The organism is Psychrobacter sp. LV10R520-6 (genome assembly GCF_900182925.1).
In the GTDB taxonomy this organism is placed as follows: Bacteria; Pseudomonadota; Gammaproteobacteria; order Pseudomonadales; family Moraxellaceae; genus Psychrobacter.
On record NZ_LT900024.1, the window covers coordinates 921,575 to 979,245 of the forward strand.

At 43.0% G+C, this 57,671-nt stretch carries 49 protein-coding genes (1 of these 49 cut by a window edge); 34 read left to right on the forward strand and 15 right to left on the reverse strand.

Annotated elements, in window-relative coordinates:
- The first annotated feature begins 322 nt into the window (after positions 1-322).
- From U1P77_RS03780 to mmsB, 8 genes are all read left to right on the forward strand, one after another.
- Positions 323-1,552, forward strand: a complete 1,230-nt coding sequence (locus U1P77_RS03780; protein ID WP_414479041.1) for an MFS transporter — start codon at positions 323-325, stop codon at positions 1,550-1,552.
- 264 nt (positions 1,553-1,816) lie between these two features.
- Positions 1,817-3,487, forward strand: a complete 1,671-nt coding sequence (locus tag U1P77_RS03785) for a fatty acid--CoA ligase (RefSeq protein ID WP_321156057.1) — start codon at positions 1,817-1,819, stop codon at positions 3,485-3,487.
- A gap of 203 nt (positions 3,488-3,690) precedes the next feature.
- Positions 3,691-5,733 carry a propionate--CoA ligase gene (locus U1P77_RS03790; protein WP_321156058.1) on the forward strand — a complete coding sequence of 681 codons (2,043 nt, stop codon included), beginning with the start codon at positions 3,691-3,693 and terminating at the stop codon, positions 5,731-5,733.
- Between the two features lie 511 nt (positions 5,734-6,244).
- On the forward strand, positions 6,245-7,729 hold the full coding sequence (locus U1P77_RS03795; RefSeq protein ID WP_321156059.1) for a CoA-acylating methylmalonate-semialdehyde dehydrogenase: 1,485 nt from the start codon (positions 6,245-6,247) through the stop codon (positions 7,727-7,729).
- A 172-nt stretch (positions 7,730-7,901) separates the two neighbouring features.
- The gene (locus U1P77_RS03800; RefSeq protein WP_321156060.1) at positions 7,902-9,062 is read left to right on the forward strand and encodes an acyl-CoA dehydrogenase family protein; all 1,161 of its coding nucleotides are present in this window, start codon (positions 7,902-7,904) and stop codon (positions 9,060-9,062) included.
- An 85-nt stretch (positions 9,063-9,147) separates the two neighbouring features.
- Entirely contained in the window at positions 9,148-9,930 is a 783-nt protein-coding gene (locus tag U1P77_RS03805; RefSeq protein WP_321156061.1) for an enoyl-CoA hydratase, read from the forward strand.
- A 65-nt stretch (positions 9,931-9,995) separates the two neighbouring features.
- Positions 9,996-11,243 (forward strand): enoyl-CoA hydratase/isomerase family protein, encoded by a 1,248-nt coding sequence (locus U1P77_RS03810; RefSeq protein ID WP_321156062.1) that lies wholly within the window; start codon positions 9,996-9,998, stop codon positions 11,241-11,243.
- Positions 11,244-11,408: 165 nt separating this feature from the next.
- The gene (gene mmsB / locus U1P77_RS03815; protein WP_321156063.1) at positions 11,409-12,401 is read left to right on the forward strand and encodes a 3-hydroxyisobutyrate dehydrogenase; all 993 of its coding nucleotides are present in this window, start codon (positions 11,409-11,411) and stop codon (positions 12,399-12,401) included.
- A 155-nt stretch (positions 12,402-12,556) separates the two neighbouring features.
- Here the strand turns inward: mmsB and U1P77_RS03820 are convergent, their stop codons facing one another.
- Positions 12,557-13,315: an IclR family transcriptional regulator gene (locus U1P77_RS03820; RefSeq protein WP_321156064.1), complete on the reverse strand. Its 759-nt coding sequence runs from the start codon at positions 13,313-13,315 to the stop codon at positions 12,557-12,559.
- A gap of 649 nt (positions 13,316-13,964) precedes the next feature.
- On the opposite strand from U1P77_RS03820, the gene U1P77_RS03825 reads away from it, so the two are divergent.
- Complete coding sequence (locus tag U1P77_RS03825) at positions 13,965-14,807, forward strand: hypothetical protein (protein ID WP_321156065.1); 843 nt, start codon at positions 13,965-13,967, stop codon at positions 14,805-14,807.
- A gap of 122 nt (positions 14,808-14,929) precedes the next feature.
- Here U1P77_RS03825 and U1P77_RS03830 read toward each other — a convergent pair whose 3' ends face one another.
- The 3 genes from U1P77_RS03830 to U1P77_RS03840 all read right to left on the reverse strand — a co-directional run bounded on the left by U1P77_RS03830 (position 14,930) and on the right by U1P77_RS03840 (position 17,552).
- Positions 14,930-15,673, reverse strand: a complete 744-nt coding sequence (locus tag U1P77_RS03830; protein ID WP_321156066.1) for a 4'-phosphopantetheinyl transferase family protein — start codon at positions 15,671-15,673, stop codon at positions 14,930-14,932.
- 377 nt (positions 15,674-16,050) lie between these two features.
- Positions 16,051-16,602, reverse strand: a complete 552-nt coding sequence (gene pal / locus U1P77_RS03835; protein ID WP_321156067.1) for a peptidoglycan-associated lipoprotein Pal — start codon at positions 16,600-16,602, stop codon at positions 16,051-16,053.
- Positions 16,603-16,928: 326 nt separating this feature from the next.
- A complete protein-coding gene (locus U1P77_RS03840) occupies positions 16,929-17,552 on the reverse strand; it encodes a DUF6231 family protein (protein WP_321156068.1) in 624 nt (207 codons plus the stop codon).
- A 397-nt stretch (positions 17,553-17,949) separates the two neighbouring features.
- Here U1P77_RS03840 and pepN point away from each other — a divergent pair, with 397 nt between their 5' ends.
- Positions 17,950-20,607 carry an aminopeptidase N gene (pepN, locus tag U1P77_RS03845; protein WP_414479042.1) on the forward strand — a complete coding sequence of 886 codons (2,658 nt, stop codon included), beginning with the start codon at positions 17,950-17,952 and terminating at the stop codon, positions 20,605-20,607.
- Positions 20,608-20,734: 127 nt separating this feature from the next.
- Here the strand turns inward: pepN and U1P77_RS03850 are convergent, their stop codons facing one another.
- Positions 20,735-21,817: a 3-deoxy-7-phosphoheptulonate synthase gene (locus U1P77_RS03850; RefSeq protein WP_321156069.1), complete on the reverse strand. Its 1,083-nt coding sequence runs from the start codon at positions 21,815-21,817 to the stop codon at positions 20,735-20,737.
- Between the two features lie 407 nt (positions 21,818-22,224).
- Between U1P77_RS03850 and lpxB the strand changes: the two genes are divergently transcribed.
- The 3 genes from lpxB to U1P77_RS03865 all read left to right on the forward strand — a co-directional run bounded on the left by lpxB (position 22,225) and on the right by U1P77_RS03865 (position 25,202).
- Positions 22,225-23,526: a lipid-A-disaccharide synthase gene (lpxB, locus tag U1P77_RS03855; RefSeq protein ID WP_321156070.1), complete on the forward strand. Its 1,302-nt coding sequence runs from the start codon at positions 22,225-22,227 to the stop codon at positions 23,524-23,526.
- 30 nt (positions 23,527-23,556) lie between these two features.
- Positions 23,557-24,432 (forward strand): ribonuclease HII, encoded by an 876-nt coding sequence (locus U1P77_RS03860; RefSeq protein WP_321156071.1) that lies wholly within the window; start codon positions 23,557-23,559, stop codon positions 24,430-24,432.
- Positions 24,433-24,617: 185 nt separating this feature from the next.
- On the forward strand, positions 24,618-25,202 hold the full coding sequence (locus tag U1P77_RS03865; protein ID WP_321156072.1) for a hypothetical protein: 585 nt from the start codon (positions 24,618-24,620) through the stop codon (positions 25,200-25,202).
- A 30-nt stretch (positions 25,203-25,232) separates the two neighbouring features.
- Here U1P77_RS03865 and U1P77_RS03870 read toward each other — a convergent pair whose 3' ends face one another.
- On the reverse strand, positions 25,233-25,910 hold the full coding sequence (locus tag U1P77_RS03870; protein WP_321156073.1) for a DUF924 family protein: 678 nt from the start codon (positions 25,908-25,910) through the stop codon (positions 25,233-25,235).
- 167 nt (positions 25,911-26,077) lie between these two features.
- Here U1P77_RS03870 and U1P77_RS03875 point away from each other — a divergent pair, with 167 nt between their 5' ends.
- Together U1P77_RS03875 and U1P77_RS03880 are read left to right on the forward strand one after the other, a co-directional pair.
- Positions 26,078-27,346: a carboxynorspermidine decarboxylase gene (locus tag U1P77_RS03875; RefSeq protein ID WP_321156074.1), complete on the forward strand. Its 1,269-nt coding sequence runs from the start codon at positions 26,078-26,080 to the stop codon at positions 27,344-27,346.
- Positions 27,347-27,601: 255 nt separating this feature from the next.
- Positions 27,602-28,885 (forward strand): saccharopine dehydrogenase family protein, encoded by a 1,284-nt coding sequence (locus U1P77_RS03880; RefSeq protein WP_321156075.1) that lies wholly within the window; start codon positions 27,602-27,604, stop codon positions 28,883-28,885.
- 432 nt (positions 28,886-29,317) lie between these two features.
- Here the strand turns inward: U1P77_RS03880 and U1P77_RS03885 are convergent, their stop codons facing one another.
- Positions 29,318-29,923 carry a DJ-1/PfpI family protein gene (locus U1P77_RS03885; RefSeq protein WP_321156076.1) on the reverse strand — a complete coding sequence of 202 codons (606 nt, stop codon included), beginning with the start codon at positions 29,921-29,923 and terminating at the stop codon, positions 29,318-29,320.
- A gap of 272 nt (positions 29,924-30,195) precedes the next feature.
- Here U1P77_RS03885 and U1P77_RS03890 point away from each other — a divergent pair, with 272 nt between their 5' ends.
- From U1P77_RS03890 to U1P77_RS03910, 5 genes are all read left to right on the forward strand, one after another.
- Positions 30,196-31,875: a GMC family oxidoreductase gene (locus U1P77_RS03890; RefSeq protein WP_321156077.1), complete on the forward strand. Its 1,680-nt coding sequence runs from the start codon at positions 30,196-30,198 to the stop codon at positions 31,873-31,875.
- A gap of 281 nt (positions 31,876-32,156) precedes the next feature.
- Positions 32,157-32,318, forward strand: coding sequence for a cupin domain-containing protein (locus tag U1P77_RS03895; RefSeq protein ID WP_321156078.1), 162 nt, complete (start codon positions 32,157-32,159; stop codon positions 32,316-32,318).
- Between the two features lie 41 nt (positions 32,319-32,359).
- Complete coding sequence (locus U1P77_RS03900) at positions 32,360-32,521, forward strand: cupin domain-containing protein (protein WP_321156079.1); 162 nt, start codon at positions 32,360-32,362, stop codon at positions 32,519-32,521.
- Between the two features lie 370 nt (positions 32,522-32,891).
- Positions 32,892-33,734: a PhzF family protein gene (locus U1P77_RS03905; RefSeq protein WP_321156080.1), complete on the forward strand. Its 843-nt coding sequence runs from the start codon at positions 32,892-32,894 to the stop codon at positions 33,732-33,734.
- A gap of 12 nt (positions 33,735-33,746) precedes the next feature.
- Positions 33,747-34,079 (forward strand): YnfA family protein, encoded by a 333-nt coding sequence (locus tag U1P77_RS03910; protein ID WP_321156081.1) that lies wholly within the window; start codon positions 33,747-33,749, stop codon positions 34,077-34,079.
- A 240-nt stretch (positions 34,080-34,319) separates the two neighbouring features.
- On the opposite strand, the gene U1P77_RS03915 is transcribed toward U1P77_RS03910, so the two are convergent.
- The gene (locus tag U1P77_RS03915; protein ID WP_265089439.1) at positions 34,320-34,442 is read right to left on the reverse strand and encodes a hypothetical protein; all 123 of its coding nucleotides are present in this window, start codon (positions 34,440-34,442) and stop codon (positions 34,320-34,322) included.
- A gap of 363 nt (positions 34,443-34,805) precedes the next feature.
- Between U1P77_RS03915 and U1P77_RS03920 the strand changes: the two genes are divergently transcribed.
- The 8 genes from U1P77_RS03920 to lptC all read left to right on the forward strand — a co-directional run bounded on the left by U1P77_RS03920 (position 34,806) and on the right by lptC (position 42,757).
- A complete protein-coding gene (locus tag U1P77_RS03920) occupies positions 34,806-35,420 on the forward strand; it encodes a 6-pyruvoyl trahydropterin synthase family protein (protein ID WP_201556353.1) in 615 nt (204 codons plus the stop codon).
- Complete coding sequence (tsaE, locus tag U1P77_RS03925; RefSeq protein ID WP_321156082.1) at positions 35,420-35,935, forward strand: tRNA (adenosine(37)-N6)-threonylcarbamoyltransferase complex ATPase subunit type 1 TsaE; 516 nt, start codon at positions 35,420-35,422, stop codon at positions 35,933-35,935. Before U1P77_RS03920 ends, tsaE begins: the two co-directional genes overlap by 1 nt.
- A gap of 125 nt (positions 35,936-36,060) precedes the next feature.
- Entirely contained in the window at positions 36,061-37,890 is a 1,830-nt protein-coding gene (gene mutL, locus U1P77_RS03930) for a DNA mismatch repair endonuclease MutL (RefSeq protein WP_321156083.1), read from the forward strand.
- Positions 37,891-38,083: 193 nt separating this feature from the next.
- Positions 38,084-39,274, forward strand: coding sequence for a tRNA (adenosine(37)-N6)-dimethylallyltransferase MiaA (miaA, locus tag U1P77_RS03935; protein WP_321156084.1), 1,191 nt, complete (start codon positions 38,084-38,086; stop codon positions 39,272-39,274).
- A 457-nt stretch (positions 39,275-39,731) separates the two neighbouring features.
- Positions 39,732-40,283, forward strand: a complete 552-nt coding sequence (gene hfq / locus U1P77_RS03940) for an RNA chaperone Hfq (RefSeq protein WP_321156085.1) — start codon at positions 39,732-39,734, stop codon at positions 40,281-40,283.
- A gap of 244 nt (positions 40,284-40,527) precedes the next feature.
- Complete coding sequence (locus U1P77_RS03945) at positions 40,528-41,520, forward strand: KpsF/GutQ family sugar-phosphate isomerase (RefSeq protein ID WP_321156086.1); 993 nt, start codon at positions 40,528-40,530, stop codon at positions 41,518-41,520.
- Positions 41,521-41,588: 68 nt separating this feature from the next.
- The gene (locus U1P77_RS03950) at positions 41,589-42,173 is read left to right on the forward strand and encodes a KdsC family phosphatase (protein ID WP_321156087.1); all 585 of its coding nucleotides are present in this window, start codon (positions 41,589-41,591) and stop codon (positions 42,171-42,173) included.
- Positions 42,170-42,757, forward strand: a complete 588-nt coding sequence (lptC, locus tag U1P77_RS03955) for an LPS export ABC transporter periplasmic protein LptC (protein ID WP_321156088.1) — start codon at positions 42,170-42,172, stop codon at positions 42,755-42,757. Before U1P77_RS03950 ends, lptC begins: the two co-directional genes overlap by 4 nt.
- 137 nt (positions 42,758-42,894) lie before the next feature.
- On the opposite strand, the gene U1P77_RS03960 is transcribed toward lptC, so the two are convergent.
- Positions 42,895-43,533, reverse strand: a complete 639-nt coding sequence (locus tag U1P77_RS03960) for an IS256 family transposase, variant Zn-binding type (protein WP_321156089.1) — start codon at positions 43,531-43,533, stop codon at positions 42,895-42,897.
- 545 nt (positions 43,534-44,078) lie between these two features.
- On the opposite strand from U1P77_RS03960, the gene lptA reads away from it, so the two are divergent.
- The 3 genes from lptA to radA all read left to right on the forward strand — a co-directional run bounded on the left by lptA (position 44,079) and on the right by radA (position 47,128).
- Positions 44,079-44,567: a lipopolysaccharide transport periplasmic protein LptA gene (gene lptA / locus U1P77_RS03965; protein WP_321156610.1), complete on the forward strand. Its 489-nt coding sequence runs from the start codon at positions 44,079-44,081 to the stop codon at positions 44,565-44,567.
- 63 nt (positions 44,568-44,630) lie between these two features.
- Positions 44,631-45,413 carry an LPS export ABC transporter ATP-binding protein gene (gene lptB / locus U1P77_RS03970; RefSeq protein ID WP_321156090.1) on the forward strand — a complete coding sequence of 261 codons (783 nt, stop codon included), beginning with the start codon at positions 44,631-44,633 and terminating at the stop codon, positions 45,411-45,413.
- Between the two features lie 269 nt (positions 45,414-45,682).
- On the forward strand, positions 45,683-47,128 hold the full coding sequence (gene radA / locus U1P77_RS03975; RefSeq protein WP_321156091.1) for a DNA repair protein RadA: 1,446 nt from the start codon (positions 45,683-45,685) through the stop codon (positions 47,126-47,128).
- Between the two features lie 165 nt (positions 47,129-47,293).
- On the opposite strand, the gene U1P77_RS03980 is transcribed toward radA, so the two are convergent.
- Complete coding sequence (locus U1P77_RS03980) at positions 47,294-47,908, reverse strand: septal ring lytic transglycosylase RlpA family protein (RefSeq protein WP_321156092.1); 615 nt, start codon at positions 47,906-47,908, stop codon at positions 47,294-47,296.
- A gap of 1,141 nt (positions 47,909-49,049) precedes the next feature.
- Positions 49,050-50,189, reverse strand: a complete 1,140-nt coding sequence (gene rodA, locus U1P77_RS03985) for a rod shape-determining protein RodA (protein WP_321156611.1) — start codon at positions 50,187-50,189, stop codon at positions 49,050-49,052.
- Between the two features lie 264 nt (positions 50,190-50,453).
- Between rodA and U1P77_RS03990 the strand changes: the two genes are divergently transcribed.
- On the forward strand, positions 50,454-51,482 hold the full coding sequence (locus U1P77_RS03990) for a D-Ala-D-Ala carboxypeptidase family metallohydrolase (RefSeq protein ID WP_321156093.1): 1,029 nt from the start codon (positions 50,454-50,456) through the stop codon (positions 51,480-51,482).
- 345 nt (positions 51,483-51,827) lie between these two features.
- Here U1P77_RS03990 and U1P77_RS03995 read toward each other — a convergent pair whose 3' ends face one another.
- The 4 genes from U1P77_RS03995 to U1P77_RS04010 form a co-directional block, all read right to left on the reverse strand.
- Entirely contained in the window at positions 51,828-53,288 is a 1,461-nt protein-coding gene (locus U1P77_RS03995) for a M16 family metallopeptidase (protein WP_321156094.1), read from the reverse strand.
- A 187-nt stretch (positions 53,289-53,475) separates the two neighbouring features.
- Positions 53,476-54,963, reverse strand: a complete 1,488-nt coding sequence (locus U1P77_RS04000; RefSeq protein ID WP_321156095.1) for a M16 family metallopeptidase — start codon at positions 54,961-54,963, stop codon at positions 53,476-53,478.
- A gap of 95 nt (positions 54,964-55,058) precedes the next feature.
- The gene (locus U1P77_RS04005) at positions 55,059-55,268 is read right to left on the reverse strand and encodes a hypothetical protein (protein WP_321156096.1); all 210 of its coding nucleotides are present in this window, start codon (positions 55,266-55,268) and stop codon (positions 55,059-55,061) included.
- Positions 55,269-55,359: 91 nt separating this feature from the next.
- Complete coding sequence (locus tag U1P77_RS04010; protein ID WP_321156097.1) at positions 55,360-55,512, reverse strand: hypothetical protein; 153 nt, start codon at positions 55,510-55,512, stop codon at positions 55,360-55,362.
- A gap of 797 nt (positions 55,513-56,309) precedes the next feature.
- On the opposite strand from U1P77_RS04010, the gene ftsY reads away from it, so the two are divergent.
- Positions 56,310-57,221, forward strand: coding sequence for a signal recognition particle-docking protein FtsY (gene ftsY / locus U1P77_RS04015; protein ID WP_320157739.1), 912 nt, complete (start codon positions 56,310-56,312; stop codon positions 57,219-57,221).
- 127 nt (positions 57,222-57,348) lie between these two features.
- Positions 57,349-57,671, forward strand: partial view of a methylated-DNA--[protein]-cysteine S-methyltransferase gene (locus U1P77_RS04020; RefSeq protein WP_321156098.1) — the 5' portion only. It continues 250 nt past the right edge of the window; 323 of the gene's 573 nt are visible here — the first part of the coding sequence; it begins with the start codon at positions 57,349-57,351; its stop codon lies beyond the right edge, outside the window.

The following is a 57,671-nucleotide window of genomic DNA, read 5'->3' on the forward strand; positions in this document are numbered from 1 at the left end:
GTTTGACTCAAAAACAACAACCAATTAATGTCTATAAAATTACCGTCTAATACCAGTATAAGAAACCAATCAATAAAAAACAAGGGTCGAGTCTATCACGACGACAACTGCTGTCGTGACAGGTTGGGTTTTTATTTTTAACGATCAAACTTACACCACACTTTGCGCCCTAAGCCTGCCACTCAATGTGCTACCATAACAAGCTTATTGTCATGAATATAAATGATGATAAGTGTCGGCGTTTATCGCTCTATTTCTATCACCCACGCCCAGCTAACTTGCGTCTAACTGCTGTGGCATAACCAAAATAGTCAGCCTCCTCGTGAATAACTCTATAAACCAGACTCAAGATTCTGCCTTATCGCCTTTATCCCTGCAGTCCAACTCGCCCTCATGGATTTTGAAATTAACCATCGGCTTAATCGGCATGTTTGCATTTTTACAGGTGTATTCGATCCAAGCGGTGTTGCCCGTACTAATGACGGATTTTTCTGCCACTGAAGTGCAAGCGGGTATGATCGTTGGGGCGACAGTGATGGCGATTGCAATTATGTCACCATTTTTAGGCATGCTCTCTGATGCGGTGGGGCGTAAGTCCTTTATCGTCGGGGCGTTACTGTTCTTAGCGATACCCACCGCTTTAATTGCTCAAAGCCCAAGTATGGGCTGGCTAGGGTTTTTTCGGTTCATGCAGGGACTGTCTGTCCCCGGTATTACGGTGGTGACCATTGCTTATATCGGCGAAGAGTTCGAAGGTCGCGCCGTTACCGATTTGATGTCATTTTATGTCTCAGGCTCAGTGTTTGGCGGCTTTATGGGGCGGTTTTTACTGGGTCATTTACATGAACTCATTGGCTGGCGGCAGGGCTATTATGTGATGGCAGCAATGACGCTGATCGGTGCGTTGTGGGTGGGAAAAATGCTACCGGTATCGCGCTGTTTTGAAGCCAATCCTAACTTTCGCTCAGCCATACAGACGCTTGGCGAACATTTGACCAACCGTTACGTCGTTACTGCCTGCTTGCTTGGCGCCTGCGTATTATTCTCCTTGGTAGGCTGCTTTACCTTTATTAATCTACATCTTGCCAAGACCCCATACGAGCTGAGCACTGGCCAACTGGCCAATATCTTTGCAGTTTATCTGATTGGGGTTGTCATCACTCCACTATCGACCACGCTGCTACGCCGATTTGGTGCTGCGCGGACAGTTCGGGTAGCGGTGATTGTCTCGATGATGGGGGTGCTCTTAACACTCGTGACGCCGCTATGGGGTATCATTGTTGGGCTTGCCATCATGTCCACAGGTGTATTTATTACCCAAGCGGCGACTATCAGTTATATCGCAGTCAATGTCAAAAAAGGACGCTCATTGGCCTCCGGTTTATATTACATGGGCTATTACGCTGGCGGTACCTTGGGCGCATGGCTGTGCGGATTGGCCTATGCCCGCGGAGAATGGAAGCTGACGATATGGCTGTTATTATTGGTACAAGTCTTAGCGCTATTAATAGCAAGCTTTGGAATGATTAAAACCAAAAATCGCGCAACTTAGAGCAGCTTTGACATAGCACAATAAAGCGAGCAGTTAAACGCTAGATATCGAACGGGTAGGCCTATTACACTTACGTAAGCACGCTTTACATGGTACTGGTTTTTTCTTACTATCCATAAGCACGTTATCAAAAATATTTGTCTGTATGACAATAATCCGTTAGTCTTAAAACCAATTACAATGACTCAAAAGTTACTTGTCTATATTTTTATAACGTTACTTTTATAATGTTACTTTTATAACATTCACAAGGAAGTCTAACCTATGTCAAACACTTATCCCAGTGCGCCGTCCGCCTATGAATTCCCATTACTTATCAAGCAATTATTAAACCGTGCCAAAACGGTATCGCTCGACCAAGAAATTGTTTATGCAGATAAAAAACGCCTAACTTACGCTGAGCTGTTTACCCGTATCAATCGCTTGGCCAATGTTTTAGAAAGCTTGAACCTTGCGGCGGGTGATGTGATCGCGGTAATGGATTGGGATAGCCATCGTTATTTAGAATCCTATTTTGCCGTACCGATGTCGCAGTATATTTTACAAACCGTTAATATTCGTCTGTCACCAGAAAAAGTCCTTTACACCATCAACCATGCGAAGCCTAAAGTTCTAATGCTTAACTCTGAGTTTGCTGAGCTGGTGAAGAACTATCAGTTTGAAAATTCTAGTATTGAGCATATTATTTGGCTAGATGATAACGGTATGACCGTTGAAGGGGTGTTTGGTAGTAACCAAAGCCGCGTGGTTGGTGAGTATGAGGCGTTATTAGAAGCTTCTGATGATACCTTTGATTTTCCTGACTTCGATGAAAATACCATTGCCACGACCTTTTATACCTCAGGTACGACCGGCGATCCTAAAGGCGTTTTCTTTAGCCATCGCCAATTGGTACTCCATACTATGGCGGAAGCGGCGTCACTTGGTATGTTACCGAATAAGCAAGGCGTCAGTTATGGGGACGTGTATATGCCTATGACGCCGATGTTCCATGTACATGCATGGGGTTTCCCGTTTACTGCAACCATGACTGGTTTGAAGCAAGTGTATCCGGGCCGCTATGCGCCTGATACTTTGCTCGACTTAATTATCAATGAAAAGGTGAGTATTACTCACTGCGTACCCACAATTTTGCAGATGGTGCTCAAAGAAGCGCAAGACCGTGATGCCAGCTTTAATGGGCTGAAAATGATTATTGGCGGTTCAAGGCTGACCGAAGGCTTAGCAAAATCGGCATTGGCACAAGGGATTGAGGTATATACTGGCTACGGTATGTCTGAGACCGCGCCACTGATTAGCTTGACCGACTTTAGTCTCGATGAGCCTGAGATGAGCGAGGAAGAAGATATCAATCGCCGTTGCATGACTGGCAAGCCGGTTCTAATGGTCGATGCGCAAGTTTGGGGCGAAGACAATCAGTCGGTTGCTACCGGTAAAGACCACACTGGTGAGCTGGTATTGCGCGCGCCGTGGTTAACCCAAAGCTATCTCAAAAATGATGATGCTGGTACTGAGCTGTGGGAAAATGGCTATATGCACACCCAAGATATTGCCTATATGCAACCTGATGGCACTATAAAAATTACGGATCGTCTCAAAGACGTGATTAAATCTGGCGGCGAGTGGATATCATCGTTAGAGATTGAGACCATTTTATCTTTGCATCCGTCAGTCTCTGATGTGGCAGTGATTGGTATTCGTGATAAGCAGTGGGGCGAGCGTCCGCTAGCGTTAGTGGTCCTCAAACCTGATTGCCAAGATACCAGCGCCGATGATATCAAAGCCATTGCTGAGCAAGCGGCCAGTAAAGGCATTATTCCTAAGTATGGTGTGCCCAGCCAGTTCAAATTCGTTGATGAACTGCCTAAAACCTCGGTTGGCAAACACGACAAAAAAGTCATGCGCGAGATGTATGCCAATCAAACGGAAGTGTAAGCACTCAATATTCTATATGCTTAACAGTTGACCTTTATTGCTAGCTCTGCTACATTTTAAACCGATACATAACGTATCGGTTTTTCCAGTTTTGGCATGGATAGCCAAAGTTCCATTATAATAATGCTACGATGTCATTTAACAAGGTTGTATTGCACTATATTTCATTTCGTTGTATTTCGTTTACGCTAAGGATAGCCACTATGAGCGAGCAAGCCACCAATCAAGTCTCTAATCAAACCTCTGAAAATACAGTAACCGCTAAGCAAACGCCCACCTTTGCTGATATTTATCAGTCATCTATCAATGATCGCGAGCAGTTCTGGGCAGAGCAAGCGAAGCGTATCTACTGGCATAAAGAGCCGGAGCAAATCCTTGATGACAGTAATTTGCCGTTTGCTAAGTGGTTCGTTGGCGGTGAGACCAATCTTTGCTATAACTGTGTCGATCGCCATCTGCCTGATCGTGCTGAGCAAGATGCTTTTATTTGGCTGTCCTCAGAAATCAATCAAGAATTAACGGAAACCTACCCAGCCGTGATCGATGCCTTTAGCGATTTAGGCAATAACGTTGAGTTTTATACCGACTATACCAAGCGCCGTCTGACTTATAACGACCTATATAAAGAAGTTAATTATTTTGCTGATGTGCTTCAGCGTCACGGTGTCGGGCAAGGCGATCGAGTCATCATTTATATGCCGATGATTTTGGAAGCGGCTTATGCCATGCTAGCTTGTGCGCGTATTGGTGCCATCCATTCGGTGGTATTTGGCGGCTTTGCGGCCCATAATTTAGCGATACGTATGGATGATGCCGAGGCAAAAATGGTCATCACCGTGGATGCTGGTCTACGCGGTGGTAAAGTTATTAATTATAAAAGTCTGGTTAATCAAGGGATTGAGCAAGCAACCGTTAAGCCTGAACATGTGCTGGTCGTTGATCGCGGTATTTTACCTTTTAAACCGCAGGCATTAGATGTTGACTATGCGACTGAGCGCCGTGTTAGCTGCGAGGCCAATGCCATCGTCGATCCGGTGTGGCTAGAGTCTAATACCCCATCGTATTTACTTTATACTTCCGGTACGACCGGTACGCCAAAAGGGGTACAGCGTGATACAGGCGGTCATGCCGTGGCGCTGACTACTTCTATGGACTATATCTATGATGGTAAGGCCGGCGAAACCTTTTGGGCGATATCGGATATCGGCTGGGCAGTGGGTCACTCTTATACTATTTATGCACCGCTATTAGCAGGTATGACCAGCGTCATGTATGAAGGGCTACCGCATCGTCCGAATCCGGGTATCTGGTGGCGCATTGTTGAGGCCAATAAGGTCAATATCTTATTTACCGCCCCCACTGGCGTGCGCATGCTCAAAAAGCAGGATGAGACCTGGATGACGCGCTACGATGTCTCCAGTCTCAAGTCCTTCTTTTTAGCTGGCGAGCCCCTTGATCAGTCCACAGCAGATTGGTTAAAAAAGCATCTGGGCGTACCAATTTTGGACCATTATTGGCAAACCGAGTCGGGCTGGCCGATCTTAAGTAATACGCCGAAGTTTAACCATAAACCGCATAAACAAGGTTCGCCTGGTTATCCGATGTATGGCTATGATGCACATGTTATTAATGAGGAAACTGGTGAGCGTTGCGCTGCGGGCGAAAAGGGCTTGCTGGCCATTACTGCACCGTTACCACCAGGCTGCTTAACCACCGTTTGGCGTAATGATGAGCGCTTTATTGACAGCTACTTTAGCTTGTCTGATGGCAATGAGTACTCTACTTCAGACTATGCGGTGACTGATGAGGACGGCTACTTTTATATTTTAGGTCGTACCGATGATGTCATCAATGTCGCCGGTCATCGTATTGGTACCCAAGAAATCGAAGAGGCCATCAGTACCCATCCAGAAATGGCAGAGTGCGCGGTTGTGGGTATTCATGATGAACTCAAAGGCGAGTTACCCATCGCGTTTTGTGTACTCAGAGATCATGAACAAGTGGCAACGACCGAAAGTCGCTTTCGCCTTGAGCAGCAGATTATTGGCGCAGTGGTTAAGTCTCTTGGCGGTATTGCGCGTCCAGCGGCGGTATATTTTCCACAAGCACTACCGAAAACCCGTTCCGGTAAAATCCTACGCCGTGCTATCCGAGCCTTGGCAGAAGGCAAGGCCACAGGTGATATGTCAACTCTTGATAACCCAACCGCCATTGATGCGGTCAAGCAGTCTATGAAAGATTATTAATAACCCCACTCTCAACTATCATAATTTTTGGCGTAGGCTGTGGCTTTAGCCCAGCGTTTTTGGCAAATGGTTACGATTGACTGGGCTAAAAGCACCAGCCTACGATAGCCCCTATTAAGTTGAGAGTCGCGTATTAATAATGAATACTTATCCTAACGATTAACAGTAAACATCTAAGCTCATGGGCAACCATGGGCTTTTTTATTAGCTTAATATTTTTTGACGTAGTTCACTTCAAATAAATTAGCCACTCTGTTGATAACAACATTGATAGCAACGTTGCTATTTATAAATGATCTACTTTACTAAAACTTTAATAAAGCACTTGACCCTAAAATTGTTTTATTGTTATAGTCAATAACGATACGTATTAAATCATTTTAAATATAGTTGATAATAAGAAAATCAGTTGTTAATAAATGATGTTTTACTCACCTTTTAATGAATAAAGAAACTGCCCTATAAGCGAAGTAGCTTAGCGGCAGTCTCGCAGACAAGATAAGGATATCTTATGCATCACGTCCAGCAACTCATCAATGGTCAATTCACCAAATCAGCCACCAATGAATGGCTTGATATCACTGATCCGGCAACTCAAGAAGTCATCGCCAAGGTGCCGCAAACCACCAACGATGAGATTAATCAAGCAGTCGCCGCCGCCCAAACCGCTTTTCAAACCTGGCGTAAAACACCGATTACCACTCGTGCGCGTATTTTCCTAAGATACCAAGCCCTAATTCGCGAGCATATGGATGAGCTGGCAGAAATCTTAACCGCCGAGCAAGGTAAAACGATTGCCGATGCGCGCGGTGATGTGTTTCGCGGTTTAGAAGTGGTCGAGCATGCGGCCGGTATTGCCAATTTACAAATTGGTGACTATGTCGAAAACGTCGCATCTGGTGTGGATACTTATAGTATCTGGCAACCTCTTGGCGTCTGCGCAGGTATCACTCCGTTTAACTTCCCAGCGATGATTCCGCTATGGATGTTCCCAATGGCCATAGCCACTGGTAATACTTTTATTTTAAAACCTTCTGAGCAAGATCCGATGGTTACCATGCGTTTGGTAGAGCTGGCAGTAGAAGCGGGCGTTCCTGAAGGTGTACTGAACGTTGTACATGGTGGCAAGGACACGGTCGATGCTATCTGTGATCATCCTGATATTAAAGCAGTCTCTTTTGTAGGCTCTACTGCTGTTGGTAAGCATGTCTATGAGCGCGCTAGCCAATCAGGCAAACGTGCGCAGTGCATGATGGGTGCCAAGAACCATGCGGTTATCCTTCCTGATGCTAATAAAGAACAAACCCTCAATCAATTGGCAGGCGCCGCATTTGGCGCTGCTGGTCAACGTTGTATGGCACTATCGGTAGTGGTGTTAGTCGGCGAGGCTGGCGAATGGGTTGACGAGATTAAAGCAAAAGCCGAAGGCTTAGTAGTCTCCGCCGGCAAGCATGATAAAGACTTAGGGCCACTGATATCACCTGCTGCCAAAGAGCGCGTTGAGCATCTGATTGCCACTGGCGTAGAGGAAGGCGCAAGCTTACTGCTTGATGGCCGAGGTCTTACCGTCGAAGGCTTTGAGAAAGGTAACTTCGTTGGCCCAACTATCTTTGATAACGTCACTAACGATATGCAAATCTATCAACAAGAAATATTTGGCCCGGTACTATGCATCATGCGTGCCGATAGCCTGGATGACGCAATAGAGCTGCTTAATGCCAATCCGAATGGTAATGGCACGGCTATCTTTACTCAATCAGGAGCCGCTGCGCATAAATTCCAACAAGACATCATGGTTGGTCAAATCGGGATTAATTTACCGATTCCTGTGCCACTACCGATGTTCTCTTTCTCAGGCTCACGTGGTAGTAAGCTTGGCGCTCTCGGCCCTTATGGCAAGCAGGCAGTACAGTTTTATACCCAAACTAAGACCGTAACGGCGCGCTGGTTTGACGATGAGGCAAGCCGCGGTGTGAATACCACGATCTCAATATAGGTGTTAATCAAATATATTTGCGGTACAGTATCAACCTCGCTTACTATGTTAACTTTGATACGTTAGCTACTATCTGAGTTTGATTTCCTCGTACTGCTTTTATATCAAAGTAACGATGTATTATACTTAGCCTTCTACTTATGTACTGTGCCTATAGCACAAGGATAACCTCATGGATTTTTCATTAACCGACGATCAAGTTGCCTTTAGACAGACCGCCCGACAGTTTTCTTTAAAAGAGCTTAAGCCCAACGCTGCTGAGTGGGACCGCACCTCGCACTTCCCAGTCGATGTGATTAAAAAAACTGGGGAGCTTGGTTTTTTAGGGCTATATACCAATCCAGAGTACGGTGGCTTAGGGCTACCGCGTCTAGATTCCGCTATTGTTTTTGAGGAACTGGCATGGGGTGATACTTCCGTAGCTTCTTATATGAGTATCCATAATATGGTGTCATGGATGATCGGTGAGTACGGCAGCGCAGAATTATGCCAGCAATATACACCCAAAATGGTCAGCGGTGAGTGGCTGGGCAGTTATTGTCTAACCGAAGCTGGCGCCGGTTCTGATGCGGCCTCTTTGCGTACCAAAGCAGACAAGCAAGGCGATCATTATGTACTAAACGGTGAAAAAGCATTTATCTCAGGCGCTGGCGAGACCGATGTATTGGTAGTCATGGCACGTACGGGTGATAGTGGACCAAAGGGTGTCTCAGCATTCGTGGTCGATGCGCATAGCGAAGGCATCGAATACGGTAAAAACGAGCACAAAATGGGCTGGAAAGCACAGCCAACGCGCACTATCAGTTTTAAAGATGTCAAAGTACCCGCGTCCAATTTGATAGGCGAGGAAGGCCAAGGCTTTCGTATTGCTATGAAAGGCCTTGATGGCGGGCGTATTAATATTGGTATTTGTGCGGTAGGTACGGCACAAGCAGCGCTTGAGACCGCGACCGATTATGTCAAAGAACGCAGCCAGTTTGGCAGCCCGATTGCCGAGCTACAGTCGGTACAGTTTAAGCTTGCCGATATGCTCACTCAAACGATTACCGCACGCCAAATGCTATATCTAGCGTCCAGCAAAGTTGATCAAAACGATCCGCAAGCCTCGGCCTATTGTGCCATGGCTAAGCGTTTATCAACCGATCTTAGCTTTGATGTCGCAAACGAAGCCTTACAGCTACATGGTGGCTATGGTTACCTGAATGAATACCCACTTGAGCGTCATGTTCGCGATTTGCGTGTCCATCAAATATTAGAAGGCACCAATGAAATCATGCGGGTGATTATCTCACGTCAGCTGTTACAAGACGATGCACTCAGCAATTTACGCTAATATTTAACAGCTAATATCCAGTATCTGATGTTATATATTTACGGATAGTATTATAAAAATAGCAATCAAAAATAAAGGATTATTTATGACGGACTATACTAATTTGAATTTATCAATTGATGGCCATGTTGCCACTTTGACACTGAATAACCCGCCTGCACATACTTGGACAATGGACAGTCTTCAAGCGCTTAAGCAGTTGATGAGTGACCTCAATGCTAATGATGAAGTTTATGCGTTAATCATTCATGGCGATGGCGAGAAGTTCTTTTCAGCTGGTGCGGATCTCAATAACTTTTCTGATGGTGATAAAGGTCGCGCAGTCAGTATGGCGATTGCTTTTGGTGAGGCCTTTGAAGCCTTGTCGGCTTATCGCGGGGTCAGTATCGCAGTCATTAACGGCTATGCCATGGGCGGCGGACTTGAATGTGCGTTAGCTTGTGATATTCGTATCGCTGAAGATCATGCACAAATGGCATTACCAGAGACGGGTGTTGGTTTATTGCCTTGCGCTGGTGGCACTCAAAACTTAGCATGGCTGGTCGGTGAAGGTTGGGCAAAACGCATGATACTGTGCGGTGAGCGGATAGACTCAGCGACTGCGCTGCGTATTGGTTTGGTTGAAGAAGTGGTTGATAAAGGTAAAGGTCTGGAAGCGGCACAAGCTTTGGCACAAAAAGCGGCTAAGCAGTCACCAGTTGCTGTCAGTCATTCTAAGAAATTGATCCAAGCCGCTAGGTATACGCCGCCAGCGCAAAACCTTGTTAAAGAGCGCGAAGCGTTTGTTAAGTTATTCGATACTATGGATCAACGAGAAGGGGTTCAAGCCTTTTTAGACAAACGCGCGCCCAATTGGCAAAATAAGTAGCATCCGTTTGTAAACATTTAACACAGCAATATTTTTTGATTGTTCATTATTGATAGGTCACTACTATGACAGCAGCCGACAATACCAAGCAAACCACGCAAGAACCATCCACAGCGCCAGAAGCGCCAGTTCTCTTTAATGCCGAAGCGACTGATTGCGGACATCTCATTGGGATCATGACCTTAAATACGCCTAAGTCTTTAAATGCTTTGAGTGTTGAAATGTGTCAATTATTATCGCATCAACTTGAGCAGTGGCAAAACGATGAACAAGTGGTGGCAATATTATTAAAAGGGGCAGGCGATAAGGCATTTTGTGCGGGCGGTGACATCCGTAAGCTTTATGACAGTATGTCGCAAACCGCGCCACTACCGAACCCTTATGCAACCGAGTTCTTTAGTCATGAGTACCGTCTATACCGCCAAATGCATTTTTATACTAAGCCATTAATATTATGGGGTGACGGCATTATTATGGGCGGTGGCATGGGCATGATGTCAGGTTGTAGCCATCGCTTAGTCACTGAACGTACCCGTTTTGCGATGCCTGAGGTCACTATTGGCTTGTTTCCTGATGCCTCCGGCAGCTGGTTCTTGCAACGTATACCGGCCAAGATGGGTTTGTTTTTGGGCCTGACTGGCGCGCAGTGTAATGGTAATGATGCACTACTGGCCAATCTTGCCGAATATGCGGTAGCCAGCAGTGACTACGATGCCATTATACAACGTTTAATCCAGAGCAATTGGCAAGCGGCGGTTGATACCAATCAAGCTGATACCGCGTATAGCATTACCAGCCATGCGTTGGCCTCCCAACCAAGAGCGGACCTTCCCGGTAGTAAGTTGGCGTTATATTGGCAGCCTATTCAGAAGCTGATGACTAGCGGCGGCTTGGCAGATATTGATGCCATGATGCGCGATGATGAGGCGCTAATGCAACTTGATGCTGATTTTGCTCAGGATAGCTGGACGCAACGGGCGGTGGCTACCTATCGCCAAGGCTGTCCGGTGACTGTAGCTTTAACCTATGCGCTATTCCATAAAGTCGCTGAACTTTCAATAGAGCAAGTCTTATATCTAGAGACTAATGTTGCTGTACATTGTGCCGCGAACCCTGACTTTAAAGAAGGCGTGCGTGCCTTACTTATGGATAAAGATAAAAATCCACAGTGGTCGCGCTCATTAGCAGAATGCTTGAGCGTAGAAGGGCGCGAGTATATTGAGCAGCATTTTGTTAACCCTTATCCTGAAGGTGAACATCCGCTCTCTGACTGGTTAGGCGCTGAGTCATTGGCTGTGCAGTGTGTGCGTTAGATATCAAGGTGTACGCTAGATATCAAAGTGTACGCTAAATACAGACATATCAATGATAGCGTTATGAATTTAATAAAATAAAGTAGTCCCTTTTACCCTTTAATAGCTTTTACTATTCAGTACAGACAAGCAGTGCTGACCACCTAATCATCAAGGAGTGATGAGATGAGCGCAACGAAAACGGCAAAAAAGAACGATGATAGCAGTGCCACAGGTAACGAAGGCACTAAGCCTAATATTGCCTTTATCGGTCTTGGTAATATGGGTGCGCCAATGGCAGAGAATCTGCTCAAGGCGGGCTATACACTAAGTGTGTTTGATTTATCTGATGCCGCGACGCAGCGATTACAGCAAGCAGGCGCACGCGTCGCCGATAGCCCCAAGGCCGCAGCTGCTGATGCTCAAGTGGTTATCAGTATGTTGCCCGCTGGCAAGCACGTACATTCTGTTTATTTAGGGAAGGATGGTTCAGATGCGGCAGATGGCGCAGCAACAAGTGGTTTGTTATCGGACTTGCCGAAAGGCACCCTAGTCATCGATAGCAGCACCATTGCTGCAGAGGATGCTCGTGTGGTCGCGGACGCTGCTACTAAGTTGGGCGTTGATTTCTTGGATGCCCCGGTTTCCGGTGGCACAGGCGGCGCTATTGCGGGCAGCTTAACCTTTATCGTTGGCGGTAGCGCTGAGGCATTTGCGAAAGCTGAGCCGATATTAGCGATAATGGGTAAGAATGTCTTTCATGCTGGTGATCATGGTGCCGGACAAGTAGCGAAGATATGTAATAACATGCTACTCGGTATTTTGATGGCTGGAACCGCAGAGGCAATCAGCTTGGGTGTCAAGAATGGTCTAGACCCTAAAGTATTGTCAGATATTATGCTACAAAGCTCAGGACGTAACTGGACGCTAGAGGTTTATAACCCTTATCCGCAAGTGATGGATAATGTGCCGTCAAGCAATGGTTACCAAGGCGGCTTTATGAGTAAACTGATGCAAAAAGATCTCAATCTTGCGATGAAAAACGCACAAGATACTGAGGTCGATACGCCGATGGGTGCTAAGGCGGCTGAGTTGTATAATGAGCATGCTGTTGAGTATGGTGATAAAGATTTTTCGAGCATTATGGCGCGTCATGACCGTTCAGTATTACCTACGTAACAGAGTGGTTTTTTTAATCAACGTTAGCATTAAAGTAAATGAGCTTTAAAAACTTCAAAAAAGTCCGCCTGCGCTACAGCCTTAATAAGGTTAATAGAGCAGGCGGACTTTTTATAATTAGGATCGGTTTGTTATTTTAGCCTATCACTTAACATTTAATTCTGTAATTCATAAACCAATGTTTGAATGTCTTGCGCGGCGGTACGTAAGCGCGGCACATGTGTTAGTAGCTCGTCTAAAGACACCCGTATCGTCGGGGCATGCAAATACAGCGATGCCAAATAGCGTGACTTTTTATCTAATATAGGTACTGCCACTGCCACCATCTCAGAGATGAACTCTTCGTTATCAATACCTATACCCGTTTTGGCGATGTGATCAAGCTCAGCATTTAAGGTATCAATATCAACAATCGTATTTTTGGTGAATTTACTGAGCGGTAAGCTCTGTAGCATTTTACGGCGATTGGATATGGGCAATTGGCTAAGATAGAGCTTACCAGTGGCTGTACACCACATCGGCGATTTCGCCCCCACTGGCAAATAAATCTGTAATGGCAAGGTTGTCTGTGCACGGTTGGTATAGATCATATCCATATGGTAAGGAATGCCAATACCACAAGTCTCCTTAGTTTCATCAACCAGCTTTTGCAAAATCATTTGTCGCTCATTAAAGAATAGCCGCTGCTGCCAAAGCTCGACGCTTAGATTGCGTACCCGCTTACCCGGAATGATACCGCCACCAATCTCAACCGCTACAAACCCTTCATCAACTAAGTTTTGAATTAACCGATGGATGGTTGGCTTCGGAATCTCAAGCGTTTGTGATAGCTCAAGCGGTGAGATGGGTTTTGAGGCATAGGTCACCGCTTCTATAATCTCTAACACACGGGTAATTGATGATACTTTAGGCATATAAACAGCTCAATAAGAATAAAAAGAGAAAAGCGGAAAACAGTGACAGGCAATAAACAATGAACTAATGACTATTAAGAATTAGCGTTTAAAAGCCAATGTTGAAAAATAAGCATGATTGAACAGCTATTATAAGAATAAAATGCTAATAGTTAGTTTAGCATAATGTGAACTTCAGCATCCTATTCAGTATAACTAAACTATAGTGTGTATTGGGTGGTTATAGTGCTATTGCTGCGATTGGCGAAGTTTGTTTCTATCAGCAACCAATGATACATCAACTCACAAACCACAACAAACTGTAATAATAAGCCATATAACTGTCATTGAGTAATTTTAAGGGTTACGTCATTATGATGACATGTTTTGTAATACCCTTACATGAACATTAAGATTTTTGATGTTCATGTTTACGCTGTTTAGTTACTTTGAGAGTATTCTGTAACTAAAAAACAGTTTTTTACAGATTGGTGTAGCAATTATTACAATACCTACGCAATCTTTACATAATAGCAAACAAAAAACGCGTCCATAGGGGTGACTTTTTGAGCCAAAATTTTTTTAATCTGCTCATTAAAATGATGGTTCTAAAAAATCTAAATTATCATTTTTATGGGCGAGTTATTTCACATATTTTAGGAGAGTAATTATGAAGCTTATCAAATTAACTGCACTATCTGCCGCTGTTCTAGCGTCAACTGCTGCTCTAGCAGCTGATCCTATCATTGTTGTTGACAATGATAATGCAATGTCATACGAAGCGGCTCCTGCTAGCCAATATAACAGCGATGCGGGTATTATCCGTAATACCACTGGTGCTATTTTTGGTGGTACTAAGACTCTATTCAATACAGCGATCCATCCAGCATCTGTTAGCGCTGAAGTGGGTACACTAGGTTATGGTGCTAGCGTCGGTTATTCACTTAACGACAAAGTTGAACTACAAGCCGGTTGGGCAGGTGGCGACGTAGCTGATCTGTTCGGCGGTGATTTCGACGTTAATGATGTCAATTATGATGTTGATTCTGATTTCAGCAACCCATACATGGGTGTGCAACTACGTCCTGCAGCTAACTGGTTCACTGTGGGTGCTGGTATTATCGTGCCTGATAATGATCTGGATGTAACTTCTAATCCTAATGGTGGTGTATATAAAATCGATGACGTTGAATATAACGCTAATGACGTAGGTACTCTACAAGGTAGTCTAGAGCATCGTAACAAGTTAGCCCCTTATGCTACTATTGGTTTCCGTCCAAATATTGGTAACAACTGGGGTGTATTCGGCGAAATCGGTGCTGCTTATCTAGGCAAAACCGACGCCACAGTTCGCTCAAACGGTACATCTACTAACGTAGGTGTAAAAGGCAGCAACTTAGGATCAGGTAAAACCTCTGCTCAAGTAGCGGCAGAAGCTCAAAATGAGCTAGAAGACGAAAACTACATCGAGTGGTTACCAATTGTCAAACTAGGCGCAACTTACCGCTTCTAATTTACAGAAGTCATTAGATTCTGTAAATAGTTCAGTAAGCTAAAAAAGAACGGCCTTCGGGCCGTTTTTTTATGTGCAAAATAAAGTCCTAATCAAATAAAAATATTAGGTAGCACAGGCCTTTAAAAAACAATAATCGTTTGTTGAAAAGGTAAAATGGCAATTTGATAACCTGTTTTGCTAGTGTTAATTATGATGGGTGAATGGCTTTCTTGAATAAAACTATTCATCAGCGCAGGAATAAGAGACGTATAGTCCATTCCTAAGCCTTGCGCCAATTTATAGTGATATACCTTAATAAAGCTCTCTTTGATTTGCCATAAATATTTAGAAATAGCGATTCGTTGTTCTATAGATAACTCAGCTAAAATAGCAATTTCAGAGGGATGATAAAAACGCTGAGCTACCTGCCATGCAACATCTTGGGTTTCAATATCGATGCCAACCGGGCGTCGGTGACTAATAACGACAGCGACCTTGTCATTTAGCCGACTGTTCCCTGAATGACTGAAGCACACATAATATCTGTTATTTTCAAGTCGGTAAGGGAATTGGGAGTCATCTAACGTGTCAATGATAGCGAGCTTAGAGAGTAGGTCTTGCAGCAGCAGGCGAACACCATTACGTTGTTGTTGTCGCTTATTGGCTGCATTTTTTATCGCTGACAATGAGGTCTGAAAAGGGCAGTGTCGCCAATAGAAAGAATGGAGCTTAATAGGGTAGGAGCATAATATATTTGATGCTAATGGCTGCTGTGGTTTAGACCCTAGTCTCAGCGGTAACTGTGAACTGACTTGCGCAGTTACGCACCAGGTTGTAGGGTCAAGCTGGGTATAGTGGATATGACGTAAGGTCAAATTTTGCATAAGTTGTTTATATGAGTAACTATAAGAATTGTTGAGAAAGAGTTGTTGGTAGCTTCATTATTTCATTACGTATAGTAGACAAACATCAGAGCTTTTAAATATTTTGAATGAGGCTGAGTAAGAGCCAGTTGCTAAGAATAATAACTCATTAAAATTGCCTAACTTAAAAACCCCAGCAATACTTATATTGCTGGGATTTTTTGATCAATATGCATTACTTGTGCTTAATAGCTACAGTCAATGCTAAATAAAAGCGTTCCATAGATAAATGCGTGCCCCTGGTAAAAATTTTCTAGCGTGCTGTGCGCTTCGCCAGACAGAGGCTGCAAAAATTTCTACCAGCGGCACTGTAGCTGTTTTGAAGTGTACCGACTATATTAATAAGACAGCTCAGCACGGCGGTTTTGTGCATAGGCTTCTTCAGTAGTACCGGTAGCAACAGGACGCTCTTCGCCGTAGCTAATCACACGGATATTACTAGCAGATACGCCTTGGGCAGCAAGGTAACCACTGACAGACTGTGCACGGCGCTCTCCCAATGCCATATTGTATTCACGGCTACCGCGCTCATCGGTATTACCAGCGATAAGCACGCCAGCATTTGCGTTTGAGTTTAACAGACTGGCGTGTTGATTCAGTATGCTTGCTGATTGTGAGGTAATCTCGCTGCTATCAAAACCAAAATATACCACAGCTTGTAAATTATCAGCGGCAGTAATAATGGCATTTGGATTATCCACAATAACAGCGCCCGTATATCCTACTTGACCACTTGGAATACCTAAAGGGGCAATGACAACCTCAGAGGTTGCACGCTTGGTAGCACAACCCGTAGTTAGCGCCACAGCACTTGATAATACGGCAAGTGCAGCAATTTTAGCGAAACGATTCTTTGACACAGGGTTAGATAAAACGACTTGAATAGACATGACGAGCTCCTAAATTTTTAAGCAAATTTGTTATTTTTAAACTGAATATAGAATATAGTAAAACTTGGGCAATTCCTACTCATAGTAGAACTAATGTTACGTTATGTAAATAGCATTACTGTAAATGATGTCAAATTTTGTCTATTATTACCCTATACAGTTAGCAATCTATATTAGGTCTGATTATCCTTCTAGTTATAACGCTGTCCAGTGCTTATCATTCAGAGAAGGTTTTGCTTTGTTAGATTATCAATCTAACGAGAATAAAGAGAAAAAACAAGGTTTACTAGCAGGGATCATCAATTAGGGGTCATCAATAAAAATGACTACCATCGATGTTTGTCCCAGTTTTCAGGATTGGCCCAATAATCGGCATTAAGCCAATTTGGCAGTTTTTTATAATCGTATAAATTAAACTGCCAAAGCGTCAATGATTTCGACGATTCCATGGGGTCAGTGGCATTATTTAACATTGCAGGTTGCTCGCTTAAGATATCAAACGGAGTAAAACCATAAGCCCGTAAGTCTATTGTACTGTCAAGGGCGATAAGCAGATGCGTAGCATACAGATCACGATAACCCATCAGTAGCGGAATATACTGCTGTAGTAGCTCCTCTGATAGCGTGGGCAACCAAAAACAGGCAAGCTCATAACGTTCAAGCACAGGTTGTTGAGCAAGGGCTGGCAAGGTGGATAAATGCGAGCTACTCGCCTCACTGTTATTTTTATCATCTGTGTTTTGGGTCAGCTGCGCGCGCCGCGCTAACATCTCAGCTTTGTCTTGTACGACCCACAACAGCTCTGCAGCGTTATCATGCTTATTATTAATCGTGTCTGTATGGTCGCCAGTATCTATCGGTATTTTGGTGATCGATGGCAGTAGTACCTCAACGTAGGCTACCAATAATGGCAAAGTAATATTGGGACAGTTAGTAGGGTGGTTCATCATAAAATAGGCCGTTTATTAAAGGTGGGTCACCAGTAAGTCTATTAAATCATTTTAAGCCTTATAAACCAATTGATAATAGACCTTAATGTTTTTGTCACAATTTTTGTCATACTTTATGGTTGTCGTACCGATATAGGCGATTTACTTTAAAACAGATATAGTGTTGCTGTGAGAAATTAACTTACCCATTTTGTTAGGCACTAACTATATGTGGCTAATAAGTTCGATTTTGTTGACGTTTGCTCTTGAAAATCTCGCAACTTAGGTCAAGGTAGCGAGAAGGCTAACTATAATTAAACTTAACTTATTAGCCAAGTTCATCTACCTTTAATATACTAATATCACCCTTTGTTCATACAAGATAATTCTTTGCTAGTACACAATAATAGGAATAACCATGTCTTTCGCTGAAAACGACGCCCAAATTATCAATCCTGAAATGCCTGATGCACCGCTACATGCTCCTAGTGAAATTAATAATAAAATTAATCTACAAGACTATAAACCCCCCAGCTTTGATGTAGATACGGTTGATTTAGATATCAAACTGTTTGACGACTATGCACAGGTAGACAGTACCCTGAAAATGGTGCGACAGACCACCGGTGATTTGGTGCTTCATGGTGATGAAGAGATGGAGTTGCTGGCGATTATGCTTGATGGTGCACCGCTTGCGCCTGAGCGATACCAGCAAAATGCCGGCAAGCTGACGATTACTGATGCGCCTGATAGCTTGACCTTGCAGCTGCAAGTAAGAATCTGTCCGCAAACCAATACCGCACTAGAAGGACTTTATATGGCAGGCAGTGGTAGCGATACCATGTTTGTCACTCAGTGTGAGCCTGAAGGCTTTCGCAAGATTACCTTTTATCCGGATCGCCCCGATGTGCTCGCGATATTTACCACTCGTATTGAAGCGGATAAACGCTATCCAACACTCTTGGGCAATGGTAACTTAGTCGAGCAGGGCGATGTGCCAGGCACCTCAGACCGCCATTATGCGATTTGGCATGACCCCACTAATAAGCCGAGCTATTTGTTTGCCTGTGTGGTTGCCGATTTGGATGTGCTCACTGACTATCATACTACCAGTGAGGGTCGTGAAGTAACCCTTGAGCTGTATGCCAAATCAACCGACATTGATAAATGTCAGGTCGGTATGCAGGCATTAAAAGATGCGATGGTCTGGGACGAGGTTAATTATGGTCGTGCGTATGATTTAGATCGTTATATGATAGTGGCGGTCAGTCAATTTAATATGGGTGCGATGGAAAATAAAGGCCTTAATATTTTTAATACCGCTTGTGTATTATCAAGTCCAGAGACCACTACTGACTCGCGCAGTTTCAATGTCAAAGCGGTCATTGCCCATGAGTACTTTCATAACTGGACTGGTAACCGTATTACCTGCCGCGATTGGTTTCAATTATGCCTAAAAGAAGGTTTTACCGTTTTTCGCGATCAGTCTTTTTCAGCGGATCAGCAATCCAGTGCGGTACAGCGCATTGATGATGTAGCGACCTTGCGTGCGCATCAGTTTGCAGAAGACGCTGGGCCGCTGGCACATCCGGTACGTCCTGAGAGCTTTGTTGAGATTAATAATTTTTATACCACGACCGTATATGAGAAGGGCGCAGAAATTGTGCGTATGCTGGCCAATACTTTAGGGCCAGACAACTTCCGTAAAGGCACGGATGAGTACTTCCGTCGTTATGATGGACAAGCGGTAACGGTTGAGGACTTCTTATCGGCGCTAAGCATTACTGATAGTAAGATTGAAGATTTTATCGATTGGTATCGTCAGCCGGGAACGCCAATGGTATCTGGTCATCAAGACTATGATAGTGAGACCCAAACTTTAACCATTACTCTAAGTCAGCAGACCCGCCATGTTGCTGGGTTTGATGCGCCAAAGCCGCTACCGATTCCAGTGGCGACTGCGCTGTTTGATAAAGAGACGGGCAGCATTATCACTGAACGGTTGTTAATGTTAGATCAAGCTGAGCAAACCTTTAGCTTTGATAATGTCGCAAGCGAGCCTGTGGTGTCATTACTACGTGATTTTAGTGCACCGGTACAGCTTAATTATGATTATAAAGATGAAGATTTGGCATTTTTATTGACTCATGAGACCAACGGCTTTAACCGCTGGCAAGTGACGCAAATGCTGGTCAATCGTATTTTACTGCCAAGCCAAGGTTCTAAAAGCAGTCCTGAGGTATATCTGCAAGCCTTGGCTAAGACCTTGCCAAAACTGGCCGCTGATGATGCCATGCTGGCAGCGCGCCTGCTTGATATCCCATCGCCACAAGAGCTAGCATCGGCCATTCATAAAAATTATGATCCTGTGCTAATTAAGCAACAACGAGAAGGCTTGTATAAAAAAGTTGCTGATTCGCTAAAAGATCAATGGACCGTATTATATGAGCAGCTACCGCTACAGTCTTATGAAGACAGCTCTGAAGCTCGCGGTACCCGTGCCCTGCGCAACGTAGTGCTAGATATGGCACTAACTGCGAAAGTAGCGGCCGCACCTAAATGGGTGCAACAGCAGTATGACGCCGCAAGTTGTATGACTGAACGTTTTGGTGCCCTAAAAGCCATGGTCAATCATCAAGTTACAGGCGCAGATGCTTATTTGGCCGATTTTTATAAACGCTTTCAAGCCGATGATTTGGTCATTGATTTATGGTTCAGTGTGCAAGCCTCTGCAGACCACGTTAGCACGGATACTATTGAATCCTTGCTTACTCATGATGACTTTGACTGGAATACGCCCAATCGCATACGCTCAGTGATTAGCGCTTTTACCGCGCAGCCAGCAGTGCTATGGACGCCAGAGGGTTTGGATATCTACATTGGTGTGATTAAAAAGTTGGATGAGTCTAATCCAGTCGTCGCTTCACGATTGTTACAAGTGCTGGCACGTTGGTATACTTTGGTTGAGCCCCGTCGTCAAATGGCGCATGATCATCTGCTAGATTTGCAGCAGAACGCCTCTTCTAAACACGTTCTTGAAAGCTTAGATAGTGTGTTGGGTGCAGCAGGGGTATAGACTATATTGAAGAAATATTTACTTCAATAAAACCTTAAGCATAAAAAATCCCATCTGAGAACAGATGGGATTTTTTAGTTTTTAGCCTTTAATAAAGACTATTTCAAAGAGCTATCAGTAATAACGTTTAACGATTAGGAAGAACATCTTTTACCATATCACGTAGGTTATGTATCGCAGTAACAGTACTGTCCCAGTCGAGGCAACCATCAGTAATTGACATACCGTATTCTAAGGCATCCAAATCAGCGGTTAATTTTTGGCTACCGCCTTTAAGATGGCTTTCTATCATCATACCGATGATAGATTTATTACCGTTCTGAATTTGCTCGGCAACGTTGTTAATGACCATTGGCTGCAGGTAGGGGTCTTTACCAGAATTAGCATGACTTGAGTCGATCATAATCTTGCCACTGGTTTTGCCTTTAGCTAGTGCGTTTTCTACTTCTTCAACAGCCGTTTCATCGTAGTTAGGTTTGCCATTACCACCGCGCAATACTACGTGGGCGTAAGGGTTGCCTTTGGATTTGATGATACAGACCTTACCGTCTGATGACAGACCCAAGAAGCTATGGCCAGCTTTTACCGCTTGCATAGCATTGACAGCGACGGTCATGCCACCATCCGTGCCATTTTTAAAGCCTACGGGACAAGATAAGCCTGAACTCATTTCACGATGAGTTTGGCTTTCAGTAGTACGTGCACCAATGGCTGACCAGCTGATCAAGTCTTGCATGTACTGCGGGGTATTGGGATCCAGTGCTTCAGTGGCACAAGGCAGACCTTTTTCATTCAAGTCAATCAACAGTTTACGCGCAGTACGCAGACCCTTTTCGATATCAAAGCTGTCATTCATATCAGGGTCATTGATCATGCCTTTCCAGCCGACCGTGGTGCGCGGCTTTTCGAAGTAGACGCGCATCACCACAAAAATAGTGTCTTCAACCTCTTTTGCCAATACGGCTAAGCGGTCAGCATATTCGTGTGCTGCCTTGATGTCATGAATAGAGCAAGGGCCAATCACTACAAACAGCCGCTTATCTTTACCATCCAAGATATCTTGAATGGTATTACGGCCTTTCAAGACAGTATTATAGGCAGGTTCTGTCAGAGGGAGCTCAGTTTTTAGCTCAGCGGGAGTAATCAAAGGGATGAATTGTTCAATATTCACGTCATCAATATCTGCGTTATGAGTAGCTGGTGTGGTCATGATTATACGTCGTTTAGCTAATTTATAGGAATATTCATTATGCGGTGAAAAAGGCCAGTTGACAAGGGTAGTCGGCCAGTTAATTAACTGATAACTGGAATGAGGAAATTAAATTTTCGTTATGTTTGTTGGTTATTGGGGCATTGGGTCAAATTTTTGTCTGTTATTTTCTGCTTGATTTGTTGACTGCTCATTATCTATTGAGGGATTTTTTAAGCGGTTATCGGTTGCCCTATGACCCTGCAATTTGGCTATTTGTATCGTCGTCACGTATGATAGCGATATAAACAGCATGACGCTAAAATAAGCAGTCATGCTTAGGGTGATATCTGTTATTGCCTAACAACAAACTGCTTGTGCTATATTTTATGTTGTCCATTATGCTTTGTTACTATTGAGAGCTTGTCATGACAGATTCTGCTACCCCTCACAAACCTACTGATTTAACCTACCAAACCCATGCTCATGATGACCTGCATCAGGTAACTGTCGCGCCGCTAGTGATTGGGATTGTCGCAGGTGAAGTGTCAGGCGATAGCTTGGGTGCAGACTTTATGCAGCAAATGAATAATTTGCGCGATGATATCGTTTGGGTAGGCGTTGGCGGTACGAAAATGCAGGCACAAGGTCTACAAAGCATTTTCCCATTATCACGCTTAGCAGTGATGGGATTAGTTGAAGTATTGGCGCAATTACCTGACTTGCTCAAAGCCCGCCGTGAGTTGTTAAAAGCTTTTAAGACCGCTCATATTGATTGGTTTGTCGGTATTGATGCGCCCGATTTTAATCTACGAGTCGCCAAAAAGCTCAAACCCCAAGGCGTGTTTTGTGTGCAGTATGTCAGCCCGTCAATATGGGCTTGGCGCGAGTCACGCATACACGGTATCAAGGAGGCGACCAACTTAGTGCTGTGTCTATTTCCATTCGAGCTATCGGTGTACGAGCGTTATGACCATCCGGCGATATGTGTTGGGCATCCGCTACTAAGAACTATCGATCAACAATTAATAGACACGCCGACCAATCAGTTGCGTAGTGAGCTGGTCTGGCACAACGATGGTCTGCAGCAATTTTTTATTGAGCGTTTCGATGAGGTTAGCCAGCTCATTTGTCTTATGCCGGGGTCACGGCGCGGTGAAATCACAGCTATCTTGCCACTGATGCTCGATGGGATTCAAAAGCTGATATTACTAGATCCTAAACTATGCTTTATCATTCCAACCGTTGATCAAAATCACCAATATATTGTCCAAGATGTGATCGATAAGCGCTCAGAAAAATTGCGAGCGGCTATTGTCGTGGTCTATGATGACAGTCAGTCTGCCTTTAGCCAACAAGCGATGGCAGCATCAGATATGGTTATGCTTGCCTCGGGCACCGCCACACTTGAGGCCATGCTCCTTGAACGTCCGATGGTAGTTATTTATCAACTAAATCAGCTGACCTATCAAATCGCTAAACGCTTGGTAAAAGTGCCCTACGTGGCGCTACCTAATATTCTAGCGGGTAAGGCGATTGTCCCTGAGCTTATCCAAGAGCAGGCGAGTGGCGAAAATATCTGCCGGACGGTTATGCAGCTGTTGCAGCCGCGCGCTTATATAGAGCAATTAAAAACCCTTGCCAGCACCAAACAAACACTACAGCAGCAAAGTAACCACGATCCTGCTAATAGCGTGATTGAGCAATGGTTTACTCAGAATAGTCGTTAATCAAATTAATAAACAAGAAATCATAAAGTTATGAGTATTGAGACCTGTCTAGAAAATCGTATTATTCCCATTAATAGTGTTATTGAACACCTTGATATTAAAGGACAATATACCAATTTAGCCGCATCTGTTCATTTGATCGGTCAGCTAAACCTCTCTAAGCTGCTATCTCAGCATCAAATAAATACAGATCAAAGTTTAGACGTTCTATCACTACAGGTTGGTGTTGATGAGGCAGGGCGCGGACCCTTGCTAGGCAGCGTAAACGTAGCTGCAGCGATATTGCCCAGTGCTTGGTCAGGACTGATTGAAGCACAGCCGCTACAAGACACACCGCTCGCTATTTTGACCGATTCTAAACAGCTGAGTGAAAAAAAGCGCGATAGCCTCTATCCTTTAGTACAGAAGCACGCAATAGGATATGTGGTCGCTGATATTCCAGCGGCGGTGATTGATCAGGTGAATATCTTACAAGCGACTATGCTGGGCATGCGCTTATGTACAGAAGCGTTATTAGAGGTGATAGCCAGTCAAACTGCCGTTATAAACGACACGACAAAGGCGACTCATCGCGTCCAAGCGCAGATATTATTTGATGGCAATCGCTGTCCGGATCTGGATTATGCCAAGCTAGCTACATTAGGTATGGATAAGTCAGCTATTGACTGCCAAGCCTGGGTAAAAGGGGATGCCCGCCATACCAGTATCGCGGCGGCCAGTATCTTAGCAAAAGTCAGTCGTGATCAGACCATGTATGAGCTGGACTCCCAACATCCACAATATGGTATTGCTAAGCATAAAGGCTATCCAACAAAGGCTCATATGCAAGCTATACAGGATTACGGCGTCTTACCTGAGCACCGTCGTAGCTTTGGTCCAGTCAGAAGAGCGCTAGAGAATAAATAAAGTGCACCAAATAAATAATAAAATGTAAATAGAACACGGATTAAGATAGATAGCCTAAGCATAATTTAAAAGTGATATTGACCTTAATATAATAGGTACCATTGTTTATAGGCGATTTATCATTGAAAATGGATAACCAAAATTTTATTATCCGTATGAAAGTATAATGGATGATAGTCTGTCCTATGCCCCCTAATCTCAGCCAAACAGGGTCAGGTATGGTCGCTTACAAGCCTCATCATAAGGCTGCAGATAAGAACCAAGGTTATGTTTTTGTTAACGCTTCAGCCGCGACCAAAAGCAGCAAAAATAATGCAACCAATGGTTTATTCACTTATCCTTGTGCGAATGTGACCGACACCAATACTGCGCTATATAATGAATCACCAAGCCCTGTTGAAGGAACAGGATGCGACCTAAGAACAGATCCTATCGGGCAGCCTATCTATATCAGAATGCCAGCAGCCAAAACGATCAGTGTGAGCAATATTAAGTTTCACGATATTCAGCGTAATGTAGATGTGTCAACGAACTTGCTTGATTATCGCCAAGACCCACATAAAGGCACAATCTCTGAGCTACCAAAAAACGAAGCCTTTATTCTACCGCTTACCGATGCACTCAAAAGTTGTGAAACTGGTATTGAAAAAGGTGGAAATTGCGGACTCTATGGCAATAGTGAATATAGAGTCAGCTTCGATGTCCTAGTAGACGGTACGAACTTAAAAACGAAACAATTTACGTTTAAAACAGGTCGTGTGAATTATTGATCAAACACAACCAAGCAAATCTCACCCTGCTTAAAAAGACGAATTCGGCTGCTTTAGAAACTCCTGTTCTGCGGCAGTCGAAGTTCGGTTGAGTGCCGCATTACGATAAGGATAACGTCCAAACTGCTCAATAATTGCTTGATGACCATGAGCAAAGTCTAACGTATTTAAATCGTTTAATTGTTCAAACAGCGAAAAATAGCGTGCATGAATCATTGCTGATTCGGAATGCATCATCGGCATAATCATAAACTGGCGCCACTGCCATGGTAAAGTGCTAAATCTAGGCTGATGAATGGCTTCTTGGGCCAGTACTAGAGCCATATTGTCTTGCGTAAAGGCGGATGCTTGTCCACGACAGAGGTTACGTGAAAACTGGTCTAAGACAATAATCTCCGCTAAGCGTCCGGCTAAATCAGTAGTTGAATTATCACTATTTGTATCAAAAGCTGACTTCTCCTCGGTACGACGCCAAGACGCACATTCGCCCTGACATGCCGCCTGCCATATCTTGCCAAACTTATTAGCGATTGTCTGATCAAACTTATCGTCTTCTAAAAACCAATACGGCTCATTATCTTTATCGAACCAAAAGTCTAATACAGCGTGAGCATCAGAATGAAGGTACGCTAAGTTAAGATTTGTTGAATCAAGCTGGCTTAAATCAGACTGTTCTAGAGAGGTAGAGTAATCGGTTGATAGAGACATAAGCTATTCTATTTATGGAGAGTTTGTACTACTATAGCGCAATTATCTAGTCGCGTCATAACGCCGCCAATTATTGTCTATACTTCGTGAGTTTTCACTTGTCTTTATCATCACTGCTATGACAGTTATGCCTCTCATCAATATAAAAAGCTATTAGGTTATTCGCTATGAATGCATCATCCACTGTAAAACCGATAAACGTGTCAACCCCTTACTATTTGCTTGATGAGGCCGCGATTGTGGCTAATATGCAGATTATTGCTCGTCTATGTGAGCTATCAGGTGCAAAAGCCTTATTAGCGCTAAAGTGCTTTGCCACCTGGGGTACGTTTGACGTGATGCAACCGTATTTACATGGTACGACTTCATCGTCCCTTAATGAAGTACGACTAGGATATGAGACTTTTAGCAAAGGCAAAGACACAGGTAGTGACAGTGAGGATAAAAAAGAAACTCATGCCTACAGCGTGGCTTATAGCGAGGATGAAATCCCTGAAGTGCTCAGCTATGCTGATAAGATTATTTTTAATTCTATTTCGCAATTAAACGCCTTTAAAAACCAAGCGAAGGCGCAAGATATTCCAATAGGCTTACGGCTTAATCCTAAGACTAGCAATTCATCATTTATCATTGCTGATCCTGCGCGTCCTTTTAGCCGTCTTGGTGAGCATGACAAAGCCAGTATTGCAGCGGTGCTGAAAGACATCAGCGGAGTTATGATTCATAACAACTGCGAAAATGACAGTTTTGAATCCTTTAGTGACAGCTTGGCTGATATCGAAGCCAAGTTTGGCGATATTTTACAGCAGCTGGACTGGGTCAGCTTAGGCGGCGGTATTCACTTTATCGCTCCTGATTATCCACTTGAACACTTAGCACAGCTTTTGAAAACTTTTAGCAAAACCTATGGCGTGCAAGTCTATCTAGAGCCAGGGGAAGCCAGTATTCATGGCGCAGGTACTTTAGTGACGACGGTTTTAGACGTTTTGCATAATGAAAAAAATATAGCAGTAGTGGATTCTTCTATTGAAGCGCACATGCTCGATTTACTGATTTATCGCGAGTCTGCACCGATAGGGGCTATTAACGGTAAGCCAATTAGTATCGCACCTATTAACATTGACCATAATAATAGTGCTCACACTAATAATATATCAACAACTGAGCAGACTGAATCGACTAATACTACAATTATCTGTGGTCGCTCTTGCTTGGCAGGTGATATCTTTGGTGAATATGCATTGCAACACTCTGCGCAGAGATTCTTGCAAATTGGCGATCAAATTTCCTTTGGTAATGCTGCTGGCTACACGATGGTTAAGAAGAATTGGTTTAACGGCGTTAATATGCCCGCGATTGTGATTCGCCGTCTTGATGGCAGTATTAAGGTTCAGCGTGAGTTTGATTATCAAGATTACAAGGCCAGCTTGTCTTAAGGTTGTCCTAAGGTTGCAAGAGGTTGCCAGCTTTATGATTGGCGAAGATGGCAAGGCTTTACTGATTCGCTAATTATTGCCGAAAGAGCAGCAAAAATTGTTATAATCGTCACGGACAAAAACAGCAGTCATTGTCCATCGGGTGCGTGGGTTTTCCTCGGTCTTCCTTTTTAATTCACGCATATCATTCACTCGTTTCTGTTTTGAATAGCCAATACAATGGCAATGACAGGGACACAAAGGAGGATTGTTGTATTGAAATCAACTCAACATACCAAGAATACCAATCAAGCTAAAAAAGACGTACTTATTATCGGTGCTGGCGGCGTCGCACAAGTGGTCGCGCATAAATGTGCGATGAATAACGACGTACTTGGTGCGATTCATATCGCTTCACGCACGCAAGCCAAATGCGATGCTATCGCCCAAAGTGTAAAGGATAAAAATAGCTTTAAGCAGTCCGCTACCTTACATACACACCAAATTGATGCTATGGATATTCCAGCGCTTACACAGCTGATTCAAGATACGGGTATTCAAATCGTGATTAATGTCGGTTCGCCTTTTATCAATATGAGTGTATTAGAGGCCTGTATAGAGACGGGTGTCGCTTATATTGATACCGCTATTCATGAAGATCCGCGCAAGATTTGTGAGACCCCGCCATGGTATGACAACTATGAATGGCAGCGTAAACAGCGCTGTGTGGATAATAATATCACCGCCATCTTAGGCGCAGGATTCGATCCCGGCATGGTCAATGCTTATGCCAGAATCGGCTACGACATGATGGATGCAGGCTCGGTCACTGACATTGATATCATCGACATTAATGCCGGCGACCACGGCAAATACTTCGCGACTAACTTCGACCCTGAGATTAACTTCCGTGAATTCACCGGAACAGTTTACTCTTGGCAGAATAGTAAATGGCAATCTAACAAGATGTTTGAAGTTAAGCGTACGGATGATTTCCCCGTCGTTGGCGTGCAAAATAGCTATCTAAGCGGTCATGACGAGATTCATTCGTTATCAGCCAATTTAGATGTGCCGAATATCCGCTTTTGGATGGGCTTTGGTGAGCATTACATCAATGTTTTTACCGTCCTTCAAAGCTTAGGCTTATTGTCCGAGCAGCCAGTCACGACTGCTGAAGGCTTAGAAGTCATCCCGCTAAAAGTCGTCAAAGCCGTACTGCCTGATCCAAGCTCGCTAGCGCCAAACTATACGGGTAAGACTTGTATTGGGGATAAAGTCAAAGGCAAAAAAGACGGCGTTGATACCGAAGTATTTATTTATAATGTCTCAGATCATAAAGACGCTTATGAAGCCATGGGCAGTCAAGGCATCTCTTATACTGCTGGCTTGCCACCGGTTGCCGCTGCCATACTTGTCGCTACTGGCGAGTGGGATGCTGGCAAAATGGTCAACGTTGAAGAGCTTGATGCCAAGCCGTTTATTAATCTGCTCAATGAGATTGGTTTGCCAACTCGTATTCAAGATGCGGATGGTGATAGGGCGCTGGCGTTTGATATTTAATTAGCTGTATTTCGTATTAAAAAAGCCCATCTAGCATTTTACTATTAATGCTAGATGGGCTTTTTTATAAATTTTCTTTAAGGTACCCCACTCTCAACTATCATAATTTTTGGCGTAGGCTGTGGCTTTAGCCCAGCGTTTTTGGCAAATTGTTACGATTGACTGGGCTAAAAGCGCCAGCCTACGATAGCCCCTATTAAGTTGAGAGTCGCGTTTTAAGGTATAAGTTTTTAAAATAGGATAGGGGAGCCAATCCCGCTATTCGCTGTCATCTACTTAGCTAGGCGGGCAGTGACACGGTTTGCAGTTTTTATATTGGTGCTAGCAGTAACGTCGTATTACTTTTCATGTTTCAAACTCTTTCACATATAACTTTTTCACATATAATGGTGGGTTGCGCTATGACTGTACCCACGCTATAAACTCTAACTTTTAGTCCCAATCAAACTCCATTCGATTAGCAGTAGCGTAAGCTGTCTGGGCATCAACTAACTTTTCTACGCAGTATAAACTAGCATGAATACCCGAACTAATACCTCCTGAAGTCACCAAACTAGATTTTTCATCACTTGCATCTACATAGCGTTTGTTAGCGATGACTTTAATATCAGGATAGGCCGTATTTAAATGATCTAAGTCCATCCAATGCGTTGTCGCCTTTTTCCCTGAAAGCAATCCAGCTTCAGCTAACAGGAAAGCTCCTGTACACACTGAAAGCGTAAGCTCAACGTTGTTTGATTGGGCAGCTATCCAGTTAATAACAACGAGATTCTTTATTTCTATGGTTTCAGCTCCATAGCCGCCAGGTATGATCAGTACATCTAAAGTTGGATGAGTGTCAAAAGTATAATCGGGAATTACTTTTAGTCCGTTTCTAGCGCTTATGGGTGTTTGATATTGAGCAATAGTAACGACCTTAAAAATTTTATTCCCTGACTCAGCATTCTCCACTAGTGAAAACACCTCGAATGGCCCTGCAAAATCAAGCACTTCTACTTCATTGAATAATAGAATACCAACGGTACGTTTTGATTTCATAGTAGGTCCTAAGTAGATGAATAAAGAGTTATTGATGTATGGGCAGCGACCTCTACCTTACTTGAAAAGACAAGGTCTATTATATTTTTTTAATTAAGCAAATATAGTTGATAATGTCTGCTATAGTTAACTAAGAGCTGAGTTAATTCAGCTAAGCCATTACTACCAAGAATATCACTATCAAGAATATCACTATCAAGAATATCACTATCAAGGAGGATAGTAGCGTGTCATTGAACTGATACTATCTATAAGCAAGGAGCGCTTTATTTATGGAATTTGATTACATTATCGTTGGCGGCGGATCAGCAGGATGTGTACTGGCAGGCCGCTTGTCAGAAGATCCCAGTATCAATGTCTGTCTATTAGAATTTGGCAGTGACGGCAAAGACCTTGCAGTGCGCGTTCCTGCAGCCGTTATTATGATGATGCGTGACAAGCCGGTTAAAATAAATAACTGGTGCTTTAGTACGGTACCGCAAACTCACCTCAATAATCGTCTTGGCTATCAGCCCCGTGGGCAATGTCTGGGTGGATCGTCGGCTATTAATGCGATGATCTACACCCGAGGTAGTCACAAAGATTATGACCGCTGGGCTGATTTGGGTTGTGACGGTTGGGGGTATGATCAGTTACTCCCTTATTTCAAAAAATCAGAAAACAACGTTCACGGCGCAGATGAGCACCATGGCGATAGCGGACCTCTGCATGTCACTGAACTACTCAGTCCTCGTCCTATCTCTAGTGCCTTTGTTGATGCGTGCGTCGCCAATGGAATTGACCACAATACTGACTTTAATGGGGCCAAGCAAGACGGTGCCGGTCTGTATCAAGTCAGCCACTTTCATGGGGACAAGCAAGGGCAGCGATGTTCAGCGGCTGCCGCCTATCTGCACCCCTTTGAGGATCGCCCGAATCTTACTATTGTTACGGGCGCAATGGCATCACATGTCCTAATAGAAGATCAGCGGGCAACAGGCATGGTCTATCATAAGAGCGGCGAAGAATACACCATCAAAGCCCGTTCAGAAGTTATCTTGTGTGCAGGAACGTTTGGCTCACCAAAGATATTGATGCTATCAGGTATTGGCCCTAAAGATCATTTGCAAGAACACGGCATTGAGGTGGTCTATGACTCGCCCAATGTCGGTGAAAACTTGCAAGATCATCTCGATGTGGTCTTTGATTATGAGGTGAATACTAAGGATGTGTTTGGACTTGGCTTTGGTGCAGTGGGTAAATTGTTAAAGGCCTCGAGTCATTGGAGGAAAGACGGTACTGGGCTGTTGTCAACCAACTTTGCTGAGTCAGGTGCTTTTTTTAATGCTAAGAATGAGACACCAGAGGGTTGGCCAGATACCCAGCTACATTTTGTTATTTCTCGAGTGATTGATCACGGACGTTCACTGAAGTGGGGCTATGCAGTTTCTATCCATAGCTGTTACTTGCGACCTGAAAGTCGGGGTACAGTCAAACTGGCCTCTACAGACCCCAGTGCGGCACCACTAATAGATCCTAACTATTTGTCTCATCCAAAAGATGTCGACTATATGATGGCAGGTGCCGAACGCACCCGTGCGATTATGACGGAGGCACCGATGGCAAAATACATCACCGAAGACTACGCGGCGCCTTATATTGAAAAGGACGGTTTGTTAGGCTATATACGGAACAAATCGGATACTATCTATCATCCGGTAGGGACGTGCCGTATGGGTTCAGATGATCTGTCAGTTGTGGATGTCGATCTTAAGGTCAGAGGAATTGAAGGTTTGCGCGTAATCGATGCTTCGATTATGCCCACGCTAATCAGTGCCAATACCAATGGCCCAACCATCGCTATTGCCGAAAAGATGGCTGACCAGATTAAGGCTGAGTATGCGGCTATTGCTCGCCCGACGAAGGATGAACACGCTAACTCGATCAAGGTTGAAGAAGCTGCTTTTGCATAATGTCTTTTTATGAGAATGGCTTAATTTTCAAGATTTAGATTTAGAAAAAGCTTTCCAGTATCTCTATACAGAACTGGAGAGCCTTTTTAATTCAGTTTTTTATGTTTAGTACCGTCTCACTTTATATAGGCTAGTGAGATATAAGCCAGTCACTTTTGATAGCCCTAAATTACAGCTGACTTTAATGTCAAAGTTCTGACATTCGTAAAACTAAACAGACCGTTTGATATACTAATAAGTCGAGAGACAGTCTATATTTACATTAAGGAGGGGGTGTTAAGATGAGTTATGACGCGATAAATATAAAGGCTAAGTTTGGCTTGTTCAATGAGCAGTGGTCGCCTAAGGTTATTGCAGAAATGAATGACTATCAGTTTAAAGTGGTCAAAGTGCAAGGCGAATTTGTTTGGCACGAGCATAAAGCGACCGATGAAGTTTTATAGTACTCGAAGGCAGTCTTAGGATTGATTTTAGGGATGGTCATGTGAGTCTTGATGAAGGCGAGATGTATGTGGTTAAAAAAGGTATCGAGCACAAACCATTTGCCGAGAGTGAAGCTAAGATTCTAATTATCGAACCAAAAGGTGTGGTGAATACTGGTAACCAGGTAGGTGACAAGACAGCGGAAAATGATGTTTGGATTTGATTCAGTAAGCCAAAGTTATAGGGTTTAAGGAAAGAGCTATCAAGTTGTCATCTCTTTAATACTCTAGACGGGTATCGCTTATTCTAGAGTTAACGGTCCGAAATTTGGCGAATTTGCAGCAAGAACCAAGCCAGTGCTATTTTTTGTAGGGTTAGTTTTTATTATTGTCCTGAGTGTAATTAGTTTATATCAAGTAAAAAAGTGATTTCTAATACGTCAGATAAAGCGCAGAAAGTATGTGTAATTAAATAGAACATGATTAGAAATTAAGGTGTAGGCTAAAAGTTTCGCTCAGTTAGGATTAATCAATGAACTAGGCACACCAATCCAACCGTATGATTAAATGATAGAATTTATTAAAGGATAGAAAATGCAACTCGAAATTAACGTTATTGACGCTTTCACGGATATCGTTTTTAAAGGCAATTCAGCAGCCGTTATCATCACAGATAGCTGGTTAAGCAATGATTTAATGCAGTCGATTGCTATGGAAAACAACCTATCTGAGACCGCCTTTTTAGTAGCGAATAAGTCAGATTCGTTAGATAACAAGGACCAGTCAGATAAAATAGCTACTTATCATATTCGCTGGTTCTCGCCACTTACTGAGATTGATTTTTGTGGTCATGCAACCTTAGCCTCTGCCTTTGTTTTGTTTAAAAAGAACCCAAATTTAGCAACGATTAAATTTTTAGCGAAAGCCGTTGGGATATTGTCAGTTGTGCAAATGGACGATGGCAAAATACAAATGGATTTTCCCAATACTAAGCCCGAGAAAATTGAAGATATTCCTGACAGTTTATTAGCGGGTTTGTCCATTGCTCCTGTTGAGGTCTACCGTAATTCTCAGGCTTACTTTGTTGTCTATCATTCTGCATCTGACGTTTTATCTGTGGTGCGTAATAATGAGATGCTTAAGCAGCTTGCGCCGTTAGATGTGGTGGTTACTTGCCAGTCTGAGTTAGGTGAATATGATGGTTACGATTTTATCTCAAGGTACTTTTGGCCAGCAAATGGCGGCGATGAAGATCCAGTGACGGGCTCAATCCATACGGGTTTGGCGCCACTTTGGGCAGAGCGTTTGGGTAAAAGTGAATTGGTAGCGTATCAAGCTTCAAGTCGAGGCGGGGTACTTAACTGTGTCGTTGCAGGTGATAGAGTGCTGATTTCTGGTAACGCAATACAGTACCTCACTGGGTTTATTACTGTTTAGGAGTAAGTTGCTTTGCCTGAGTTAAAGACAGTTGGCCTTTTTATTCTCACTGCGCTAGCGGAAATTGTCGGCTGCTACTTACCTTATCTTTGGCTGCGAGAAGGTAAAACAATCTGGCTTTTGGTTCCAGGCGTGCTTAGTTTGGTGGCTTTTGTATGGCTACTGACACTGCATCCAACCGCTGTGGGTAGAGTTTATGCCGCCTATGGTGGGGTTTATGTCGCTATGGCAATTCTGTGGTTGTGGACTGTTAATGGCATTCGGCCAACCGTATGGGATATAGTGGGATCTGCGGTGGCGCTTTTAGGTATGGCTATTATTATGTTTGCGCCGCGTGGTACATAGCTTTACTGTCAAAAATAGCTAATAAAATATTGATGATAAAAGCCTACCAATCAAAGCGTTGGGTACGATTAGCGTGTTTAGGATTTTGATACTGAAAATAAACGGTGAGATTGTGATGTTGTAATAGATGATGAAGCTTATTATAAGATAACGGAACGTGCGGAGAGATCTAATATAACGAGGTAGGTAATGGCCACCTTAGTCAACTGTATTCAGTCGTATTTGGGTGGCCAGTCTTACTTAATGTTGTCCTAATATACTAGTGTTATCATCTTTCTTTGATTTTTTAGCCGCTTTCTTTTCTTTTGCGGTTAAAAGGGGCTTCTTTTTTACGTTCTTCTTACTGTCTTGACCTTTACTCATGATCACATTCCTTCTGAGGTAACCTATGAAACCTTTAAAGTCGGTTTGAGCCAACCTAAGGGCTTTTCTATGGTATTTTATTATAAGTGCTGTTTATTACTATGATACGCAGTTGCTGTGCCGCATCGTTAATATTTAGCAAAATCAGTATAGCCTTAAGGCTGATTAATAGCTAGCTACTGCCCGTTAAATAGACGACAGCGTTGATAAGCGCTTACTTACGGATACATGGTAGTTTGCTATAATAGGCAATGAGCCGACTATTAGGTTCGGCAAAAAATTATTGTTCTTACTATTAATTGCTATTTAGCAAGATCATGCTCACTACACGATAATGCTCACTATTTTGGTTGATTTATTATTATGCGTATCCGTAAACTTTTTAAATTTGAAAATGCTCATATCGTCCGCAACTGCAGCTCTGAGCGCTGCAAGCACTCCATTCATGGTCACAGCTATCAGATTGAGCTGATTCTTGAAGCAACCCGTTTAGACCACGGACAGATGGTCTATGATTTTGGCTTATTAAAGTCCTCGATTAAAGACATTATTGATAGCTTTGATCACGCGATTTGTTTTTGGAATCAAGACGATCCTGAATATGTCGCTGCTTGCAAAAAGTTCAGTGCGCGCTGGATTAGTTTGCCAGTATCTCCATCCGCTGAGCAATTTTCTCGAGTGATATTTTTCTGGGCGCAGCAAATATTACAGCAAACCCAAATGCAAAATGGTGAAGCTGATGTCGCTGTATATTCGGTGATTGCTCACGAAACGGCAACCGGTTACGCGCAGTGCTTTGCCGATGATGTGGCTAATGATCAAATGGGTAAACTAGAGCTTGATGCCTTTGAATTTAGCTCGCAAGTCAGTAGTGAATGGCATGATCCAGAGCTGTATGCCAAACTGATTCGCGGTGAGCGTTTTGTTAATCCATCGGTGACTATGCAAGTTTCTACAAATGATGTAGGTACAGCCTAATGTCTAAAACCGATGAAGCTAATATCAATAAACAGTCGCAAATTTTAATATTGCATTCAGAAAGCGATACTCAGCGTTTAGCAGAGCAGTTAGCCAATTTACTGTTATCAGGTAGTGTATGGTTGGCTGGTGATTTGGGTGCGGGTAAAACAACTCTAACCCGCTACTGGCTACAAGCTTTGGGTCACACGGGCGCGGTAAAAAGCCCAACCTATACTTTGGTAGAGCCTTATCATATTCAGCAAAGTAATGGGACGATTAAGCCCATCTATCATGCCGACTTATACCGCCTACAAGATCCGGAAGAGCTGTCATTTATTGGTTTTGATGAGTATTTGGATGAGCCGAATGCACTGATCATTATCGAATGGCCTAGCCGAGCTGATAGCTATCTGCCGCCACCAACCTTGTTTATTGATATGGTTCAAGCCGCTAACGAAACGCGTCAAGTCGAGCTACGTTTGTCAAAAGTAGGGCAGGCACAGGGTTTGGATTTATCAACCTTGAAGATTTAGTCTATTGTCAAAACCTAGTTTCTGATACATTGTTTTTTAGAGTTATTAGTATTCAAAATTATTGGTAGCTAAAAACTAGTGCTTCAAAATATAGCGCAATGCCCAAAAAATATATGACTTCCATAATGCCAGATAATAATAATTCTAATACCCGTATCACAAAACTATCACCGCTGTTGATCAATCAATTGGCAGCCGGTGAAGTAGTGACACGTCCGTCAGCTGTAGTCAAAGAGCTTTTGGAAAATGCGATTGATGCCGGTGCGACCAGTATTGAAGTGCGGATTACTCAAGGCGGCATGGGCATGATTGAGGTTGTGGATAACGGCGTTGGCATTCATCCTGATGACATGGTGATGGCGATTACTCGTCATGCGACCAGCAAAGTCGCTGATATTGCTAACTTGCATGGTATCAGCACATTGGGATTTCGTGGTGAGGCGCTTGCGGCAACGGCAGCGGTTGCGCGTTTGACGCTGACCAGTAGTCATGATGACAGTGGCATTGGCCGTCAGCTACAAGTGGCTGGCGTGTTGGCTGATACGCCAACACTGACGCCTGTTGTGCATACTCAAGGTACAACGATTACAGTAAAGGATTTATACTTTAACGTACCGGCGCGGCGCGGTAACCTGAAATCTATTGGTACTGAGTTTACTCATATTGAAACCATCGTTCGTGAGGTGGCATTGGCGCGCGCGGATGTGACACTAAGCCTTTATCATGATCAAAAAAAACGTTTAACGTTATCGGCAACTTCGATTGGCAGTCCAGTTGGCAACGCAGTCGACAGTAACGACAGCTATCTACCGTTATCGCGTCTTGAGCAAGCACTGGGGCTATCATTAACTGATAATGCGCTGGAAGTAATGGTAGATTTATCTAGCCTATCACACGACTCAAATGCTTCAGCTGGCTATTCTGACAAACAAGCCACTATCAGCGGTTGGTTATGGCCTGTGATTACTAATCAGACCAATCAAACCTCGCAACCATCGTCGCCAAAACTGCTGTATGTGAATGGACGTTTGGTTAAGGAAGCGCTTATTAGCAACCAACTACGCCAGCTTGCAAGTAGTGCCCAGCTTGATGGTATTGGGTATGCGCTGTATTTTGAGCTACCCAACCATTGGCTTAACGTTAATGTGCATCCGACTAAGCAGCGTATCAAAATCAGCCCATTAAATAACATCATGGCACATTTGAGTCATTTTATTGGTCTTAAACTTAAAAGTATTAATATCCCGAAATCGTTAACCCGCGCAACCTCTTCAAAGCAAGGGTCAGATGAAAATTATTTATTTAAAAATGAAGATTCACGCCAGCAAGTGCACGCGCCACAGTCTCAATATCAGCTATCAGATACCAATCAATCAACCAAAAAAAGATCGATAAAACTGTCAGATTTTAGTACTAATAATATATCGTCAGGCCAGCGAGTAGAAGCCGCCAACGCATCACCAAAGGTTACTATCAATACCAATAACAGCATCATCACTGATACGGCTACAGTAACATCTGTTGATCTTCCTTTACCGTATTGTTTGGATGTTATCAGTGATTTATCGAAGAGCCATCAAACTACTTCAGCTTCTATAATCGAGAGCGATAACCTATCACCCTTGCCATGGCTGTTGTTTTATAGCCAAGGTCAATGTTTACTTATTAATGAACAGAATTGGCAAGAAAGTTGGCTAGAGGCGTCTGAGGCTAAACCATATGCACCTGTTTTAGATGAAGAGCCATTTTCTAAACAAAAGCTATCTAAGCAAAAGGATAAGCCAGTTAGCGCTGCTATGATTAATCAGAAAATAAATAGCTATACCGCGCAAATATCGGTTCAACAATTAGCAGGATTTAAAGTCACCCTTGAACAAGCGCTGAGTAATAATGCTCATTCTATTATCAATACCGAGCAGCTACTCAAAGTCATGCTATCATCTGCGTTATCGTAAATTATCACCCTTATTATATAGTCGATTCAAAATAAGAGGGATACTTTTGTAGCAACGTGCTACTGGTATAAATTTTTCTGGCGTGCTGTTCGCAAGCGTGACAGAGGCTGCAAAAAATTCATTCCAGTAGCACTGTGTCTTTTTTAAATTGGATTAACTACAACTACCAGTACGATTATAAAAAGGCCAGTGTATGCAACCACTATCTGATAGCTTATCTCATACTTTGGCTGATAATAGTGTGGTGTGTTTGATGGCACCAACCGCTAGTGGCAAGACCGCCCTTGCTTATGAATTGTATGACACAGGGCGCTATGAGCTCATCTCGGTAGATTCGGCGCTGATATACCGAGATATGAATATCGGTACAGCCAAACCAACGTCTGCTGAGCTGCAACGTTATCCACATCATTTAGTGAATATCATTGATCCCATGCAGAGCTATAGTGTGGCCGAGTTTGTCACTGATGTTGCTGGTCTTATCGATGACTGCCATCAAAACGGTAAAATCCCGCTACTGGTGGGCGGTACTATGATGTATTACATGGCGCTACTTGATGGATTATCGCCTGTACCTGATAGTGACGATAGCGTGCGTGCACAGGTCGAACAATGGCGACAGGCTGAAGGTATCAGCGTCCTTTATGATTATCTGAGTAAGGTTGATACCATCACGCATCAGCGGCTAAAACCTAATGATACTCAGCGTATCACTCGAGCTGTTGAAGTGTACCTGCAAACGGAGATACCAATTAGTGACTGGCAGCGTAAGCCCAAACGAGCATTGGCTCATAATCCTAAACAGCAGTGGCATGCGCTAACAGTAATGCCAGACCGTGCATGGCTACACGACCGTATTGCGCAACGGCTTGATATAATGTGGCAAGAGGAGCTGGTCGCTGAGGTTATTGGTCTACTTGAGCGTTATCCACTCACGCCAAATATGCCCTCAATGCGCTGCGTTGGTTACCGTCAGGTATTAGAATATCTTGTGCATACCGATCATCCGATATTTGAGCAGCCGCATTTGAATAAGGCGTTGTTTTATGCCGCCTTTGAGCAATTTGATGAAACAAATGCTAGGCAAGGCCAGCAAAATAATACGCCAAAACAAACTGTACACCCACTGACGCCCAACAGTCAGACTGAGGCGCTTGCTTGTCATCAAATGCAGAATAAGGCATTATATGCTACAAGACAGCTGGCAAAACGTCAGTACACTTGGTTACGAAAATTGATCCAATTACCTAGTCTACTGTCAGAATCATCGATATTATCTGAGACATTTGACGATGTAAATAACACTGTAAATAGTAATATGAACAACAAGATAATGTTACAGTCCTTTACCACGATGACGCAGGCAAGAGACTACTTGTTTTAATAATTGTTTACACTAACGACTGTCTACGCTAATAACTATTTATGTTAACCACTGTTTGTAGTTGAAGATTTTAAAGGGCAAAAAATATCAGCGACAAATGCTTTTATGAACAGATAAGAAAAATGAATGACAATAAATTTCAAAGTGCAAGTCATATAGCTGTTATAATTTAAAATCGTTAAAATGCTAGTTTATCCGGATCAATTGCTGCCATTATCAATTAGCGTAGATTGATGATTGTTAATAAAAACTATTATAGAAACAAGTGGTTACTTAATTATTTACAATAACAGGGTATTCACGATAAAGTAGATTTACTTAAGAAGATTTAGTGCTTATTTAGATACGTTCCATTAATAAAACTTACTATTGTATCTGCCACCAACCATTATAATTAAACCAGCACTTAAAATAACGATTATTCAAATAATTATACATATAATTTAGGAGAGATTTCATGTCAAAAGGACAAACCCTACAAGATCCGTTCTTGAATTCGCTGCGAAAAGATCGCATTCCTGTGTCTATTTTTTTAGTTAATGGTATTAAATTACAAGGTCAAATTGAATCATTTGACCAATACGTGGTACTACTCAAAAACACGGTCAGCCAAATGGTATATAAACATGCCATATCAACCGTTGTGCCAGCGCGCAACCCTCGTGGTAGCAGCACAACGACAGCAACAGGCAGCAGCACGCCAGCCCAAAGTACAAGTGCAGCCGGGTATCAAGGTGGTGGTATGAGCGGCGGTTTTGAGCGTGGTACCGGTAATGCTGATAGCGCTAGTGGCGGCTTCGAAGAGCGTGGCTTTGCATCTAATCGCAGTGGCTTTAATCGTGGAGGTTTTAGCCAGGGTCAGGATCGTGGCTTTGAAGGCGGTAGCTTTGGTCAAAACCAAGATCGTGGCTTTGAGCGCGGCGGTTTTGGTCAAGATCGTGGCTTTGATGCCCCAACAGACGATACCAGCACTGAAGATAAACCTAAAGATGAGTCTAACGATAGCTAAATAATGAGAATTAAATAACGACAGACAAATAAAGATGTCTTTAACAAGCGCTTTATTTAAGCATCCATTATTAATGCATCATTTATTAAAGAAGGACCTGCTATTATAGTGGGTCTTTCTGATATGAGTAGCCGTATAATTAATGACTGCTGCTGCGCTGTTATAGATTTTGCGCTATATTATTAATATTTACTATAATATAGTAAAATATGTCATTGATTCATTACACGCATTGAGCCAACCCATGATTGACCGTCCATGTAAGCTAACTCACGACCAATTTATCAGTACGGCTATTGACGCTATCAATACTGAAAAGGCAGCGCTGGCATTATTGACTGAACAAATAGATGATCGATTTGCGCAGGCCTGCGATATTATTTTGGCTTGTCAAGGTCGAGTCGTGGTGACAGGCATGGGTAAATCTGGGTTGATTGGCCGCAAGATAGCCGCCACCTTTGCTTCTACCGGGACGCCTTCTTTTTTTATGCATCCGGGTGAGGCAGGGCATGGCGATTTGGGGATGCTGGTAAAAGGCGATGTACTGCTTGCCATTTCAAACTCTGGTGAATCGGATGAAATTAAGATGCTGTTGCCAGTGGTTAAACGCTTGAGTATTCCGCTGATTAGTATCAGTCGTGATCAGCGCGGCATGCTACCTCGGGCGGCTGACATTGTGCTGACACTGGGTAAGTCGCAGGAAGCGTGTCCACTAAATCTAGCTCCCACCTCAAGTACTACTGCTACCTTGGCATTAGGAGACGCGCTGGCAGTTGCGTTAGTACATGCCCGTGACTTCACCTCAGAGGACTTTGCATTATCGCATCCTGCGGGTGCACTTGGGCGTCAGCTATTGACGCGAGTTGAAGATCTAATGCATACCACTGCAGAGAATTTGCCATTAATCAATCAGCAAGCCCCATTACGAGAAGCTTTGTTTATCATGTCCGCTGGACGTTTGGGTATGACGGTTGTGACCGATGAGGCAGAAAGGGTCATTGGTGTATTTACTGATGGTGACTTACGCCGAGGCCTTGAGAAGGGGATTGACCTTCAAACGCCGATGGGTGAGGTAATGGTTACTAATCCACGTCAAGTCAGTAAAACCATGCGTGCCTCTGATGCTCTAAGCGTAATGAACGAAAATGCTATCAGTCAGTTATTGGTCATCGATGAGCAGGGACGCTTAGAAGCTATTATTACTGTGCACGATTTACTAAAAGCAGGTGTAAAATAGATAAATAGCGTCAGTCCCAACTCATAATCAATAATGCCTAAAAAACAGCCTTTAATAAGAGATATATTATGCAAGACTTAATAAAAAAAGCGGGCCAAGTAAAGCTGCTGGTTATGGATGTCGATGGTATTTTATCAAACGGTCAGATTATCTATGATGCTAACGGGGTAGAAACCAAAGCGTTTTCGGTACAAGATGGTGTGGGTGTGAAATCATTGGCACGTTATGGTATTTTAACGGCTATTATTACCGGTCGTAGCAGTCCTATGGTTAATAAGCGTGCTGCTGAGATAGGTGTAGATTATGTGGTACAAGGTCGTGATGATAAGCTAATCGCTTTAAATGAGTTGCTCTCAACCCTTGACCTCACTGCCGCTGATTGTGCTTATATGGGTGATGACTTACCTGATATTAAAGCGATGCAAAGTGTAGGCTTTGCTGCTACTGTGCCTAACGCGCATTCAGAGGTTATTAATCGCAGCGACATGGTCACCACCCGCGCAGGCGGCACTGGTGCAGTACGTGAAGTATGTGATTTAATCCTAAAAGGTCATGGCCATTATCAAGACTTCATTGCGCATTATACGCTTGATGATGCGCAGACAAAGACCCTTAGCAGTACTCAGGCTAACACACAGGATAACTTGTCGTGAATACCCGTGTTTTAATCGTCTTAGCGTTAATTATTGCTGGTATCGCCGGCTGGTTTTTTCAGCAGCAAGGAGAGATATCGCCGCCGGTCAATACAGAAGCTTCAGATGTTGATTATGAGGCCACAGATATCAAGGCGGTACAGACTAACGAGCAAGGTGAAACCGAGTACGAGCTTAACGCTGAATCATTAACTCATAATCCGGTAACCAATCAGGATGAGATGTCGGGTATTACCATGAACTGGAAGCCTTCAGATGAACAGCGCTACCTAATTCAAGCAGGCAGTGCTGCCATCAATCAGCAGACTGGTGAGTTACGTTTGTCAGATGGTTTTACCCTAGTTAGTGAAGATAAGGCTGACAAAAAATCAGACATTGAGCCCATTAAAGTGATTGGTCAAACACTCAAAGGTAATACCAAATCTCGGCAGGTTTATAGTGATGCGCCCGTCAAGGTCGAACAGGGTATGAACCGGTTTGAGGCTTCCAGCATGAAAGCAAATCTTGAAACGGGCGAATATGAATTTGGGAAGGTGGCAGTCACTTTTACCCCAGCTGACCGTCAGGATAAAGCACTGTTTTGATGGCTACAATGTCAATGATATCCCTGATGTTCCTGATGCCTATAAAGAATACTTATAAAGAATGCCGGTGTAATAGACAAAATTCATGCTAAAAAGTAGACGATAGCGGCTAATGGACATAATTCATGCTGGCGGCGCTACTTTGACAATAAAAAGTCTTTAATAAACCGTAGCTTACGTTGTTCGTTTAGACCATGATGACTGTGTAATTGTCGCTTTAACTCACTGAACAAACCTTCAAGAGCATTGGTTGTATTTGGCATATTTAAATGCTCGTATTCTCTATAGGTAAACAACCAGTCACTATTGGTTCGCAAGCTTCGATAAGCACTTCTAAGGCGTCTGTGAGTGTACCAAGTTTTACCGGTTTCAACGTTGATACTCCGCTCATTAAGATAGGCTTCATGAGTGATATACCAGCTGTCTAAGCGCTCTGTGAACCCTGACTTATCATGCTGTGTTACTGTTAAGGACAATCGTCTAAGCTCAATGCTTGCGATCGTTTTAGGACGACGAGTTAGATAACGAGTGACTATCTGTAATTGATGAAACTGGCACATCTGGCAAGGTATGTTGGGAAATAGCTTGTTTAATCCTCGTCTACCATCGCAGGTGATGCTTTGTATATCAACGCCTAACGACTTTATATGGTCAATGCCTTGCTTGTAGGCAGTGTTGGTCTCATGGCTGACTATTTTGTAATGTAAGACCGCTTTAGTACTGTTGTCGATAAATACCATGAGACCAAATTGTCTGCCAAAGTAAGTAGTATCCATGACAATATTGGCCTGATGGGGCAGCTGAATCTTGTATTGGATTTTAACGTTATCCAACCGCCTTTGAATGGTCTTAATACTGCATTGATGTTTGTCAGCCAGTTGTTTGTAAGTTTGTTTGCCTTGCGTGTATTCTTGCCAAAGCAGGGGATTATTTAGTCTTTTACCCCCTAAAAACTGCCGTTTACAGGCTAAGCATTGGTACTGCTGTTTGCCTAGTTTGTGGCCGTTCTTCTTGGTGTGTTTTTCACCACAAAAAGGGCAGTTTTTTGATTCATGGCTTTGTTTCCTTGCAAATACAGACAGTATATAGCTTTAACCTATACGACAGCATGAATTTTGTCCATTACACCAGAATGCCTATAAAGACAGATATTACGCTTTAATTTAAAGCTAGGCTTGAAGATAGCCAAGAGCATGAAGCTTGCAGACCCTATTACTAATTATAAAACGAGTAACTTCTTATGAAATTTAACTTTTTGCCTGCTTTGCGCTCACTATCTAACCGATCCATTCAAATACCGCATGGTTTACGTGCGCTGCCGATGGTAATGCTATTAGCCCTACCATTGTATAGTCATGCGCTGCCCTCAGATGCCAATCAGCAGATCAAACTGTTAGCAGATAAAGCGACTTATAGTGAAAGTACCGGTATTACTAGCTATTCTGGTACTGTGGTCATTACCCAAGGTACGTTCAAGATGACTGCTGATAATATTACGGTGAATTTATCACAGGGTCGCAGCATTAACTCAGCGGTAGCGACTGGACGTCCAGCAACCATGCAACAGGTCGTCACTCAAGAGAAAGGACTGGCTAAAGGGCAAGCCAATAAAATTGATTATAATGCGGTGACGGGAATCGTTACTTTAACCGGCAATGCCAAACTGGTTCAAAATAGTGCGAGTTTTGCGGGTAATGTCATTCGCTATAGCCTAAAAGCAGGCGATGTAGAAGCCACTGCTGGCGGCAATCAGCGCGTTGAGCTGGTATTCCCACCCAGTAATAGTAACAGTCAAAGCAGCATTCGTTAGGCAATGAACATGAATATATGGGTATGCATCAGTGCTTAAATTTTGTAATAGCATGGGTAAGTTATGAGTGATAATAAAAATATTGACCATTTAGCATCAACCAACAGTAATGCTGCCCCAATCGCGCGTTTAACGATGCAAAATTTAGGTAAGCGCTATGGCAAACGCTGGGTCGTTAAGGATGTCTCATTCTCCGTTGAGCAAGGACAAGTCGTTGGGCTATTAGGTCCTAACGGTGCGGGCAAGACGACCAGCTTTTATATGGTGGTAGGTCTGGTCAACATGGATAAAGGCCGTGTTACCTTAGGTAAAATGGATCTATCCAAATATGCTATGCATGAGCGTGCGCGTGCTGGTATTGGCTATTTGCCACAAGAAGCCTCTATATTTCGCAAGTTGTCTATTGAAGACAATATTTTGGCGATTTTACAAACGCGTGCAGAACTGAGCGCCGCTGAGCAACGTCAAGAGCTTGAAAAATTAATTGGTGAGTTCCATTTAGAGCATGTCCGTAATTCACTAGGTATGAGCGTCTCAGGTGGAGAGCGCCGCCGTTGTGAGATTGCGCGTGCCTTGGCAGCTGACCCTAAGTTTATTCTATTAGATGAGCCCTTTGCTGGGGTTGACCCTATCTCTGTTAATGATATTAAAGACGTGATTTTGACTTTAAAAAATCGTGGCATTGGCGTACTAATTACGGATCATAATGTCCGCGATACGCTAGCTATTTGCGAAAAAGCTTATATTGTTTCAGAAGGCTCTATTATTGCTGAGGGCACATCGGAAGAGGTGTTAGGCAATGATTTGGTAAAAAGCGTTTATTTAGGTAAAGATTTTCAGGTGTAAGCTGTCGAGTTGATACCTAGCTTTGTTTTTCTACATTTATTGAAACCAGTCTTGCCCAACGTGTTTTTATGCTCAACATAACTAGCCTTCTTCACTATAGTTGTTTACCTTAAACAGTAATAACAACTGTCCTTACTATCAATTGTTGGCCTCCCATAAACGGTTGTTTTCTCTTAAGCCGTTGTCTTTTTATAAACAGCTACCTGTACAAGCGTAGCGATATTCTATTACTCATTTTTAATGGTTACCCTCAATAAGGCTCATATACTATGGCAAAAAATAAAAGTAGCTATGTCTGCCAGCACTGCGGTGCTCATTTTGGTAAGTGGGCAGGGCAGTGTTCTGATTGTGGCGAATGGAACCGTTTAGTTGAAGCGCCCAATGTCAGCATGCCGCATCATAATAAAAACACCGCTAAGCCCAATGCCGGTCGTGCAGCTCCTCGAAATGCAGGTGGTAGCGCAGCACCTGCGGGGAACTATTCTGGTACACACAGTGCGGTCATGCCGCTCAATGCGGTCAGTGTATCTTTAGATGCGCGTATGCCAACAGGAATCAGTGAATTTGATCGAGTACTGGGTGGTGGATTAGTCGCCGGTTCTGTTGTACTGATAGGCGGTGATCCGGGTATTGGCAAGTCAACTATTTTGCTACAAACAGCCACTAATATGGCGCGTGCTGATTCATTGGCAGGTAGTGCGCTTTATGTGACTGGTGAGGAGTCACTTGCGCAGGTGGCGATGCGTGCTAGGCGTTTAGATCTGCCAGCAGATCGATTGCGGGTATTGGCTGAAACCAACGTAGAAACCATTTGTGCGGCATTAACCCAAGAGCAGCCTGCGATTGCTATTATCGATTCCATTCAAACTATCTATACGGATGCGATTAATTCCGCGCCAGGTGGTGTCAGTCAAATTCGTGAATCTGCTGCGATTCTGACCCGTTATGCCAAGCAAACGGGCACCGCGCTATTTTTGGTTGGGCATGTCACCAAGGAAGGGACGCTAGCAGGGCCACGAGTGCTTGAGCATATGGTGGATACCGTACTGTACTTTGAAGGTCAGTCTGATTCACGCTTTCGTATGATTCGCGCGGTCAAAAATCGCTTTGGTGCGGTTAATGAGCTGGGTATTTTTGGTATGACCGATATGGGGCTCAAAGAAGTAGCCAATCCATCAGCTATATTTTTAAGTCGCTATGATAAACCCGTTGCTGGTTCCGTAGTGATGGTTAGCCGTGAAGGTACGCGTCCACTATTAGTCGAGGTACAGGCCTTAGTTGACGACTCACAAGGACAGCCAAGACGTATGGCGTTAGGTCTTGATTTTCAGCGGTTATCGATGTTGCTGGCAGTTATGCACCGTCACGGTGGTATCCATACTAGTGGACAAGATGTCTATGTGAATGTCGTCGGTGGGGTAAAAGTAATTGAAACCGGCTCTGATCTGGCCGTATTATTGGCTTGTGCTTCCAGTATTAAAGAAAAACCACTACCGTCTTCATTAGCAGTCTTTGGTGAAGTGGGTTTATCCGGTGAAATTCGACCTGTCCCCAACGGACAAGAGCGACTAAAAGAAGCCATGAAGCATGGGTTCAAGCACGCTATCATTCCTAAGTCTAATGCGCCTGCCGCTAATGCTCCGCAGTTTAAAGGTATTAATGTGATTGCCGTAGAACGACTTGATGATGCTATCGAACGTGCGTTTGAATTATAGAGGATGGACTTCCACATTTGAATAATTATTGACAATCAGATCATCTAAATCTAAAACAAAGTGATCTACAGTTAAAAGATCAGGAATCAAACATAAAAAAAGCGCCTAGCTAATAAGTTAGGCGCTTTTTATTTCAGATCTGTGTAGACAGTTAATTCTTTAAAACTAGGGTCCTGAAACGCGTTCAATTGAGACGTTACCAACACCTTTGGCAGTCATACCTAATTGCTTGGCAGCACCATAAGATAAATCCATCACACGGTTACCTGAGAATGGGCCACGGTCATTAACCTTGACAACCACACTTTTACCATTTGTTTTGTTGGTCACTTTGACATAACAGTTTAATGGTAATGAACGGTGAGCCGCGGTTAAGGCGTTCATATCGAAGGTATCACCGCTGGCCGTTTTGCGACCATGAAACTTACGACCATACCAAGAGGCTAAGCCCGTTTGCTTAAATTTTCTTACCGAATTAGACGCTACTGCAGTGAGACGTTCTAATACGTCTTCGTCATTGGTTAATTGCGTAGTATCTTTGGCTAACAATGAACTGTTAAGCGCTAATGATGTTGGTTGACGGGCAGACTTAACCAAACTTGACGCACTGTCATGCTGTCGGGTAAGCTCGCCAAGTACGCGATCTATATGGGAGGCGTTATCTTGAGACAACGTTGCAAGGGTGGTTTTTGTTTCTACCGCATTTGCATTAGAGGCTACTGCAGAACCAGTAAATAAACATACTGACATTGCAAGTAAACCAGATAAACGCTTATTCATAAATACCTCTATAGCTTATACATTAAAACCTAATTCTAAGAATCTTAGGTTGAGCGTGGCAATATCAGATTAATCTAACGATGCCGCATACTCTAAAGCGTCTGACTCAATCCATTATGGTTTATAAAGATTAGTAGTGAGTACTGGCTTTTATAGATTTTAAAGTATGGTAAGTTTTTTATTTGGTTATCATAGGTTTGCAAACGGTAATAAGTACCAGCGAACGCTCATGACATGCTTAATGATAATTAACAATATTAATAAAATTCGTATTATCAGCACTAGAAAATATTAATACTGGTAACACGCTATGTTTATCTAATAGACAAGCTGTTTTAAATTGCTAAATTAATGAAGGATTTAGACAGTGTTGCGTATAATTACTGTCAGTAAACCGTTAATTAAGTAGTGTATTTGAAAGCTTAAAATCTATCAGTTGCTAACTATACGGATAAGCTATAACCAAAATATAATTAAATGCTAACTTTCTTAGTGGCTATGTACGGATTATGTATCAAAGTACAGTTAAACGAGAATAACGCAAATGTTTGTAAAAAACAAGTATTAATATATTCCCAGTATGGCTTAACAATAAGGACGCTATTAAGATGATAAAGCGTAACTATTAGATGGATTAGCGTAACAACAACAAAGACTTAGGAGGATAGTAACCTTGATAGTACTATGATTTTTTAAAAGATTGTTTAAACAAGGTACAAACAAGCAATAATAATAAAATATTAAATTGGCTTAAATAATCTTATTTTGAGCTTTAGAATTCTTATTAATCCGCATTCATATATTAATATTTTGCTTACATAATTCGATTAACTCACTGATTTGAATGTTTTTGTTTGATATATTTTGGTTTTGATTTCAAGCGCAAAAGCCATTTCAGGCTCAGAGATAAAGTCATGTTAAAGCTATCTTAAATTGTCTTAAGTCTTAAAACGGCTATTTATAGTTGATAAAAAATCAAATAGATATAGTCAATGATAAATAAAAGCGACACATAGACAAATGCGTGCAGCTGGCAAAAATTTATCTTAGCCATACTGTATCCGTTTTAAAATGAACTGACTATATTCCTTACTATTCCTTGTTGGCCTCGTTCATTGATTATCGAATCAGAAGTGATAAATTATGGTCTATGGGTATGAATTGACATCAGCAAGCCAAATCCAGCCATCAAAGTCACGACCGCGGTGCCGCCATAACTAATAAACGGCAGAGGGACACCAACGACCGGCAGGATACCGCCGACCATGCCAACATTCACAAACACATAAACAAAGAATGACATAGCTATAGCCCCTGCTAGTAAACGGCTGTAAGTATCAGGGTGAGTGAAGGCAATATATAATGCACGCGATAATAGGCAAGCATAAACGAACATCAGTAGCATGACACCAAATAGACCGAACTCTTCAGAGAAGGCCGCGATAATAAAGTCAGTATGTCCTTCAGGCAAAAAGTGTAGATGTGATTGCGTACCCTCTAGATAACCTTTACCAGTAAGACCGCCTGAACCAATAGCGGTTTTGGACTGAATAATATTCCAGCCAGCACCTTGGATATCAGCTTCTGGGTTGAACAACGTCAGTACCCGTGTGCGCTGATAATCATGTAATAGGAAATTCCAAGCAAAGGCTACTAAGGGTATCGATAGCGCTAGCGCACCTGAGATCATCCGCCATGACAGCCCCGCTAAGAACAACACAAAAATACCACTTGCTGCCACTAGCAGTGAGGTACCAAGATCAGGCTCTTTAGCAATTAGCAACACAGGAATAACGATAAGACCTAACGTTATTACGACACTTGATAGCGACGGCGGTAGATCGCGCTTGGATAAAAACCACGCACACATCATTGGCATACCAAGCTTCATAAACTCCGAGGGTTGCACACTGCCAAATCCTGGCAAATTAATCCAGCGCTGCGCGCCCATCCGTACCTCGCCAATAATGTCGACCAGTACCAACAGTACCAATCCTAAAACATAAAATACGGGGGTAAAGGTGCGATAAATACTGGGCGGTACTTGCGCCATAGCAAACATGACTGTAAACGCGACACCGTAACTGACTATCTGGCGGATGACCATACTGCTATCTTGAGACGAAGCACTGTATAAAATCGTCAAGCCAATACAGCAAATGGTTAGTAAGAGTAGGGTCAACCAAGGATCAATATGAATGCGCTGCCATAGCGTCGGTTCATGACGTTGACTAAAATGATGGCTCTGGCGTGAAAATCGATACTGCGGGTTAGAAGGCATAGGCAAAATAGGGCTGAAGAATGGTGTTAAAGAAAGGGTAGTGTTAAGAAAAAAACCAGCTATAAATCAGTGGCACTAACACGTTAATTTCAATAAATCATAACGAACAAAGTAACGTGATGGTAAGAAAGTAACATAAATATGAAAATAATAAGGATAAGTGTTACTAACAAACGTGTTGTGGCTTATTGAAGGCGATAGTTTAGCCTGCTTGTTCAAAATTTGATAGTATCGATAAAATGTTTTTAGTGATAGTGACACGCAATGATAAATGTAAAAAACTTTGTCCTTAGGCATAGTCGTAACTCTGTTTATAAGACTGACAGTAATCCGCCAGAACCAGCATCGGTATCACCTTTGAACCCCCCTATTTCTGCTGCCATGAAGCTTGTCATTACATTACTTGTTTTTGCGAGTAGTGCCAGTAGCGTCAGCGTTCATGCGGCTATCATAAGTGACAATAGCGAGCGCCGTATCGAAGTGCGTCATGGCAGTAGCAGCAGTAATAACAGTGGCAGCAGTAATGCTCATATCACGCCTTCAACTGCTTCAGCAAATCATAGCGCTGGCGTTACTATTCTAAATGGCGATAGTATGCAAGGACTAATCCAACAAAAACAGCGTGAGTTTAAGTTCGACGCCAAGCTATCGATAGAAGAAAGTCAGCGCGTTAATACTAATAGGCGCACGCCAAGTTATAACAGCACTTACAGCACTAGCAACAATACCTACAACCATTCTGCCAGCATCGACTTCAATACATGGCTTAATAGCAATAGCTACCGCAGCCAACAAGTCGCCAGTTATCAACGTTATCTCAGCTCACAGGTGGGCGCTCAAAATGTGCCGCCACTCTCTCAGCTGCTCACTACTGCCCGTAGCTGGGACAAATGCGGCTATGAGCCTTATCAGTTGCCACCGCAAGAGCTGTGGTCAAATGTCGTGTCTACATTACGGCTATACAGTGAGTTAAAAAACCAAGGGATCCTACCAGCAAGTAGCGAGATTCGTTCAGTATATCGCAGTCCGGGACTCAATGACTGTGCGGGCGGGGCCAATGAGAGTAAACACATGACCGCAGGCGCTATAGATATCTGGGTGCCCGAATACGAAGCTAACTTATGGCAACTCAGTAATATGCAAGATAGTCTCTGTCAGTTTTGGCAATACCAAGGCGAGTCTCACAACTTTGGGCTTGGGCTCTATTCAACCGGTGCGATTCACTTAGATACAGACGGTTATCGCAAATGGGGTTTTAATCACACCAGTAGCAGCTCTGCTTGTCACTACTAACCCACACTAATATCCATGAAAATAAATCAAGAAATCCTATTAAAATAAGTCATAAAATTGACCTAAGAGTACTAAAAAGAGGTTTGGTAGGCGGATCAAAGAAGTACGGTTTACGATAAGGGATAGTCGCAAATAAGGATGAATAGACTTATAGCAACCTGCTAATGGTATAAATTTTTCTAGCGTGCTGTTCGCAAGCGTGACAGAGGCTGCAAAAAATTCATCCCAGTAGCACTGTACCGTTTCCAAATTGGATTAAATCTATCTTAGAGAATAGCCGCCTATCTATGCAAGCTGCTACTTATATGACTACTGTCTTTATATGATTACTGCTTTTTTAAAAGATTATTTATTAGCTCTCTTTTCCCAAGGATCATCTTGTCCAACCGTCACAATCAAAAACTTATCTGGCTCAAGGGTATCGCGCATGGTCTGGTTTACTTCTGATAACTGTACTTGGTCAATACGGCTGACATAATCGATCAAATAACTATCTGGCAATTGATAAAAATTCATCATTCCCAATAAACCATTAATCCCGGCATTACTCGCAAAACTCATCGGAAAGCTATTTTTTAGATTGTCTGTCGTTAGGCGCATCTCAGTGCTAGTGATGCCATTATCCAAAGTGTCATTAATCACCTCCAAACTCGCGTCAATCGCCGCCCGTGCTTTATCATTTCGTGTTGAAAAGCCAATTTGGTAAGGGCCGCGAGCCAGCATTGGACTCATGGAGCCTGAAATACCGTAGGTATAACCCAGATTTTGGCGAATTTCGGTCATTAGGCGGGCGTTAAAATCACCACCTGCCAATACATCATTACCAACGGCAAAGTTAGTTTGTTGTTGCTGCGCCTTAGGGTCAGTGGCACGCTTGCTACCCAATTGTCCCATCAATACTGTGGTTTGAGAACTGGGAAACGGAATATGGATATGCTGTGATTTATCGAGTGGCTTAGGCTCGGGCAAAACAGCTGCCGCCTTTCCCATAGACAAATTAACAGTAATATCTTCAGCAAGTTTTTTAGCTTGAATTAAAGTTAAATTGCCAGTCATTGCAAGAGAGGCGTTAGCAGCCACTAAATAGCGATTTTGAAAATCAATTAGATCTTTTCGTTCAATACTGGGCACACTTTCAAGCGTACCGGAAGAAGGGTGAGCGTAGGGGTGTTTGCCATATAATGCTTGGTTAAAGGCAAGGCTAGCGAGGCTGCCGGGGTCCTGTTTTTGCTGCTGCAATCCAACCAACAAACGCGCTTTATTACGCGCGAGAATTTGCTGATCAAAGGTCGGCTTAGTCAGCATTTGAGTCATCAAGTCAATAGCCGGCAGTAGATGTTCATCATCGGATAGGCTGCGTAGTGAAACGATAAACATATCTTTATAAGCGCTGCTGTTTAGATTGATACCCAAAGTCTCAACTGCGCGAGTAAATTCATTTTCGTTTAAGCTTTGTGACCCTTGAGTGAGCATGGTAGCAGTCATATTGGCAATACCAAAGCCTTCTGAGCGTATATTACCATCACGGGCGCTACCGGCATTGAAGCGTAAATCTATATCGACAATAGGTAATGCTGCCGCGCGTACAAAAGACACTGGAACGCCCGCTGTGGTTTCAAAATGGTCAACATTCGGCACGGTCACTTGTAAGGGTTTAACGGTATCAAGGCTACTCAGTTTCGACAACGCTGTAATGGGTGCATTGGCATCGACGGCAGCTGTGGGCGCACGATTATCTGTCATAGCCGTATCTGCGTAAGCGGGAACAGTCAACGTTGCCAACCCTATAGCTATACCCATACTCATATAGGACAGCTGCTTAGGTTTAGAAACTGTTGACCGTGTTGAGTTTGGTATGTGGGCTAGAGCTGTTTTCTTTGTCGTGAATTTAGAAGTCTTATGAATCATAACTGTCTTCTTATTAAAAAAGCGACTGGGCGCTAAATAGGTAACTAGTAATCAAGTATGAAGTGTAAAAAAGCAGGTGATTCTCTTAGTTATTCGACTCTACTTTGTCAGTTTTTATCTTGTCAGTTACTGTTTCATCTTTAGGCGGTACAATATGCATAACGGTCAGATTTTCTTTTACTAGATATTTTTTGCTAGCGGCTTTGATATCAGCAATTGTTACCTTATCAAGCTTAGCAGGTAAAGAGGCAAGGAGTCGGTCATCAAGCCCGATAGATTGCAGTGAACCAATCATCTGTGCTTGCCCTTCCATACTGTCTTGAGCATAAATAAGTCCGGTGACAGTATTGGTCTTCGCGCGGCTGATTTCATCGGCTTGAATAGGGTCGGTGGCAAGCTTATTAATTTCAGTCATGATAGCCTGCTGCGCTTGTTCTAAGCTCACGCCTTCACGTGGGGTCGCTTGAATCAAAAACAGTCCATCACCACGATCCAGTAAGTCATAGGAGGTGCCAACGGTAGCCAATAGCCCTTGCTCACGTATTAATCTACTCTCTAGGCGTGCAGACAGACCACCATCTAACACGTCTTGCGCAAGCGATAAGGCGTAGGCTTGTTTTTCATCCTTTGCGCCAGCGGTCAGTAAACTGGGCACGTTATAACCCATCAATAAGACCGGAACTTTTACCGCTTGCTCAGAGCTGACTTGCTTATAACCGCGGAATCCTTGTTGGCTAACAGCTGGACGCTTAGGAAGTTTACTGGTAGGTAAGTCGCCAAAGTAGCGTTTGACTCGCGTTAAAACCTCTTGTGGCTCAACATCACCCACAATGACCAAAGTCGCATTGTTAGGGGCATACCAGGTCTTATACCAGTCTTTTAATTCTGCCAGTTTAATTGATTCAAGCTCTACCATTGGTCCGATAACGGACTCGCCTTTGGGGCTGTTGGGTAAGGCTAGCAGGCGAAAAGATTCATAAGCCTTAGCAAGCGGATTATCATCGGTACGTTGGCGACGCTCTTCCATAACGACTTGATGCTCTTTCGCAAACTTTTTCGCATCAAAGAGTAAATTGGTCATACGGTCCGCTTCTAGCTCTAGTGCTAATGGCAGACGATTGGCCGGAAAGAGCTCGTAATAGCCGGTATAATCATAACTGGTAAAGGCATTATTTATCCCGCCAAATTTGGCAATCAAGCGCTCATAGTCATCGCTTGATACGTCAGCCGTCCCTTTAAACATCATATGTTCAAGTAAGTGCGAGAGTCCGCCTTTATCTAGGGGCTCATCCGCCGAACCTACTCGATACCAAATCTGAGTCATCACGACGGGTGCGCGATGGTCTTCCTTCACGATAATTTTGAGACCATTCTCCAACTGATATTCATGCCGCCCTGACATATCTATAGCTAAGGCTGAGTTATTGGTCGAATTTGATGCTGGCGTGACTGGTGTCAAATCAGATTGTGCTGTTTGTTTAAGGGTATTGGTTTGACAGGCCGTGAGGGTAGCGGTTGATGCTAAAGATAAAGCCAAAGTGCAAACGATGTGCAGGGTTCTAGATGATGACATGGTAGGTTCTACTTATAATAATGACGACCGAATAATGATGACTGAACACAGTAACTTTAAAATACAGCAACTTTAAAATATAGCAACAAGCTGTACTATAAAGAATTCTTTATATCAGAAATCAAAATGGCCGTTGGTTCAAGTGCTTGAAGGGTGCTACAACCTACCACCGAAAAAGATAAAGCAGCAATAATAAGTGCAAAGGTTGTTTTAGTAGCTTTTCTATTTTTGACATCGTTCAATTGATATTTGCTCTTCAATAAACGTCTGCGTTTTGATAAGCGTGAATGTATTGAAGATGACATGATAAGGTCTACCTATATAAAACGATGATCGAATGTACTCATGCTAAATCTTACAATAACTAAGTCTGGCAATAACTTGCAATAAGAAGTATCACAAAGACTTATGAGCACCGACAATGACACTAGCAGTTGGTTTAAACTCATGAGTGGTACTACAGCCTGTAGCCGATAGGGTCACTGTAGCTACTAAAAGAATCAGGCTTATGCTGACAAGTTTTTTGTTATAGATAGATATTGATAACATAAACAGTTCCTAATAAAAAAGTACTAAATAATGTCTGGGTAAGAGTAGGTGAATTTTAGAGTAATAAAGCTCAGATTTTTGTGTCCAAACCTTAAGCTAAGCTATCTTAGTAAGTTTGTATCGTATGGCAATACTCTATCATTGTGTTGAATGAGCTTAGTCTGAATTATGCTAAACTATGACAAAAATCATCTCTCATTCGGATGGTGTGTATCTGAATAAATAAAAAATGACTTTATAGTAAACAGATTACTGACGTTGATAACTTTTAGGGCAAGCTTATGAATAATCCAAACAATAACAATCGCGTGGTCATTAACCTTGATGGCAGTCTTGATGATTTAGATGACGATGATATTACCTTACCCAGCATGCCAGCGCAATCTGTGCCCATTATTGACGAGCCTGATTCTCAATCTGAACCTGAAACGTTGAGCGATAAAAGTGCTGAAGAAAAGCAACAAAACAACCATGCCGTAAATACAGAAGTATCAAGCGCGAGTGCGGCAGAAAATATAGCCTTGGGTGCGCCGATTGTATCACCTGAAGTCAAAAATGAGACCGAAAGCACACCGCCTAGCGACAGTCCAGCGTCGAGCCAGCCAAAAAATGAGACCACGAAACCAGCTATACCAATAATGCCTCTACAAGCGCAATTAGGCGATAGTGCAAATGTGAGTTCTAAAAGTAGCAGCGCCGAGCCATCTAAAGTAGAGCCAGAACAACAAGTTGAACCGCAAGATAATCAACAAGAAAATGAGCCACAAGGCCGCCAAAAAGGCAGCTGGTTTAACCGTATGAAGTCAGGTTTGACCAAGTCACGTAAGAATTTGGCTGAAGGTATGGTGAGTATCCTTATCGGCGGTAAAGAAATTGACGATGAGCTGTTAGAAGAGGTCGAAGATCAGTTATTGGTTGCTGATATTGGCGTAAATGCGACCAATCGTATTATCAAAAGTTTGACTGAACAGACCACGCGTGGCGATTTAATCTATGCGCATTCTTTATATAAAGCATTACAAACGGAACTGGTCGATATCCTAACGCCGAAAGTCGCACCACTTGTCATTGATACTAGCAAAAAACCTTTCGTCATTTTAGTAGTTGGGGTTAATGGCGTAGGGAAAACCACGACTATCGGTAAGCTTGCTAAGCGCTTACAAGGTGAGGGTAAATCTGTGATGCTGGCCGCCGGTGATACTTTCCGCGCTGCTGCTACTGAGCAGTTACAAATTTGGGGTGATCGTAATGATATCCCGGTTGTCGCGCAAGGTCACGGCTCCGATAGTGCCTCAGTTATTTTTGATGCCATGCAATCTGCCAAAGCTAAAAATATTGATGTGCTGATAGCGGATACTGCGGGTCGCTTGCAAAATAAAACCCACCTGATGGCCGAGCTTGAAAAAGTGGTACGCGTAATGCGTAAGTCTGATCCTACTGCGCCGCACGAAGGCATGATTATACTTGATGCGGGTACGGGACAAAATGCGATTAATCAAGTTGAGCTGTTTAATAAAGTAGTGCCGTTAACGGGTATTACTATTACTAAACTAGATGGGACTGCTAAAGGCGGTGTGGTATTCAATATTGCCGAAACCACCGATGTTCCTATTCGTTATATTGGGGTTGGGGAGTCCATTGATGACTTGCGGGCCTTTAGTCCGAAGCAGTTTGTTGCAGCCTTGTTTGAAACTGACGAGAAAGAGTAAGGTGGCTAGATCTCTCATATTGATGTGAATAACCAAAAGATGACACCGTTACAAGTAGTGTCATTTTCATCTTCTGGGCTAAGTTTATAAGTCTAGTTTTTAAAATAGCGCTAATTTTGAGACAACTATGATAGTAACTACAACAAGTTTTGGACAATATGAGTTAGCTTTAATTGCAGGTGCTAATGAAAATGAGAGCTCTAAAATTGTTGTCGTTGATTGGCTGAAAGAAAGCCAGTCATGGCTTAATTCTAAATCATTTCCTAAGCTTAAAAAGCATTATAAACTTGATGATAGTGACTTTGAGTTTATAGATAAAAATAGCCTAAGCATCGATGATGCAACACAAGCTCTATTACTTGCTGCTATTGGACAAATCAATGAATACCTTAATGGCGAACGCAAAGACTTTGATTTACCTTTAGATTTATCATCAGGTACCGATTTTCA

Coding starts and splice junctions, on each gene's coding strand:
- U1P77_RS03785 (WP_321156057.1), top strand. CDS start 1,817: ATGTCAAACACTTATCCCAGTGCGCCGTCCGCCTATGAATTCCCATTA.
- U1P77_RS03790 (WP_321156058.1), top strand. CDS start 3,691: ATGAGCGAGCAAGCCACCAATCAAGTCTCTAATCAAACCTCTGAAAAT.
- U1P77_RS03795 (WP_321156059.1), top strand. CDS start 6,245: ATGCATCACGTCCAGCAACTCATCAATGGTCAATTCACCAAATCAGCC.
- U1P77_RS03800 (WP_321156060.1), top strand. CDS start 7,902: ATGGATTTTTCATTAACCGACGATCAAGTTGCCTTTAGACAGACCGCC.
- U1P77_RS03805 (WP_321156061.1), top strand. CDS start 9,148: ATGACGGACTATACTAATTTGAATTTATCAATTGATGGCCATGTTGCC.
- U1P77_RS03810 (WP_321156062.1), top strand. CDS start 9,996: ATGACAGCAGCCGACAATACCAAGCAAACCACGCAAGAACCATCCACA.
- mmsB (WP_321156063.1), top strand. CDS start 11,409: ATGAGCGCAACGAAAACGGCAAAAAAGAACGATGATAGCAGTGCCACA.
- U1P77_RS03820 (WP_321156064.1), bottom strand. CDS start 13,315: ATGCCTAAAGTATCATCAATTACCCGTGTGTTAGAGATTATAGAAGCG.
- U1P77_RS03825 (WP_321156065.1), top strand. CDS start 13,965: ATGAAGCTTATCAAATTAACTGCACTATCTGCCGCTGTTCTAGCGTCA.
- U1P77_RS03830 (WP_321156066.1), bottom strand. CDS start 15,673: ATGCAAAATTTGACCTTACGTCATATCCACTATACCCAGCTTGACCCT.
- pal (WP_321156067.1), bottom strand. CDS start 16,602: ATGTCTATTCAAGTCGTTTTATCTAACCCTGTGTCAAAGAATCGTTTC.
- U1P77_RS03840 (WP_321156068.1), bottom strand. CDS start 17,552: ATGATGAACCACCCTACTAACTGTCCCAATATTACTTTGCCATTATTG.
- pepN (WP_414479042.1), top strand. CDS start 17,950: ATGTCTTTCGCTGAAAACGACGCCCAAATTATCAATCCTGAAATGCCT.
- U1P77_RS03850 (WP_321156069.1), bottom strand. CDS start 21,817: ATGACCACACCAGCTACTCATAACGCAGATATTGATGACGTGAATATT.
- lpxB (WP_321156070.1), top strand. CDS start 22,225: ATGACAGATTCTGCTACCCCTCACAAACCTACTGATTTAACCTACCAA.
- U1P77_RS03860 (WP_321156071.1), top strand. CDS start 23,557: ATGAGTATTGAGACCTGTCTAGAAAATCGTATTATTCCCATTAATAGT.
- U1P77_RS03865 (WP_321156072.1), top strand. CDS start 24,618: ATGCCCCCTAATCTCAGCCAAACAGGGTCAGGTATGGTCGCTTACAAG.
- U1P77_RS03870 (WP_321156073.1), bottom strand. CDS start 25,910: ATGTCTCTATCAACCGATTACTCTACCTCTCTAGAACAGTCTGATTTA.
- U1P77_RS03875 (WP_321156074.1), top strand. CDS start 26,078: ATGAATGCATCATCCACTGTAAAACCGATAAACGTGTCAACCCCTTAC.
- U1P77_RS03885 (WP_321156076.1), bottom strand. CDS start 29,923: ATGAAATCAAAACGTACCGTTGGTATTCTATTATTCAATGAAGTAGAA.
- U1P77_RS03890 (WP_321156077.1), top strand. CDS start 30,196: ATGGAATTTGATTACATTATCGTTGGCGGCGGATCAGCAGGATGTGTA.
- U1P77_RS03895 (WP_321156078.1), top strand. CDS start 32,157: ATGAGTTATGACGCGATAAATATAAAGGCTAAGTTTGGCTTGTTCAAT.
- U1P77_RS03905 (WP_321156080.1), top strand. CDS start 32,892: ATGCAACTCGAAATTAACGTTATTGACGCTTTCACGGATATCGTTTTT.
- U1P77_RS03915 (WP_265089439.1), bottom strand. CDS start 34,442: ATGAGTAAAGGTCAAGACAGTAAGAAGAACGTAAAAAAGAAGCCCCTT.
- U1P77_RS03920 (WP_201556353.1), top strand. CDS start 34,806: ATGCGTATCCGTAAACTTTTTAAATTTGAAAATGCTCATATCGTCCGC.
- tsaE (WP_321156082.1), top strand. CDS start 35,420: ATGTCTAAAACCGATGAAGCTAATATCAATAAACAGTCGCAAATTTTA.
- mutL (WP_321156083.1), top strand. CDS start 36,061: ATGCCAGATAATAATAATTCTAATACCCGTATCACAAAACTATCACCG.
- miaA (WP_321156084.1), top strand. CDS start 38,084: ATGCAACCACTATCTGATAGCTTATCTCATACTTTGGCTGATAATAGT.
- hfq (WP_321156085.1), top strand. CDS start 39,732: ATGTCAAAAGGACAAACCCTACAAGATCCGTTCTTGAATTCGCTGCGA.
- U1P77_RS03945 (WP_321156086.1), top strand. CDS start 40,528: ATGATTGACCGTCCATGTAAGCTAACTCACGACCAATTTATCAGTACG.
- U1P77_RS03950 (WP_321156087.1), top strand. CDS start 41,589: ATGCAAGACTTAATAAAAAAAGCGGGCCAAGTAAAGCTGCTGGTTATG.
- U1P77_RS03960 (WP_321156089.1), bottom strand. CDS start 43,533: ATGGATACTACTTACTTTGGCAGACAATTTGGTCTCATGGTATTTATC.
- lptA (WP_321156610.1), top strand. CDS start 44,079: ATGGTAATGCTATTAGCCCTACCATTGTATAGTCATGCGCTGCCCTCA.
- lptB (WP_321156090.1), top strand. CDS start 44,631: ATGAGTGATAATAAAAATATTGACCATTTAGCATCAACCAACAGTAAT.
- radA (WP_321156091.1), top strand. CDS start 45,683: ATGGCAAAAAATAAAAGTAGCTATGTCTGCCAGCACTGCGGTGCTCAT.
- U1P77_RS03980 (WP_321156092.1), bottom strand. CDS start 47,908: ATGAATAAGCGTTTATCTGGTTTACTTGCAATGTCAGTATGTTTATTT.
- rodA (WP_321156611.1), bottom strand. CDS start 50,189: ATGCCTTCTAACCCGCAGTATCGATTTTCACGCCAGAGCCATCATTTT.
- U1P77_RS03990 (WP_321156093.1), top strand. CDS start 50,454: ATGATAAATGTAAAAAACTTTGTCCTTAGGCATAGTCGTAACTCTGTT.
- U1P77_RS03995 (WP_321156094.1), bottom strand. CDS start 53,288: ATGAGTATGGGTATAGCTATAGGGTTGGCAACGTTGACTGTTCCCGCT.
- U1P77_RS04000 (WP_321156095.1), bottom strand. CDS start 54,963: ATGTCATCATCTAGAACCCTGCACATCGTTTGCACTTTGGCTTTATCT.
- U1P77_RS04005 (WP_321156096.1), bottom strand. CDS start 55,268: ATGTCATCTTCAATACATTCACGCTTATCAAAACGCAGACGTTTATTG.
- U1P77_RS04010 (WP_321156097.1), bottom strand. CDS start 55,512: ATGTTATCAATATCTATCTATAACAAAAAACTTGTCAGCATAAGCCTG.
- ftsY (WP_320157739.1), top strand. CDS start 56,310: ATGAAGTCAGGTTTGACCAAGTCACGTAAGAATTTGGCTGAAGGTATG.